48 protein-coding genes, 8 tRNA genes, 3 rRNA genes and 1 pseudogene (1 of these 60 running past the window's edge) are annotated in these 57,671 nt (G+C 52.2%); 45 read left to right on the forward strand and 15 right to left on the reverse strand.

What is annotated here, in order from left to right:
• The 6 genes from WES_RS20735 to WES_RS20710 all read left to right on the forward strand — a co-directional run.
• Nucleotides 1–1,117, forward strand: a 16S ribosomal RNA gene (locus WES_RS20735); the annotation flags it as partial.
• 85 nt (nt 1,118–1,202) lie between these two features.
• Nucleotides 1,203–1,278, forward strand: a tRNA-Glu gene (locus WES_RS20730).
• 191 nt (nt 1,279–1,469) lie between these two features.
• Nucleotides 1,470–4,373 (forward strand): 23S ribosomal RNA (locus WES_RS20725).
• Nucleotides 4,374–4,467: 94 nt separating this feature from the next.
• Nucleotides 4,468–4,583: ribosomal RNA gene (gene rrf, locus WES_RS20720) — 5S ribosomal RNA — on the forward strand.
• Between the two features lie 54 nt (nt 4,584–4,637).
• A tRNA-Asp gene (locus WES_RS20715) sits at nt 4,638–4,714 on the forward strand.
• An 8-nt stretch (nt 4,715–4,722) separates the two neighbouring features.
• Nucleotides 4,723–4,798 (forward strand) — tRNA-Trp (locus tag WES_RS20710).
• 95 nt (nt 4,799–4,893) lie between these two features.
• On the opposite strand, the gene hdfR is transcribed toward WES_RS20710, so the two are convergent.
• Nucleotides 4,894–5,733 (reverse strand): HTH-type transcriptional regulator HdfR, encoded by an 840-nt coding sequence (hdfR, locus tag WES_RS20705; RefSeq protein ID WP_000379262.1) that lies wholly within the window; start codon nt 5,731–5,733, stop codon nt 4,894–4,896.
• Nucleotides 5,734–5,851: 118 nt separating this feature from the next.
• On the opposite strand from hdfR, the gene maoP reads away from it, so the two are divergent.
• On the forward strand, nt 5,852–6,190 hold the full coding sequence (gene maoP / locus WES_RS20700) for a macrodomain Ori organization protein MaoP (protein ID WP_000841001.1): 339 nt from the start codon (nt 5,852–5,854) through the stop codon (nt 6,188–6,190).
• A 23-nt stretch (nt 6,191–6,213) separates the two neighbouring features.
• Here maoP and WES_RS20695 read toward each other — a convergent pair whose 3' ends face one another.
• A complete protein-coding gene (locus WES_RS20695; protein WP_016158848.1) occupies nt 6,214–7,734 on the reverse strand; it encodes a YifB family Mg chelatase-like AAA ATPase in 1,521 nt (506 codons plus the stop codon).
• 350 nt (nt 7,735–8,084) lie between these two features.
• Between WES_RS20695 and ilvL the strand changes: the two genes are divergently transcribed.
• The 7 genes from ilvL (at nt 8,085) to ilvA (ending at nt 14,640) form a co-directional block, all read left to right on the forward strand.
• Nucleotides 8,085–8,183, forward strand: coding sequence for an ilv operon leader peptide (gene ilvL, locus WES_RS0120740; protein WP_024149608.1), 99 nt, complete (start codon nt 8,085–8,087; stop codon nt 8,181–8,183).
• A gap of 86 nt (nt 8,184–8,269) precedes the next feature.
• Nucleotides 8,270–8,320, forward strand: coding sequence for a peptide IlvX (gene ilvX, locus WES_RS23840; protein WP_001387183.1), 51 nt, complete (start codon nt 8,270–8,272; stop codon nt 8,318–8,320).
• A gap of 2 nt (nt 8,321–8,322) precedes the next feature.
• On the forward strand, nt 8,323–9,969 hold the full coding sequence (gene ilvG / locus WES_RS20690; RefSeq protein WP_001012643.1) for an acetolactate synthase 2 catalytic subunit: 1,647 nt from the start codon (nt 8,323–8,325) through the stop codon (nt 9,967–9,969).
• Nucleotides 9,966–10,229: an acetolactate synthase 2 small subunit gene (gene ilvM / locus WES_RS20685; RefSeq protein WP_000983255.1), complete on the forward strand. Its 264-nt coding sequence runs from the start codon at nt 9,966–9,968 to the stop codon at nt 10,227–10,229. Before ilvG ends, ilvM begins: the two co-directional genes overlap by 4 nt.
• 19 nt (nt 10,230–10,248) lie before the next feature.
• On the forward strand, nt 10,249–11,178 hold the full coding sequence (gene ilvE / locus WES_RS20680) for a branched-chain-amino-acid transaminase (protein WP_000208524.1): 930 nt from the start codon (nt 10,249–10,251) through the stop codon (nt 11,176–11,178).
• A 64-nt stretch (nt 11,179–11,242) separates the two neighbouring features.
• Complete coding sequence (ilvD, locus tag WES_RS20675) at nt 11,243–13,093, forward strand: dihydroxy-acid dehydratase (protein WP_001127416.1); 1,851 nt, start codon at nt 11,243–11,245, stop codon at nt 13,091–13,093.
• Between the two features lie 2 nt (nt 13,094–13,095).
• The gene (ilvA, locus tag WES_RS20670; protein ID WP_000785603.1) at nt 13,096–14,640 is read left to right on the forward strand and encodes a threonine ammonia-lyase, biosynthetic; all 1,545 of its coding nucleotides are present in this window, start codon (nt 13,096–13,098) and stop codon (nt 14,638–14,640) included.
• Here the strand turns inward: ilvA and ilvY are convergent.
• Nucleotides 14,637–15,527 carry an HTH-type transcriptional activator IlvY gene (gene ilvY, locus WES_RS20665; protein ID WP_016158849.1) on the reverse strand — a complete coding sequence of 297 codons (891 nt, stop codon included), beginning with the start codon at nt 15,525–15,527 and terminating at the stop codon, nt 14,637–14,639. The genes ilvA and ilvY overlap by 4 nt on opposite strands.
• Nucleotides 15,528–15,678: 151 nt before the next feature.
• On the opposite strand from ilvY, the gene ilvC reads away from it, so the two are divergent.
• A complete protein-coding gene (gene ilvC / locus WES_RS20660; RefSeq protein ID WP_016158850.1) occupies nt 15,679–17,154 on the forward strand; it encodes a ketol-acid reductoisomerase in 1,476 nt (491 codons plus the stop codon).
• A 74-nt stretch (nt 17,155–17,228) separates the two neighbouring features.
• Here ilvC and ppiC read toward each other — a convergent pair whose 3' ends face one another.
• Nucleotides 17,229–17,510, reverse strand: a complete 282-nt coding sequence (ppiC, locus tag WES_RS20655; RefSeq protein WP_001140258.1) for a peptidylprolyl isomerase PpiC — start codon at nt 17,508–17,510, stop codon at nt 17,229–17,231.
• 86 nt (nt 17,511–17,596) lie between these two features.
• Between ppiC and rep the strand changes: the two genes are divergently transcribed.
• Nucleotides 17,597–19,618 (forward strand): DNA helicase Rep, encoded by a 2,022-nt coding sequence (rep, locus tag WES_RS20650; protein WP_016158851.1) that lies wholly within the window; start codon nt 17,597–17,599, stop codon nt 19,616–19,618.
• Between the two features lie 104 nt (nt 19,619–19,722).
• Here rep and gppA read toward each other — a convergent pair whose 3' ends face one another.
• Together gppA and rhlB are read right to left on the reverse strand one after the other, a co-directional pair.
• Nucleotides 19,723–21,207: a guanosine-5'-triphosphate,3'-diphosphate diphosphatase gene (gppA, locus tag WES_RS20645; protein ID WP_016158852.1), complete on the reverse strand. Its 1,485-nt coding sequence runs from the start codon at nt 21,205–21,207 to the stop codon at nt 19,723–19,725.
• Between the two features lie 135 nt (nt 21,208–21,342).
• Entirely contained in the window at nt 21,343–22,608 is a 1,266-nt protein-coding gene (gene rhlB / locus WES_RS20640; RefSeq protein ID WP_000047511.1) for an ATP-dependent RNA helicase RhlB, read from the reverse strand.
• Nucleotides 22,609–22,738: 130 nt separating this feature from the next.
• Here rhlB and trxA point away from each other — a divergent pair, with 130 nt between their 5' ends.
• The 20 genes from trxA to WES_RS20545 all read left to right on the forward strand — a co-directional run bounded on the left by trxA (nt 22,739) and on the right by WES_RS20545 (nt 39,375).
• A complete protein-coding gene (gene trxA / locus WES_RS20635) occupies nt 22,739–23,068 on the forward strand; it encodes a thioredoxin TrxA (protein WP_001280776.1) in 330 nt (109 codons plus the stop codon).
• Between the two features lie 139 nt (nt 23,069–23,207).
• Nucleotides 23,208–23,309 (forward strand): rho operon leader peptide RhoL, encoded by a 102-nt coding sequence (gene rhoL / locus WES_RS0120745; RefSeq protein ID WP_010345119.1) that lies wholly within the window; start codon nt 23,208–23,210, stop codon nt 23,307–23,309.
• 84 nt (nt 23,310–23,393) lie between these two features.
• Complete coding sequence (gene rho / locus WES_RS20630; RefSeq protein ID WP_001054527.1) at nt 23,394–24,653, forward strand: transcription termination factor Rho; 1,260 nt, start codon at nt 23,394–23,396, stop codon at nt 24,651–24,653.
• Between the two features lie 239 nt (nt 24,654–24,892).
• A complete protein-coding gene (gene wecA / locus WES_RS20625; protein ID WP_001050953.1) occupies nt 24,893–25,996 on the forward strand; it encodes a UDP-N-acetylglucosamine--undecaprenyl-phosphate N-acetylglucosaminephosphotransferase in 1,104 nt (367 codons plus the stop codon).
• Nucleotides 25,997–26,007: 11 nt separating this feature from the next.
• Nucleotides 26,008–27,054 carry an ECA polysaccharide chain length modulation protein gene (gene wzzE / locus WES_RS20620; RefSeq protein ID WP_000193459.1) on the forward strand — a complete coding sequence of 349 codons (1,047 nt, stop codon included), beginning with the start codon at nt 26,008–26,010 and terminating at the stop codon, nt 27,052–27,054.
• A gap of 55 nt (nt 27,055–27,109) precedes the next feature.
• Nucleotides 27,110–28,240, forward strand: coding sequence for a non-hydrolyzing UDP-N-acetylglucosamine 2-epimerase (gene wecB / locus WES_RS20615; RefSeq protein ID WP_010349832.1), 1,131 nt, complete (start codon nt 27,110–27,112; stop codon nt 28,238–28,240).
• Nucleotides 28,237–29,499: a UDP-N-acetyl-D-mannosamine dehydrogenase gene (gene wecC, locus WES_RS20610; protein WP_000006633.1), complete on the forward strand. Its 1,263-nt coding sequence runs from the start codon at nt 28,237–28,239 to the stop codon at nt 29,497–29,499. The genes wecB and wecC overlap by 4 nt, the downstream gene beginning before the upstream one ends.
• 34 nt (nt 29,500–29,533) lie before the next feature.
• Nucleotides 29,534–30,208 carry a dTDP-4-amino-4,6-dideoxy-D-galactose acyltransferase gene (gene rffC / locus WES_RS20605; protein WP_001122571.1) on the forward strand — a complete coding sequence of 225 codons (675 nt, stop codon included), beginning with the start codon at nt 29,534–29,536 and terminating at the stop codon, nt 30,206–30,208.
• 4 nt (nt 30,209–30,212) lie between these two features.
• Nucleotides 30,213–31,343 (forward strand): dTDP-4-amino-4,6-dideoxygalactose transaminase, encoded by a 1,131-nt coding sequence (gene rffA / locus WES_RS20600; RefSeq protein WP_000612064.1) that lies wholly within the window; start codon nt 30,213–30,215, stop codon nt 31,341–31,343.
• Between the two features lies 1 nt (nt 31,344).
• A complete protein-coding gene (gene wzxE, locus WES_RS20595) occupies nt 31,345–32,595 on the forward strand; it encodes a lipid III flippase WzxE (protein WP_016158853.1) in 1,251 nt (416 codons plus the stop codon).
• Nucleotides 32,592–33,671, forward strand: a complete 1,080-nt coding sequence (gene rffT / locus WES_RS20590) for a TDP-N-acetylfucosamine:lipid II N-acetylfucosaminyltransferase (protein WP_000217206.1) — start codon at nt 32,592–32,594, stop codon at nt 33,669–33,671. Before wzxE ends, rffT begins: the two co-directional genes overlap by 4 nt.
• Entirely contained in the window at nt 33,668–35,020 is a 1,353-nt protein-coding gene (wzyE, locus tag WES_RS20585) for an ECA oligosaccharide polymerase (RefSeq protein ID WP_016158854.1), read from the forward strand. Before rffT ends, wzyE begins: the two co-directional genes overlap by 4 nt.
• Before the next feature lie 2 nt (nt 35,021–35,022).
• Nucleotides 35,023–35,763, forward strand: coding sequence for a lipopolysaccharide N-acetylmannosaminouronosyltransferase (gene wecG, locus WES_RS20580; protein WP_016158855.1), 741 nt, complete (start codon nt 35,023–35,025; stop codon nt 35,761–35,763).
• Between the two features lie 189 nt (nt 35,764–35,952).
• A complete protein-coding gene (gene thrP / locus WES_RS20575) occupies nt 35,953–37,338 on the forward strand; it encodes a bifunctional threonine/serine APC transporter ThrP (RefSeq protein ID WP_000774732.1) in 1,386 nt (461 codons plus the stop codon).
• 102 nt (nt 37,339–37,440) lie between these two features.
• Nucleotides 37,441–37,517 (forward strand) — tRNA-Arg (locus WES_RS20570).
• A 58-nt stretch (nt 37,518–37,575) separates the two neighbouring features.
• Nucleotides 37,576–37,651 (forward strand) — tRNA-His (locus WES_RS20565).
• Between the two features lie 20 nt (nt 37,652–37,671).
• Nucleotides 37,672–37,758 (forward strand) — tRNA-Leu (locus tag WES_RS20560).
• 28 nt (nt 37,759–37,786) lie between these two features.
• Nucleotides 37,787–37,873: transfer RNA gene (locus WES_RS20555), tRNA-Leu, on the forward strand.
• Between the two features lie 42 nt (nt 37,874–37,915).
• Nucleotides 37,916–37,992, forward strand: a tRNA-Pro gene (locus tag WES_RS20550).
• Between the two features lie 147 nt (nt 37,993–38,139).
• The gene (locus WES_RS20545) at nt 38,140–39,375 is read left to right on the forward strand and encodes an anaerobic sulfatase maturase (protein WP_016158856.1); all 1,236 of its coding nucleotides are present in this window, start codon (nt 38,140–38,142) and stop codon (nt 39,373–39,375) included.
• 114 nt (nt 39,376–39,489) lie between these two features.
• Here the strand turns inward: WES_RS20545 and aslA are convergent, their stop codons facing one another.
• The 5 genes from aslA to hemC form a co-directional block, all read right to left on the reverse strand.
• The gene (gene aslA / locus WES_RS20540) at nt 39,490–41,145 is read right to left on the reverse strand and encodes an arylsulfatase AslA (protein ID WP_016158857.1); all 1,656 of its coding nucleotides are present in this window, start codon (nt 41,143–41,145) and stop codon (nt 39,490–39,492) included.
• Between the two features lie 680 nt (nt 41,146–41,825).
• The gene (gene hemY, locus WES_RS20535; RefSeq protein WP_016158858.1) at nt 41,826–43,022 is read right to left on the reverse strand and encodes a protoheme IX biogenesis protein HemY; all 1,197 of its coding nucleotides are present in this window, start codon (nt 43,020–43,022) and stop codon (nt 41,826–41,828) included.
• Between the two features lie 2 nt (nt 43,023–43,024).
• Nucleotides 43,025–44,200 carry a uroporphyrinogen-III C-methyltransferase gene (gene hemX / locus WES_RS20530; protein ID WP_016158859.1) on the reverse strand — a complete coding sequence of 392 codons (1,176 nt, stop codon included), beginning with the start codon at nt 44,198–44,200 and terminating at the stop codon, nt 43,025–43,027.
• A 21-nt stretch (nt 44,201–44,221) separates the two neighbouring features.
• Nucleotides 44,222–44,962: a uroporphyrinogen-III synthase gene (gene hemD / locus WES_RS20525; protein ID WP_000026038.1), complete on the reverse strand. Its 741-nt coding sequence runs from the start codon at nt 44,960–44,962 to the stop codon at nt 44,222–44,224.
• On the reverse strand, nt 44,959–45,900 hold the full coding sequence (gene hemC, locus WES_RS20520; protein ID WP_032147775.1) for a hydroxymethylbilane synthase: 942 nt from the start codon (nt 45,898–45,900) through the stop codon (nt 44,959–44,961). Before hemC ends, hemD begins: the two co-directional genes overlap by 4 nt.
• Nucleotides 45,901–46,285: 385 nt before the next feature.
• On the opposite strand from hemC, the gene cyaA reads away from it, so the two are divergent.
• On the forward strand, nt 46,286–48,832 hold the full coding sequence (gene cyaA, locus WES_RS20515) for a class I adenylate cyclase (protein ID WP_000281706.1): 2,547 nt from the start codon (nt 46,286–46,288) through the stop codon (nt 48,830–48,832).
• Nucleotides 48,833–48,871: 39 nt separating this feature from the next.
• Here cyaA and cyaY read toward each other — a convergent pair whose 3' ends face one another.
• Both cyaY and WES_RS20505 read right to left on the reverse strand, forming a co-directional pair.
• Nucleotides 48,872–49,192: an iron donor protein CyaY gene (cyaY, locus tag WES_RS20510; RefSeq protein WP_000999936.1), complete on the reverse strand. Its 321-nt coding sequence runs from the start codon at nt 49,190–49,192 to the stop codon at nt 48,872–48,874.
• A gap of 47 nt (nt 49,193–49,239) precedes the next feature.
• Nucleotides 49,240–49,431: pseudogene (locus tag WES_RS20505) on the reverse strand (DKNYY family protein); the annotation flags it as partial.
• 179 nt (nt 49,432–49,610) lie between these two features.
• Here WES_RS20505 and lptM point away from each other — a divergent pair.
• From lptM to uvrD, 6 genes are all read left to right on the forward strand, one after another.
• Nucleotides 49,611–49,814, forward strand: coding sequence for an LPS translocon maturation chaperone LptM (gene lptM, locus WES_RS20500; protein WP_000799886.1), 204 nt, complete (start codon nt 49,611–49,613; stop codon nt 49,812–49,814).
• Between the two features lie 36 nt (nt 49,815–49,850).
• Nucleotides 49,851–50,675 carry a diaminopimelate epimerase gene (gene dapF / locus WES_RS20495; RefSeq protein ID WP_001160645.1) on the forward strand — a complete coding sequence of 275 codons (825 nt, stop codon included), beginning with the start codon at nt 49,851–49,853 and terminating at the stop codon, nt 50,673–50,675.
• Nucleotides 50,672–51,379: a DUF484 domain-containing protein gene (locus WES_RS20490; protein ID WP_016158861.1), complete on the forward strand. Its 708-nt coding sequence runs from the start codon at nt 50,672–50,674 to the stop codon at nt 51,377–51,379. Before dapF ends, WES_RS20490 begins: the two co-directional genes overlap by 4 nt.
• A complete protein-coding gene (xerC, locus tag WES_RS20485; protein ID WP_016158862.1) occupies nt 51,376–52,272 on the forward strand; it encodes a tyrosine recombinase XerC in 897 nt (298 codons plus the stop codon). The genes WES_RS20490 and xerC overlap by 4 nt, the downstream gene beginning before the upstream one ends.
• A complete protein-coding gene (yigB, locus tag WES_RS20480; RefSeq protein ID WP_001213584.1) occupies nt 52,272–52,988 on the forward strand; it encodes a 5-amino-6-(5-phospho-D-ribitylamino)uracil phosphatase YigB in 717 nt (238 codons plus the stop codon). The genes xerC and yigB overlap by 1 nt, the downstream gene beginning before the upstream one ends.
• An 83-nt stretch (nt 52,989–53,071) precedes the next feature.
• The gene (gene uvrD / locus WES_RS20475) at nt 53,072–55,234 is read left to right on the forward strand and encodes a DNA helicase II (RefSeq protein WP_016158863.1); all 2,163 of its coding nucleotides are present in this window, start codon (nt 53,072–53,074) and stop codon (nt 55,232–55,234) included.
• A 135-nt stretch (nt 55,235–55,369) separates the two neighbouring features.
• Here the strand turns inward: uvrD and WES_RS20470 are convergent, their stop codons facing one another.
• Complete coding sequence (locus WES_RS20470; protein ID WP_016158864.1) at nt 55,370–56,134, reverse strand: phosphodiester glycosidase family protein; 765 nt, start codon at nt 56,132–56,134, stop codon at nt 55,370–55,372.
• 161 nt (nt 56,135–56,295) lie between these two features.
• Between WES_RS20470 and ysgD the strand changes: the two genes are divergently transcribed.
• Both ysgD and corA read left to right on the forward strand, forming a co-directional pair.
• A complete protein-coding gene (gene ysgD / locus WES_RS24310) occupies nt 56,296–56,352 on the forward strand; it encodes a YsgD/CorL family protein (RefSeq protein WP_212723238.1) in 57 nt (18 codons plus the stop codon).
• A 151-nt stretch (nt 56,353–56,503) separates the two neighbouring features.
• Nucleotides 56,504–57,454 carry a magnesium/cobalt transporter CorA gene (gene corA, locus WES_RS20465; RefSeq protein WP_000947145.1) on the forward strand — a complete coding sequence of 317 codons (951 nt, stop codon included), beginning with the start codon at nt 56,504–56,506 and terminating at the stop codon, nt 57,452–57,454.
• A 42-nt stretch (nt 57,455–57,496) separates the two neighbouring features.
• Here the strand turns inward: corA and WES_RS20460 are convergent, their stop codons facing one another.
• Nucleotides 57,497–57,671 carry the 3' end of a DUF2628 domain-containing protein gene (locus WES_RS20460; RefSeq protein WP_000033709.1) on the reverse strand. The gene runs 206 nt beyond the window's last position, so the window shows 175 of its 381 coding nt (coding positions 207–381); the start codon falls outside the window, past its right edge; the stop codon is at nt 57,497–57,499.

Genomic DNA, 57,671 nt, shown 5'->3' on the forward strand with positions numbered 1-57,671 from the left:
TTGTAAAGTACTTTCAGCGGGGAGGAAGGGAGTAAAGTTAATACCTTTGCTCATTGACGTTACCCGCAGAAGAAGCACCGGCTAACTCCGTGCCAGCAGCCGCGGTAATACGGAGGGTGCAAGCGTTAATCGGAATTACTGGGCGTAAAGCGCACGCAGGCGGTCTGTTAAGTCAGATGTGAAATCCCCGGGCTCAACCTGGGAACTGCATCTGATACTGGCAGGCTTGAGTCTCGTAGAGGGGGGTAGAATTCCAGGTGTAGCGGTGAAATGCGTAGAGATCTGGAGGAATACCGGTGGCGAAGGCGGCCCCCTGGACGAAGACTGACGCTCAGGTGCGAAAGCGTGGGGAGCAAACAGGATTAGATACCCTGGTAGTCCACGCCGTAAACGATGTCGACTTGGAGGTTGTGCCCTTGAGGCGTGGCTTCCGGAGCTAACGCGTTAAGTCGACCGCCTGGGGAGTACGGCCGCAAGGTTAAAACTCAAATGAATTGACGGGGGCCCGCACAAGCGGTGGAGCATGTGGTTTAATTCGATGCAACGCGAAGAACCTTACCTGGTCTTGACATCCACAGAACTTTCCAGAGATGGATTGGTGCCTTCGGGAACTGTGAGACAGGTGCTGCATGGCTGTCGTCAGCTCGTGTTGTGAAATGTTGGGTTAAGTCCCGCAACGAGCGCAACCCTTATCCTTTGTTGCCAGCGGTCCGGCCGGGAACTCAAAGGAGACTGCCAGTGATAAACTGGAGGAAGGTGGGGATGACGTCAAGTCATCATGGCCCTTACGACCAGGGCTACACACGTGCTACAATGGCGCATACAAAGAGAAGCGACCTCGCGAGAGCAAGCGGACCTCATAAAGTGCGTCGTAGTCCGGATTGGAGTCTGCAACTCGACTCCATGAAGTCGGAATCGCTAGTAATCGTGGATCAGAATGCCACGGTGAATACGTTCCCGGGCCTTGTACACACCGCCCGTCACACCATGGGAGTGGGTTGCAAAAGAAGTAGGTAGCTTAACCTTCGGGAGGGCGCTTACCACTTTGTGATTCATGACTGGGGTGAAGTCGTAACAAGGTAACCGTAGGGGAACCTGCGGTTGGATCACCTCCTTACCTTAAAGAAGCGTTCTTTGAAGTGCTCACACAGATTGTCTGATAGAAAGTAAAAAGCAAGGCGTCTTGCGAAGCAGACTGATACGTCCCCTTCGTCTAGAGGCCCAGGACACCGCCCTTTCACGGCGGTAACAGGGGTTCGAATCCCCTAGGGGACGCCACTTGCTGGTTTGTGAGTGAAAGTCGCCGACCTATGTATCTCAAAACTCACTTACGAGTGATGTTTGAGATATTTGCTCTTTAAAAATCTGGATCAAGCTGAAAATTGAAACACTGAACAACGTAAGTTGTTCGTGAGTCTCTCAAATTTTCGCGACACGATGGTGTTTTACGAAACATCTTCGGGTTGTGAGGTTAAGCGACTAAGCGTACACGGTGGATGCCCTGGCAGTCAGAGGCGATGAAGGACGTGCTAATCTGCGATAAGCGTCGGTAAGGTGATATGAACCGTTATAACCGGCGATTTCCGAATGGGGAAACCCAGTGTGTTTCGACACACTATCATTAACTGAATCCATAGGTTAATGAGGCGAACCGGGGGAACTGAAACATCTAAGTACCCCGAGGAAAAGAAATCAACCGAGATTCCCCCAGTAGCGGCGAGCGAACGGGGAGCAGCCCAGAGCCTGAATCAGTGTGTGTGTTAGTGGAAGCGTCTGGAAAGGCGCGCGATACAGGGTGACAGCCCCGTACACAAAAATGCACATGCTGTGAGCTCGATGAGTAGGGCGGGACACGTGGTATCCTGTCTGAATATGGGGGGACCATCCTCCAAGGCTAAATACTCCTGACTGACCGATAGTGAACCAGTACCGTGAGGGAAAGGCGAAAAGAACCCCGGCGAGGGGAGTGAAAAAGAACCTGAAACCGTGTACGTACAAGCAGTGGGAGCCTCTTTATGGGGTGACTGCGTACCTTTTGTATAATGGGTCAGCGACTTATATTCTGTAGCAAGGTTAACCGAATAGGGGAGCCGAAGGGAAACCGAGTCTTAACTGGGCGTTAAGTTGCAGGGTATAGACCCGAAACCCGGTGATCTAGCCATGGGCAGGTTGAAGGTTGGGTAACACTAACTGGAGGACCGAACCGACTAATGTTGAAAAATTAGCGGATGACTTGTGGCTGGGGGTGAAAGGCCAATCAAACCGGGAGATAGCTGGTTCTCCCCGAAAGCTATTTAGGTAGCGCCTCGTGAATTCATCTCCGGGGGTAGAGCACTGTTTCGGCAAGGGGGTCATCCCGACTTACCAACCCGATGCAAACTGCGAATACCGGAGAATGTTATCACGGGAGACACACGGCGGGTGCTAACGTCCGTCGTGAAGAGGGAAACAACCCAGACCGCCAGCTAAGGTCCCAAAGTCATGGTTAAGTGGGAAACGATGTGGGAAGGCCCAGACAGCCAGGATGTTGGCTTAGAAGCAGCCATCATTTAAAGAAAGCGTAATAGCTCACTGGTCGAGTCGGCCTGCGCGGAAGATGTAACGGGGCTAAACCATGCACCGAAGCTGCGGCAGCGACACTATGTGTTGTTGGGTAGGGGAGCGTTCTGTAAGCCTGTGAAGGTGTGCTGTGAGGTATGCTGGAGGTATCAGAAGTGCGAATGCTGACATAAGTAACGATAAAGCGGGTGAAAAGCCCGCTCGCCGGAAGACCAAGGGTTCCTGTCCAACGTTAATCGGGGCAGGGTGAGTCGACCCCTAAGGCGAGGCCGAAAGGCGTAGTCGATGGGAAACAGGTTAATATTCCTGTACTTGGTGTTACTGCGAAGGGGGGACGGAGAAGGCTATGTTGGCCGGGCGACGGTTGTCCCGGTTTAAGCGTGTAGGCTGGTTTTCCAGGCAAATCCGGAAAATTAAGGCTGAGGCGTGATGACGAGGCACTACGGTGCTGAAGCAACAAATGCCCTGCTTCCAGGAAAAGCCTCTAAGCATCAGGTAACATCAAATCGTACCCCAAACCGACACAGGTGGTCAGGTAGAGAATACCAAGGCGCTTGAGAGAACTCGGGTGAAGGAACTAGGCAAAATGGTGCCGTAACTTCGGGAGAAGGCACGCTGATAGGTAGGTGAAGCGACTTGCTCGTGGAGCTGAAATCAGTCGAAGATACCAGCTGGCTGCAACTGTTTATTAAAAACACAGCACTGTGCAAACACGAAAGTGGACGTATACGGTGTGACGCCTGCCCGGTGCCGGAAGGTTAATTGATGGGGTCAGCCGCAAGGCGAAGCTCTTGATCGAAGCCCCGGTAAACGGCGGCCGTAACTATAACGGTCCTAAGGTAGCGAAATTCCTTGTCGGGTAAGTTCCGACCTGCACGAATGGCGTAATGATGGCCAGGCTGTCTCCACCCGAGACTCAGTGAAATTGAACTCGCTGTGAAGATGCAGTGTACCCGCGGCAAGACGGAAAGACCCCGTGAACCTTTACTATAGCTTGACACTGAACATTGAGCCTTGATGTGTAGGATAGGTGGGAGGCTTTGAAGCGTGGACGCCAGTCTGCGTGGAGCCGACCTTGAAATACCACCCTTTAATGTTTGATGTTCTAACGTGGACCCGTGATCCGGGTTGCGGACAGTGTCTGGTGGGTAGTTTGACTGGGGCGGTCTCCTCCTAAAGAGTAACGGAGGAGCACGAAGGTTGGCTAATCCTGGTCGGACATCAGGAGGTTAGTGCAATGGCATAAGCCAGCTTGACTGCGAGCGTGACGGCGCGAGCAGGTGCGAAAGCAGGTCATAGTGATCCGGTGGTTCTGAATGGAAGGGCCATCGCTCAACGGATAAAAGGTACTCCGGGGATAACAGGCTGATACCGCCCAAGAGTTCATATCGACGGCGGTGTTTGGCACCTCGATGTCGGCTCATCACATCCTGGGGCTGAAGTAGGTCCCAAGGGTATGGCTGTTCGCCATTTAAAGTGGTACGCGAGCTGGGTTTAGAACGTCGTGAGACAGTTCGGTCCCTATCTGCCGTGGGCGCTGGAGAACTGAGGGGGGCTGCTCCTAGTACGAGAGGACCGGAGTGGACGCATCACTGGTGTTCGGGTTGTCATGCCAATGGCACTGCCCGGTAGCTAAATGCGGAAGAGATAAGTGCTGAAAGCATCTAAGCACGAAACTTGCCCCGAGATGAGTTCTCCCTGAGTCCTTGAGTGTCCTGAAGGAACGTTGAAGACGACGACGTTGATAGGCCGGGTGTGTAAGCGCAGCGATGCGTTGAGCTAACCGGTACTAATGAACCGTGAGGCTTAACCTTACAACGCCGAAGGTGTTTTGGCGGATGAGAGAAGATTTTCAGCCTGATACAGATTAAATCAGAACGCAGAAGCGGTCTGATAAAACAGAATTTGCCTGGCGGCCGTAGCGCGGTGGTCCCACCTGACCCCATGCCGAACTCAGAAGTGAAACGCCGTAGCGCCGATGGTAGTGTGGGGTCTCCCCATGCGAGAGTAGGGAACTGCCAGGCATCAAATTAAGCAGTAAGCCGGTCATAAAACCGGTGGTTGTAAAAGAATTCGGTGGAGCGGTAGTTCAGTCGGTTAGAATACCTGCCTGTCACGCAGGGGGTCGCGGGTTCGAGTCCCGTCCGTTCCGCCACCCTAATTAGGGGCGTAGTTCAATTGGTAGAGCACCGGTCTCCAAAACCGGGTGTTGGGAGTTCGAGTCTCTCCGCCCCTGCCAGAAATCATCCTTAGCGAAAGCTAAGGATTTTTTTTGTCTGAAATAACCCTCTCCGAAGTAAATCCTTCCACCGGCATCCTTGCCGGCCATTTTGATTAATACACATCATCCAGTACGTTAATTTTCAATAGATCGCGAATCAACGCATTTTTATCGCTATTTTGCAGCCATATGGCATAGAGCGGTCGTGAAAGAGTTGTGCTGTCGACAACGGTATGCAGTCCGCCTTTCTTACGTGCCCAACTCACCGGTAGCCATGTGCAACCATTAAGCATCGCAATCTGTTGCTGTGCCAGTTCAGCAGAACTGGTTGTTAGCATTGGAACTTCATCAGCACCGATCAAACCAGCCTCATGTTGTTGAAAATCCGGCCCCCATTCCAGACGGAGATAGTTAAGCTCACCTTTTAGCTTAGAAGGGGCACTGGTATAGAGTGCTAAAGTAAAATGCCCCAGTAACTGACTACTAAATTCATCCATTTTGGGCGCTTCAGTAGTAATAAGAAGATCAAGCTGGCGTTCATGCAACTGTTTTACCAGAGACTGCCGTTGGGCAATTCGCGCTTCGAACTGTAAGCCTGTATGGGCATCCTGATTTTGATACAAGCGTCCCAGCCACTGATTAAGCATACATTCCCACAACGAGGCGCTGGCACCGATAGAAAACTCATTATGTCGTGAGGTATGCGCTACCTCCTTACGAGCGGTCTGCCAGGTGCTCATGAGTGTTTCTGCATAAGGCAAAAGCTTTTCACCAGCAGCGGTTAAACGGATATTGTTTCTGTGACGGGTGAAAAGATTCACACCCAGCTGATTTTCCAGTTGTCTGATCCGAAAGCTCACTGCTGACTGGGTCAGATAGAGCGATTCAGCCGCTCGGCCAAAGTGACGCGTTCGGCTAACTTCCAGGAAAGTTTTTAACAATTCCGTATCCACAGTGCTCTCCGCAAAATTATTTGTCGTTATGATTTAAATGTTTTGTTTTACACTCTGTCAAGCGTAACTAATACTCCGCGCCATAACTAGCTCGGTCAAAGAATTAGGAGCGTGCAGGATGGCGGAAAGCTTTACGACGACTAATCGATATTTCGACAATAAACATTATCCACGTGGATTCTCTCGTCATGGTGATTTCACCATCAAAGAGGCACAACTGCTTGAACGTCATGGTTATGCCTTCAATGAGCTGGATCTCGGCAAACGCGAGCCGGTTACCGAGGAAGAGAAACTCTTCGTAGCAGTATGCCGTGGCGAACGTGAGCCAGTGACAGAAGCAGAACGCGTGTGGTCCAAGTATATGACGCGTATCAAGCGTCCAAAACGTTTTCACACTCTTTCCGGCGGTAAACCGCAGGTCGAAGGTGCTGAAGACTACACCGATTCCGACGATTAATAAAAAGGGCGTAATGCCCTTTTTTACGTCAGCAGCTTTTGCAAATGGATGAGCAAACGGTCGATAGCCCGATAACTTACAGCCTCTTGTAAATGCTGACGTGTGATGACGTCAGACTGATCAATATCAGCTATGGTTCTTGATACTTTCAGTAACCGCTGCCAGGCACGAATCGATAACCCCAGATGGATCAGCGTTTCTTCCAGCCACTGTGCGTCCTCGCTCTCAAGTTTGCAAAATTGTCGTATTTCCGGACTATCCAGCCAGGCATTCAGTTTATTCTGCCGCTTAAATTGGCGCTCTCTGGCGGCCATTACGCGTTGTTTAACAGTGGCGCTGCTTTCCCCCTGAATGACCGCTTTGCTCAAAACACCGGGTGGCGGTAGCGGGATCTCCAGTGAGAGGTCAAAGCGGTCAAGAAAGGGACCGGAGAGTCGGTTGAGATAACGCAGCGTTTGTTCCGGCGTGCAGCGGTTATGGTTCCCTTGATAATGTCCTGTTGGGCTGGGATTCATCGCCGCAACAAGCTGGAAACGGGCTGGATAGGTTATTTTTGCTCGCGTGCGTGAAAGATGGATCTGCCCGGATTCAATCGGCTCCCGCAAGGCATCCAGTGTACGCCGTTCAAATTCAGGTAGTTCATCAAGAAAAAGTACGCCGTTATGCGCCAGCGAAATTTCACCAGGCCCGGGAATTGCGCCACCGCCCACCATCGCAGTTAACGACGCACTGTGGTGCGGTGAGCGGAACGGGCGCTGCCGCCATTGTTTTTGCACTGATTCGGCATTTACCAGACTTAATATTGCGGCACTCTCCAGTGCCTCTTCATTGCTTAAATCTGGCAACAGGCCATTAATACGGCTGGCGAGCATCGTTTTGCCTGTTCCCGGCGGTCCAATCAATAAAAGGTTGTGTCCGCCAGCAGCAGTAATTTCCAGTCCTCGCTTTCCTTGCTCCTGACCCACAACATCACTGAGATCATGTTGTAATACACTGGATACGGCATCAGTTGATTTAGGACGTTCGAGAGAATGTTTACCTTCCAGAAACGCACAGACAGTTTGTAGATGATCAGCTATCAGACACCCTTCACCGTTAATTAACCCCACTTCAGCTTCGTTGTCTTTCGCGACGATAATCTTTCTGCCTGACTTAATGGCTTCAGTTGCGCTGGATATTGCGCCGGGAACGCCACGCAGAGCGCCCGTAAGTGCCAGTTCGCCCACTAATTCATATTCATCCAACTGATTCGCTGTAAGCTGTTCAGAGGCCGCCAGCAATGCAATGGCGATAGGTAAATCATATCGCCCTCCTTCTTTCGGTAGATCGGCAGGAGCAAGGTTAATGGTGATTTTTTTCGCCGGATATTCATATCCGCTATTGATAATGGCGCTGCGCACGCGATCGCGGGCTTCTTTTACCGTTGTTTCTGGTAAGCCCACCATCGTTAAGCCTGGTAGACCTTTACTGATATGTACCTCAACAGTGATCGGGGGAGCATTTACTCCCAGAGCGGCACGAGTATGAACAATTGACAGTGACATAAGTCCTCCTTAAGCCACCATTATGAACATAAGAGATCCCTGCTGTAGTCTGCGAAATTGTGTTATTTAGCGGCTGATTCCCGTTTATTTATGCAAAGTAATTTGAGTTGTATTAGTGATGGAATCACTCTCGCAAAAATAAAAAGCACAAAAAATAGTCACTCAAAGAGCGCGAGAATTATACGGAAATTGAATTTTTTTCACTCACAAATATTCATATAAAAAACAATGGTTTTTATAGAAATTATTATGAGAGTCATAAGAATCGGATAAAAAATATCTTGTGCTATTCGCAAAATCTATGGTAACTCTTTAGGCATTCCTTCGAACAAGATGCAAGAAAAGACAAAATGACAGCCCTTCTACAAGTGATTAGCCTGGTCGTGATTAGCGTGGTGGTGATTATTATCCCACCGTGCGGGGCTGCACTTGGACGAGGAAAGGCTTAGAGATCAAGCCTTAACGAACTAAGACCCCCGCACCGAAAGGTCCGGGGGTTTTTTTTGACCTTAAAAACATAATCGAGGAGCAGACAATGAATAACAGCACAAAATTCTGTTTCTCAAGATTCAGGACGGGGAACTAACTATGAATGGCGCACAGTGGGTGGTACATGCTTTGCGGGCACAGGGTGTGAACACCGTTTTCGGTTATCCGGGTGGCGCAATTATGCCTGTTTACGATGCATTGTATGACGGTGGCGTGGAACACTTGCTGTGCCGGCATGAACAGGGCGCGGTAATGGCGGCTATCGGTTATGCCCGTGCTACCGGCAGAACTGGTGTGTGCATCGCCACATCTGGCCCTGGCGCAACCAACCTGATCACCGGTCTGGCAGATGCGCTGTTAGATTCCATCCCTGTCGTTGCGATCACTGGTCAGGTGTCCGCACCGTTCATCGGCACCGACGCATTTCAGGAAGTGGATGTCCTGGGATTGTCGTTAGCCTGTACCAAACACAGCTTCCTGGTACAGTCGCTGGAAGAGTTGCCGCGCATCATGGCCGAAGCGTTTGATGTCGCCAGCTCAGGTCGTCCCGGTCCGGTTCTGGTCGATATCCCTAAAGATATCCAGTTAGCCAGCGGTGATCTGGAACCCTGGTTCACCACCGTTGAAAACGAAGTGACTTTCCCACATGCCGAAGTCGAGCAAGCGCGCCAGATGCTGGCAAAAGCGCAAAAACCGATGCTGTATGTTGGCGGCGGCGTGGGTATGGCGCAGGCGGTTCCTGCTCTGCATGAATTTCTCGCTGCCACAAAAATGCCTGCCACCTGCACGCTGAAAGGGCTGGGCGCAGTCGATGCGGATTATCCGTACTATCTGGGGATGCTGGGGATGCACGGCACCAAAGCGGCGAACTTCGCGGTGCAGGAATGTGACCTGCTGATCGCCGTGGGGGCACGTTTTGATGACCGGGTTACCGGCAAACTTAACACGTTCGCTCCACACGCCAGCGTGATCCATATGGATATCGACCCGGCAGAAATGAACAAGCTGCGTCAGGCGCATGTGGCATTACAAGGCGATTTAAACACACTGTTGCCTGCGTTACAGCAATCGTTAAATATCGATGAATGGCAGCAATACTGCGCACAAATGCGTAGTGAACATGCCTGGCGTTACGATCATCCTGGAGATGCTATCTACGCGCCGTTGTTGTTAAAACAACTGTCGGATCGTAAACCTGCGGATTGCGTTGTGACCACGGATGTGGGGCAGCACCAGATGTGGGCTGCGCAGCACATCGCCCACACTCGCCCGGAAAATTTCATCACTTCAAGCGGTTTAGGCACTATGGGCTTCGGTTTACCGGCGGCGGTTGGCGCACAAGTTGCGCGACCGAACGATACCGTCGTCTGTATCTCCGGTGACGGCTCTTTCATGATGAATGTGCAAGAGCTGGGCACCGTAAAACGCAAGCAGTTACCGTTGAAAATCGTCTTACTCGATAACCAACGGTTAGGGATGGTTCGACAATGGCAGCAACTGTTTTTCCAGGAACGATACAGCGAAACCACCCTTACCGATAACCCCGATTTCCTCATGTTAGCCAGCGCCTTCGGCATCCCTGGCCAACACATCACCCGTAAAGACCAGGTTGAAGCGGCACTCGACACCATGCTGAACAGTGATGGGCCATACCTGCTTCATGTCTCAATCGACGAACTTGAGAACGTCTGGCCGCTGGTGCCGCCCGGCGCCAGTAATTCAGAAATGTTGGAGAAATTATCATGATGCAACATCAGGTCAATGTATCGGCTCGCTTCAATCCGGAAACCTTAGAACGTGTTTTACGCGTGGTGCGTCATCGTGGTTTCCACGTTTGCTCAATGAATATGGCTGCCGCCAGCGATGCACAAAATATAAATATTGAATTGACCGTTGCCAGCCCGCGTTCGGTCGACTTACTGTTTAGTCAGTTAAATAAACTGGTAGACGTCGCACACGTTGCTATCTGCCAGAGCACAACCACATCACAACAAATCCGCGCCTGAGCGCAAAAGGAATATAAAAATGACCACGAAGAAAGCTGATTACATTTGGTTCAATGGGGAGATGGTTCGCTGGGAAGATGCGAAGGTGCATGTGATGTCGCACGCGCTGCACTATGGCACCTCGGTTTTTGAAGGCATCCGTTGCTACGATTCGCATAAGGGACCAGTTGTATTCCGTCATCGTGAGCATATGCAACGTCTGCATGACTCCGCCAAAATTTACCGCTTCCCGGTTTCGCAGAGCATTGATGAGCTGATGGAAGCTTGCCGCGAAGTGATTCGTAAAAACAATCTCACCAGCGCCTATATCCGTCCGCTGATCTTCGTAGGTGATGTTGGCATGGGCGTTAACCCACCAGCAGGATACACCACCGACGTAATTATTGCCGCTTTCCCGTGGGGAGCCTATCTGGGCGCGGAAGCCCTGGAACAGGGGATCGACGCGATGGTTTCTTCCTGGAACCGCGCGGCACCAAACACCATTCCAACCGCTGCGAAAGCGGGGGGTAACTACCTCTCTTCCCTGCTGGTTGGCAGCGAAGCGCGCCGCCACGGTTATCAGGAAGGTATCGCGCTGGATGTGAATGGTTACATCTCTGAAGGCGCAGGCGAAAACCTGTTTGAAGTGAAAGACGGCGTGCTGTTCACCCCGCCGTTCACCTCTTCCGCGCTTCCGGGTATTACCCGTGACGCCATCATCAAACTGGCGAAAGAGCTGGGAATTGAAGTGCGTGAGCAGGTGCTGTCGCGTGAATCACTGTATCTGGCGGATGAAGTGTTTATGTCCGGTACGGCGGCTGAAATCACGCCAGTGCGCAGCGTCGACGGTATTCAGGTGGGTGAAGGCCGTTGTGGCCCGGTCACCAAACGCATCCAGCAAGCCTTCTTCGGCCTCTTCACCGGCGAAACCGAAGATAAATGGGGCTGGTTGGATCAGGTTAATCAATAAATACAAAAAATGGGACGGCACGCACCGTCCCATTTACGAGACAGACACTGGGAGTAAATAAAGTATGCCTAAGTACCGTTCCGCCACCACCACTCATGGTCGTAATATGGCGGGTGCTCGTGCGCTGTGGCGCGCCACCGGAATGACCGACGCCGATTTCGGCAAGCCGATTATCGCTGTTGTGAACTCGTTCACTCAATTTGTACCGGGTCACGTCCATCTGCGCGATCTCGGTAAACTGGTCGCTGAACAAATTGAAGCGGCTGGCGGCGTTGCCAAAGAGTTCAACACCATTGCGGTGGATGATGGGATCGCCATGGGCCACGGGGGGATGCTTTATTCACTGCCATCTCGCGAACTGATCGCTGATTCCGTTGAGTATATGGTCAACGCTCACTGCGCCGATGCCATGGTTTGCATCTCTAACTGCGACAAAATCACCCCAGGGATGCTGATGGCCTCTCTGCGCCTGAATATTCCGGTGATCTTTGTTTCCGGCGGCCCGATGGAGGCCGGGAAAACCAAACTATCCGATCAGTTAATCAAGCTTGATCTGGTTGATGCGATGATCCAGGGGGCAGATCCGAAAGTTTCTGACTCCCAGAGCGATCAGGTTGAACGTTCGGCCTGTCCAACCTGTGGTTCCTGCTCCGGGATGTTCACCGCTAACTCGATGAACTGCCTGACCGAAGCTCTGGGTCTGTCGCAGCCAGGCAACGGCTCGCTACTGGCAACTCACGCGGACCGTAAGCAGCTGTTCCTCAATGCCGGTAAACGCATTGTTGAATTGACCAAACGTTACTACGAGCAAAACGACGAAAGCGCACTGCCGCGTAATATCGCCAGTAAAGCGGCGTTTGAAAACGCCATGACGCTGGATATCGCGATGGGCGGTTCTACCAACACGGTTCTTCACCTGCTGGCGGCGGCACAAGAAGCGGAAATCGACTTCACCATGAGTGATATCGACAAACTTTCGCGTAAAGTCCCGCAGTTGTGCAAAGTTGCGCCGAGCACCCCAAAATACCATATGGAAGATGTTCACCGTGCTGGTGGAGTGATCGGTATTCTCGGCGAACTGGATCGCGCAGGGTTACTGAACCGTGATGTGAAAAACGTGCTCGGCCTGACCTTGTCGCAAACGCTGGAACAATACGATGTCATGCTGACTCAAGATGATGCGGTGAAAAATATGTTCCGCGCTGGCCCGGCGGGAATCCGCACTACACAGGCATTCTCGCAGGATTGCCGTTGGGATTCTCTCGATGACGATCGCGCTAACGGCTGCATCCGCTCGCTGGAGCACGCCTACAGCAAAGACGGCGGCCTGGCGGTGCTTTACGGCAACTTCGCGGAAAACGGCTGCATCGTTAAAACGGCGGGCGTCGATGACAGTATTCTCAAATTCACCGGTCCGGCGAAAGTGTACGAAAGCCAGGACGATGCGGTAGAAGCGATTCTTGGCGGTAAAGTTGTCGCTGGCGATGTGGTTGTTATTCGCTACGAAGGCCCGAAAGGCGGCCCTGGGATGCAGGAAATGCTCTACCCAACCAGCTTCCTGAAATCGATGGGTCTTGGCAAAGCCTGTGCGCTGATCACCGACGGTCGTTTCTCTGGCGGTACGTCTGGCCTTTCCATCGGTCACGTATCACCGGAAGCGGCAAGCGGCGGTAGCATTGGCCTGATTGAAGATGGTGATCTGATCGCCATCGACATTCCGAACCGTGGCATTCAGTTGCAGGTAAGCGATGCCGAACTGGCGGCGCGTCGTGAAGCGCAGGAAGCCCGTGGCGACAAAGCCTGGACGCCGAAAAACCGTGAACGTCAGGTCTCCTTTGCTTTGCGCGCTTACGCCAGCCTGGCGACCAGCGCCGACAAAGGTGCGGTGCGCGATAAATCGAAACTGGGGGGTTAATAATGGCTGACTCGCAACCCCTGTCCGGTGCCCCTGAAGGTGCCGAATATTTAAGAGCGGTGCTACGTGCGCCGGTCTATGAAGCGGCACAGGTCACGCCGCTACAGAAAATGGAAAAACTGTCGTCGCGTCTTGATAACGTGATACTGGTGAAGCGCGAAGACCGCCAGCCAGTGCACAGCTTCAAGCTGCGCGGCGCATACGCCATGATGGCAGGTCTGACGGAAGAACAGAAAGCGCACGGTGTGATCACCGCCTCGGCGGGTAACCATGCGCAAGGTGTCGCGTTTTCCTCCGCTCGGTTAGGTGTGAAGGCGCTGATCGTCATGCCAACTGCTACCGCCGACATCAAAGTCGACGCGGTGCGCGGCTTCGGCGGTGAGGTGCTGCTTCACGGCGCGAACTTTGACGAAGCAAAAGCGAAAGCGATTGAATTGTCTCAGCAGCAGGGCTTCACCTGGGTGCCGCCGTTCGATCATCCGATGGTGATCGCCGGGCAGGGCACACTGGCGCTGGAACTGCTCCAGCAGGACGCCCATCTCGACCGCGTATTTGTGCCGGTTGGTGGCGGTGGCCTGGCGGCAGGCGTAGCGGTACTGATCAAACAACTGATGCCGCAAATCAAAGTTATCGCTGTAGAAGCAGAAGATTCCGCCTGTCTGAAAGCGGCGCTGGATGCCGGTCATCCCGTAGATCTGCCGCGCGTGGGGCTGTTTGCTGAAGGTGTTGCGGTAAAACGCATCGGCGATGAGACTTTCCGCCTGTGTCGGGAGTACCTCGACGACATCATCACTGTCGATAGCGATGCCATCTGCGCAGCGATGAAAGATCTGTTCGAAGATGTGCGCGCAGTGGCGGAACCCTCTGGCGCACTGGCTCTGGCGGGAATGAAAAAATATATCGCCCAGCACAACATTCGTGGTGAACGACTGGCGCATATTCTTTCTGGTGCCAACGTGAACTTCCATGGTCTGCGCTACGTCTCGGAACGTTGCGAACTGGGCGAACAACGTGAAGCGTTGCTGGCGGTGACTATCCCGGAAGAGAAGGGCAGCTTTCTGAAGTTCTGCCAGTTGCTTGGCGGGCGTTCGGTCACCGAGTTCAACTACCGTTTTGCTGATGCGAAAAACGCCTGCATTTTTGTCGGCGTGCGCTTAAGTCGCGGCCTCGAAGAGCGCAAAGAAATTTTGCAGATGCTTAACGACGGCGGCTACAGCGTGGTTGATCTCTCCGACGACGAAATGGCGAAGCTGCATGTGCGCTATATGGTCGGCGGGCGTCCATCGCATCCGTTGCAGGAGCGCCTCTACAGTTTCGAATTCCCGGAATCGCCGGGCGCGCTGCTGCGCTTCCTCAACACGCTGGGTACGCACTGGAACATCTCGCTGTTCCACTATCGCAGCCACGGTACTGACTACGGGCGCGTACTGGCGGCGTTCGAGCTTGGTGACCATGAACCGGATTTCGAAACCCGGCTGAATGAGCTGGGCTACGATTGCCACGACGAAACTAATAACCCGGCGTTCAGGTTCTTTTTGGCGGGTTAATGGTTCGGCAAAATCTTCCAGAACGCTTCAATCAGCGGCTCATGTAGCCGCTTTTTCTGCGCACAAACGCCCAGCTCAAACGGCGTTTTCTCATCACTGCGATCAAGAATCATCACGCGGTTACGTACTGGTTCAGGGCTATTATCCAGCACCACTTCTGGCAGCAGCGCCACGCCACAGCCAAGCGCCACCATTGATACCATCGCTTCATGCCCACCAACCGTGGCGTAAATCACCGGGTTACTGATTTTGTTACGTCGAAACCACAACTCAATGCGGCGGCGTACCGGCCCTTGATCGGCCATGATAAACGGCACCGTTGACCAGTCGGGCTTTTCGACTGATACCTGATTACGCACCGGGCAGGGCAGCGCAGGCGCGATCAGCACCACCGCCAGATTCTCCAGCATCGAAAATGCCACCGCACCTGGCAGAGTCTCTGGCTTACCGGCTATCGCCAGATCCGCTTCTCCGGTAACCACTTTTTCCATTGCATCCGCCGCATCACCGGTAGTGAGTTTAATCTCCACCGACGGGTGTTCCGCGCGGAAGCGATCAAGAATCGGTGGAAGATGACTGTAAGCGGCGGTCACCGAGCAGAAGATATGTAATTCTCCAGAGAGCGACGGCCCTTGCTGGTCGATGGTGTGGCGCAATTGCTGATACTGCAACAGAGTTTGCTGGGCGAAAACGCGCAGCTCTTCGCCCGCTTCCGTCAGCGTTACCGTGCGGTTATCGCGTACAAAAAGCGGTTGGCCGATATCTTCTTCCAGCCGCTGAATCTGTCGTGAGAGCGTGGATGGGCTAACGTGCATCGCCCGTGCGCTACGGCCAAAATGGCGGCTTTCCGCCAGATGCAAAAACATTTTCAGGTCGCGTAAATCCACAGGCTTAACCCTTGGTTATGACGTTGCAGAAATTGCAATGTGACGTTGTGAATATATCAATTTCCGCAATAAATTTCCTGTTGTAATGTGGTGACATTCTCGCTCAACAGCGAACCGAACAATAAGAAGCACAACATCACGAGGAATCACCATGGCTAACTACTTCAATACACTGAATCTGCGCCAGCAGCTGGCACAGTTGGGTAAATGTCGCTTTATGGGGCGCGACGAATTCGCTGACGGCGCGAGCTACCTTCAGGGTAAAAAAGTGGTCATCGTCGGTTGTGGCGCGCAGGGTCTCAACCAGGGTCTGAACATGCGTGATTCTGGTCTGGATATCTCCTATGCCCTGCGAAAAGAAGCGATTGCCGAAAAGCGAGCGTCCTGGCGTAAAGCGACCGAAAACGGTTTTAAAGTAGGCACTTACGAAGAGCTGATCCCGCAGGCGGATCTTGTCGTTAACCTGACGCCAGACAAACAGCACTCCGACGTAGTGCGTTCTGTTCAGCCGCTGATGAAAGATGGCGCGGCGCTGGGTTACTCTCACGGTTTCAATATCGTAGAAGTGGGCGAGCAGATCCGTAAAGACATCACCGTAGTGATGGTTGCGCCGAAATGTCCTGGCACCGAAGTGCGTGAAGAGTACAAACGTGGATTCGGCGTACCGACGCTGATCGCCGTTCACCCGGAAAACGATCCGAAAGGTGAAGGCATGGCGATTGCTAAAGCCTGGGCGGCAGCAACCGGCGGTCATCGTGCCGGCGTTCTGGAATCCTCTTTCGTTGCGGAAGTTAAATCAGACCTGATGGGTGAACAAACTATCCTGTGCGGTATGTTGCAGGCTGGTTCTCTGCTGTGCTTCGACAAGCTGGTAGAAGAAGGCACTGATCCGGCATATGCAGAAAAACTGATTCAGTTCGGTTGGGAAACCATCACCGAAGCCCTGAAACAGGGCGGCATCACCCTGATGATGGACAGGCTCTCTAACCCGGCGAAACTGCGTGCTTATGCGCTGTCAGAACAACTGAAAGAGATCATAGCGCCGCTGTTCCAGAAACATATGGACGACATCATCTCCGGCGAATTCTCCTCCGGCATGATGGCAGACTGGGCCAATGACGATAAGAAACTGCTGACCTGGCGTGAAGAGACCGGCAAAACCGCGTTCGAAACCGCACCGCAGTATGAAGGTAAAATCGGCGAGCAGGAGTACTTCGATAAAGGCGTGCTGATGATCGCGATGGTGAAAGCGGGCGTTGAGCTGGCTTTCGAAACCATGGTTGATTCTGGCATCATCGAAGAGTCGGCTTACTATGAATCACTGCACGAGCTGCCGTTGATTGCCAACACCATCGCCCGTAAGCGACTGTACGAAATGAACGTGGTTATTTCCGATACCGCTGAGTACGGTAACTATCTGTTCTCTTACGCTTGTGTACCGCTGCTGAAACCGTTTATGGCGGAGCTGCAGCCTGGCGATCTGGGTAAAGCTATTCCGGAAGGGGCGGTAGATAACGCGCAACTGCGTGATGTAAATGATGCGATTCGCAGCCATGCGATTGAGCAGGTTGGTAAGAAACTGCGCGGTTATATGACGGATATGAAACGTATTGCTGTTGCGGGTTAAGTGTGCGCTGATGCCCTCTCCCTGTGGGAAAGGGAGAAAACACTCAAGGCCTTCTCCCGGAGAAGGCCTTGCTGTTAGTTACGGTACAGCACCTTAATAATGTGATACCCGAACTGGGTATGCAGCGGGCCAGTCGGCTCCAGCACCGGACAAGAGAAAACCACTTTATCGAACGCCGGAACCATCTGACCCTGGCGGAATTCACCTAAATCACCACCGCGTTTGCCTGACGGGCAAATGGAGTGTTTCTTCGCCAGCTTGCCGAAATCGGCGCCGTTCTTGATCTGCTCCAGAAGTTCCAGAGCCAGTTTCTCTTCTTTTACAAGGATATGCAGTGCTGCTGCTGTTTTTGCCATGATCGTGCCTTGAGTGGTAAGGATGAGGCTGGCTATACTACCACGCTGTTATTTTCCCCTCCCGACTTTCATTGAGCGATTTTTCTATGCGTCTAAACCCCGGCCAACAACAAGCTGTCGAATTCGTTACCGGCCCCTGCCTGGTGCTGGCGGGCGCGGGTTCCGGCAAGACTCGTGTTATCACTAATAAAATCGCCCATCTGATCCGTGGCTGCGGTTATCAGGCGCGACATATCGCGGCGGTGACCTTTACCAATAAGGCGGCGCGCGAGATGAAAGAGCGTGTCGGGCAGACGCTGGGGCGCAAAGAGGCGCGTGGGCTGATGATCTCCACTTTCCACACACTGGGGCTGGATATCATCAAACGCGAGTATGCGGCGTTGGGGATGAAAGCGAACTTTTCGCTGTTTGACGATACCGATCAGCTGGCTTTGCTCAAAGAGCTGACCGAAGGACTGATTGAAGATGACAAAGTTCTGCTGCAACAGCTGATCTCAACCATCTCTAACTGGAAGAACGATCTCAAAACTCCTGCGCAGGCGGCGGCAGAGGCAAAAGGCGAGCGGGATCGCATTTTTGCCCATTGTTATGGGCTGTATGATGCGCACCTGAAAGCGTGCAATGTTCTCGACTTCGACGATCTGATTTTATTGCCGACGTTGCTGCTGCAACGCAATGAGGAAGTACGCGAACGCTGGCAAAACAAGATTCGCTACCTGCTGGTGGATGAGTATCAGGACACCAACACCAGCCAGTATGAACTGGTGAAACTGCTGGTGGGTGGCCGTGCACGCTTTACTGTGGTGGGTGACGATGACCAGTCGATCTACTCCTGGCGCGGTGCCCGTCCGCAAAACCTGGTGCTATTGAGCCAGGATTTCCCAACGTTGAAGGTGATTAAGCTTGAGCAGAATTACCGCTCTTCCGGGCGTATTTTGAAAGCGGCCAACATTCTCATCGCCAATAACCCGCACGTATTTGAAAAGCGTCTGTTCTCCGAACTTGGCTACGGCGCGGAACTAAAAGTTTTAAGCGCGAATAACGAAGAACATGAAGCCGAGCGCGTTACCGGCGAGCTGATTGCGCATCACTTCGTCAACAAAACACAGTACAAAGATTACGCCATTCTCTATCGCGGCAACCATCAGTCGCGGGTGTTTGAAAAATTCCTGATGCAAAACCGCATCCCGTACAAAATATCCGGCGGTACTTCATTCTTCTCCCGCCCTGAAATCAAGGATTTGCTGGCTTATCTGCGTGTACTGACTAATCCGGACGATGATAGTGCGTTCCTGCGTATCGTTAACACGCCGAAGCGAGAGATTGGCCCGGCGACGCTGAAAAAGCTGGGCGAGTGGGCGATGACGCGTAATAAAAGTATGTTTACCGCCAGCTTTGATATGGGGTTGAGTCAGACACTGAGTGGACGTGGTTATGAAGCGTTGACCCGATTTACTCACTGGCTGGCGGAAATCCAGCGACTGGCGGAGTGGGAGCCTATCGCCGCAGTGCGCGATCTGATCCACGGGATGGATTATGAATCCTGGTTATACGAAACGTCACCCAGCCCGAAAGCCGCCGAAATGCGCATGAAGAACGTTAACCAGTTATTTAGCTGGATGACGGAGATGCTGGAAGGTAGCGAACTGGATGAGCCGATGACGCTCACCCAGGTGGTGACGCGCTTTACTCTGCGCGACATGATGGAGCGTGGCGAGAGTGACGAAGAGCTTGATCAGGTGCAACTGATGACTCTGCACGCGTCGAAAGGGCTGGAGTTTCCCTATGTTTACATGGTCGGTATGGAAGAGGGATTTTTGCCGCACCAAAGCAGCATCGACGAGGATAATATCGATGAAGAGCGGCGGCTGGCCTATGTCGGCATCACCCGCGCTCAGAAAGAGTTGACCTTTACGCTGTGTAAAGAGCGTCGTCAGTACGGTGAACTGGTACGTCCGGAACCGAGTCGCTTTCTGCTGGAATTACCGCAGGATGATCTGATTTGGGAACAAGAGCGCAAAGTGGTAAGCGCCGAAGAACGGATGCAGAAAGGGCAAAGCCATCTGGCGAATCTGAAAGCGATGATGGCAGCAAAACGAGGCAAATAGCCATTCGTCTTGCCTGGGGCTGGTTGGATTAGATGATCACGGCACCGGAAAGCGGAATTATTGTCGGATAAGATGCGTCAGCATCGCATCCGGCACATTACACGTTAAAGCACTTCCAGCGGCCAGTGGACATAGCTCTGCCACTCAGTTTCCTGATCGATAATTTCTTTACCCAGCGGGTGCTGAGCCAGCCAACCTTGCGGCAGCGTCAGGGTCAACTGTTCATGGTTGGCTTGTAATGTAATCTCCGGCACTAAATCATCACGGCGACGGCTGGCAAAAATGATTGCCAGGCGCAGTAAACGGCAGAGTTGTTCCGCAACGCGCGGCGGTACGGCATTTTGTTGATGCAACGATGAGAGATCGACAGGATTCGTCTGGTTGAGCAATAGCGTCGCCAGCAGCTTTTTCTGCGCAGGCGTAAAACCGGGAAGATCCAGATTACGCACCAGATAAGCGGCATGTTGCGGCGCTTGTTTGAAATCAACGCTCAGGCCAATTTCATGAAGTTGACAGGCGCTGATTAGCAAATCGCGGCTAATCGCTTCAAGATGCCACTCTTTTTCTACCTGATCAAACAAGTTAGCGGCAACGTTGACCACGCGCTGCGCCTGATCAATATCAATCATAAAGCGGCGCTGAATATTACGCAGTGTACGACTGCGAATATCCTGCTCAACCGCCAGATGCAACATGCCGTAGACCAGGCCTTCACGTAGAGCACCGCCAGCCAGCGTCATACACTGAATATTCAGCTCGGTAAAAATGGCTATCAGGATCGCCAGACCACTCGGGAATACTAATGCGCGCTCCAGCGTTAACCCTTCAATCTCCAGCTCCTCCAGCCGACCGCAATGAATAGCGCGCTGTTTCAGTTGCTGCAACTTCGCAAGGGTAATGCGCTCATCCATTCCCTGCGCCATCATGATTTCCTGTAATGCTTGCACGGTGCCGGAAGCGCCAACGCACACTTTCCAGCCGTGATACCGCAATTCATCGGCAACCGGACGTAACACTTCGCGTGCCGCTTTTTCTGCAGCATCAAAATTTTCCTGCCCCAGATTACGATCGGCAAAATAGCGTTCCAGCCAGGTGACGCAGCCCATCGACAGGCTGAACAACGAGGTGGTTTGTGCACCCGTGCCGGTTACCAGTTCAGTGCTGGCGCCGCCAATATCCACGACCAGGCGCTGATCGGCTCCGCCGGTGGTATGAGCAACACCCTGATAAATCAGGCGAGCTTCTTCTTCACCGCTGATCACCTGTACCGGACAACCGAGGATTTCCTGCGCTTTAGCAATAAAATCACCGGCATTGACGGCAAGTCGTAACGTCGCCGTAGCGACAACGCGAATTTGCGATGGTGGGATATCTTGCAGACGTTCAGCAAACAGGCGCAAACATTGCCAGCCGCGCTCCATTGCTTCATTAGACAGGGCATTTTCGTTGTTCAGGCCAGCAGCCAGACGCACTTTACGTTTAATTCGCGTCAGCGTCTGGATGCTTCCAGCCACCTCGCGCACTACCAGCATATGGAAACTATTTGAACCGAGATCAATAGCTGCATATAGCGACGAGGTGGAACCCATACTCTTCATCCTTCAATCTGTCTCTGCGTTGGCTGCATTCTTTCACCCAAATCACTTACTACAGTAAGCGCATCGGGATTCATTCTCTTGCCATCTTGATACAGTTTGAATGATTTTGAGTATGACATTATTTATTTAACCTGAACGACGACGATTACGTGGAGCGCCAGTACGACGCGGACCATTGCCTGTGCGCGGGCGCGTGAGGCGCAGCGGTTTTGGCAGATCGGTCATCAATGCGTCTGGATTGTATTTGCTTACCGGAATTGAGTGACCAATATAGGTCTCAATAGCAGGCAAATTCAATGCATACTCTTCACACGCCAGGCTGATAGAGTGACCGCTTGCGCCTGCGCGGCCAGTACGACCGATACGGTGAACGTAATCTTCACAGTCATCGGGCAAATCGTAGTTAAAGACGTGCGTCACTGCCGGAATATGCAGACCACGAGCAGCAACGTCGGTAGCAACCAGAATATCCAGATCGCCACGGGTAAATTCATCAAGAATACGCAGGCGTTTTTTTTGCGCCACATCGCCCGTCAACAGACCGACACGATGACCATCTGCCGCCAGGTGACCCCAGATATCTTCACAACGGTGTTTGGTGTTGGCGAAAATAATCGCTCTGTCTGGCCACTCTTCTTCGATCAGCGTTTGCAACAAACGCATCTTTTCTTCGTTAGAAGGGTAGAAAAGCTCTTCTTTAATACGGTGGCCCGTTTTCTGTTCCGGTTCCACTTCGATATATTCGGCGTTATTCATCTGCTCGAACGCCAGTTCACGTACACGGTACGAAAGCGTGGCGGAGAACAGCATGTTGAGGCGCTGGTTCGCTGGCGGCATACGGCGGAACAGCCAGCGGATATCTTTAATAAAGCCCAGATCATACATACGATCGGCTTCATCCAGCACCACCACTTGAATGGCACCGAGGTTAATGTGGTTCTGCTTGGCGTAGTCAATTAAACGACCCGTGGTGCCAATCAGGATGTCAACGCCGCTTTCCAGCACTTTCAGCTGTTTGTCGTAGCCATCGCCACCGTAAGCCAGCCCCAGTTTCAGTCCGGTAGCTTGTGCCAGTGGCTCCGCGTCGGCGTGGATCTGCACGGCAAGTTCACGCGTCGGTGCCATAATTAAGGCACGCGGTTGATTCACCTTGCGATCGGCAATTGCGGGATGAGAGAGAAGGTAATGAAACGAAGACGTAAGAAACGCCATCGTTTTCCCGGTACCAGTTTGCGCCTGCCCGGCTACGTCACGACCTTCCAGCGTTAGCGGAAGAGCCAGTGCCTGAATGGGCGTACAGTTATGAAACCCTTTTTTTTCAAGGGCTTCTACAACTTTCGGATGCAGGGCGAAGTCGGAAAACTTCTGTTCTGTTAAATGTGTTTTGCTCATAGTGTGATAGAATATCAGCTTACTATTGCTTTACGAAAGCGTATCCGGTGAAATAAAGTCAACCTTTAGTTGGTTAATGTTACACCAACAACGAAACCAACACGCCAGGCTTATTCCTGTGGAGTTATATATGAGCGATAAAATTATTCACCTGACTGACGACAGTTTTGACACGGATGTACTCAAAGCGGACGGGGCAATCCTCGTCGATTTCTGGGCAGAGTGGTGCGGTCCGTGCAAAATGATCGCCCCGATTCTGGATGAAATCGCTGACGAATATCAGGGCAAACTGACCGTTGCAAAACTGAACATCGATCAAAACCCTGGCACTGCGCCGAAATATGGCATCCGTGGTATCCCGACTCTGCTGCTGTTCAAGAATGGCGAAGTGGCGGCAACGAAAGTCGGCGCGCTGTCTAAAGGTCAGTTGAAAGAGTTCCTCGACGCCAATCTGGCATAAGGGAACGTCATGTTCGGGTGCCCTGTCGCTAAAAACTGGACGCCCGGCGTGAGCCATGCTAACTTAATGTTGACTTCGTATTAAACTTACCTTATTAAGTTTGAATCTTGTAATATCCAACACTTCCCGTTTTTATCTAATGCGAAGTGAACAGATTTCTGGTTTGTCACTCAATCCGTCTTGTCGTTTCAGTTCTGCGTACTTTCCTGTGACCAGACAGCGAAAAGACATGAGTCGATGACCGTAAACAGGCATGGATGATCCTGCCATACCATTCACAACATTAAGTTCGAGATTTACCCCAAGTTTAAGAACTCACACCACTATGAATCTTACCGAATTAAAGAATACGCCGGTTTCTGAGCTGATCACTCTCGGCGAAAATATGGGGCTGGAAAATCTGGCTCGTATGCGTAAGCAGGACATTATTTTTGCCATCCTGAAGCAGCACGCAAAGAGTGGCGAAGATATCTTTGGTGATGGCGTACTGGAGATATTGCAGGATGGATTTGGTTTCCTCCGTTCCGCAGACAGCTCCTACCTCGCCGGTCCTGATGACATCTACGTTTCTCCCAGCCAAATCCGCCGTTTCAACCTCCGCACTGGTGATACCATCTCTGGTAAGATTCGCCCGCCGAAAGAAGGTGAACGCTATTTTGCGCTGCTGAAAGTTAATGAAGTTAACTTCGATAAACCTGAAAACGCCCGCAATAAAATCCTCTTTGAGAACTTGACCCCGCTGCACGCGAACTCTCGTCTGCGTATGGAACGTGGTAACGGTTCTACTGAAGATTTGACCGCTCGCGTGCTGGATCTGGCTTCGCCAATCGGTCGTGGTCAGCGTGGTCTGATTGTGGCACCGCCGAAAGCGGGTAAAACCATGCTGCTGCAGAATATTGCTCAGAGCATTGCTTACAACCACCCGGATTGTGTGCTGATGGTTCTGCTGATCGACGAACGTCCGGAAGAAGTAACCGAGATGCAGCGTCTGGTTAAAGGTGAAGTTGTCGCTTCTACCTTTGACGAACCGGCATCTCGTCACGTTCAGGTTGCGGAAATGGTGATCGAGAAGGCGAAACGTCTGGTTGAGCACAAGAAAGACGTTATCATTCTGCTTGACTCTATTACTCGTCTGGCACGTGCTTACAACACCGTCGTTCCGGCTTCTGGTAAAGTGTTGACCGGTGGTGTGGACGCTAACGCACTGCATCGTCCGAAACGCTTCTTCGGTGCGGCGCGTAACGTTGAAGAGGGCGGCAGCCTGACCATCATCGCCACGGCGCTCATCGATACGGGTTCAAAAATGGACGAAGTTATCTACGAAGAGTTTAAAGGCACCGGTAACATGGAGCTGCACCTCTCTCGTAAGATCGCTGAAAAACGCGTCTTCCCGGCTATCGACTACAACCGTTCTGGTACGCGTAAAGAAGAACTGCTCACCACTCAGGAAGAGCTGCAGAAAATGTGGATCCTGCGCAAAATCATTCACCCAATGGGCGAAATCGACGCAATGGAATTCCTCATTAACAAGCTCGCGATGACCAAGACGAATGACGATTTCTTTGAGATGATGAAACGCTCATAAATTTGTCTTATGCTAAAAACGCCACGTGTTTACGTGGCGTTTTGCTTTTATATCTGTAATCTTAGCAGCATGCCTGTGATAGTGGGAAAATTCCTGGTTTTTGCGGGTGTTTTATACGATTTTCGTCGCGAGTGGTTGGTTTTTACACAAGTCTGATTGGTTCAGAAAGTAGTTTCCCTTCTGAATAAAGGTCTTCGTGGGTATACTTCTGCTAATAATTTTCTCTGAGAGCATGCATTGTGAATTTACTGACAGTGAGTACTGATCTCATCAGTATTTTTTTATTCACGACACTGTTTCTGTTTTTTGCCCGCAAGGTAGCAAAAAAAGTCGGTTTAGTGGATAAACCTAACTTCCGCAAACGTCACCAGGGATTGATACCGCTCGTTGGGGGTATTTCAGTTTATGCAGGGATTTGCTTTACGTTCGGAATTGTCGATTATTACATTCCGCATGCATCTCTCTACCTGGCTTGCGCTGGCGTCCTGGTGTTCATTGGTGCGCTAGATGACCGTTTTGATATCAGCGTAAAAATCCGAGCCACCATACAGGCCGCTGTTGGCATCATTATGATGGTGTTCGGCAAACTTTATCTCAGTAGCCTTGGCTATATTTTTGGCGACTGGGAGATGGTACTCGGACCGTTTGGGTATTTCCTGACGTTGTTTGCAGTCTGGGCGGCAATTAATGCTTTCAATATGGTTGATGGCATTGACGGTTTGCTGGGCGGCTTATCCTGCGTCTCATTTGCGGCAATTGGCATGATTTTGTGGTTCGACGGGCAAACCAGCCTCGCTATCTGGTGCTTTGCGATGATCGCCGCCATCCTGCCTTACATCATGCTCAACCTCGGTATTCTGGGTCGTCGCTATAAAGTCTTTATGGGCGATGCGGGCAGTACACTGATTGGTTTTACCGTAATCTGGATCCTGCTGGAAACCACCCAGGGCAAAACGCATCCGATTAGCCCGGTGACTGCATTATGGATAATCGCCATTCCGCTAATGGATATGGTAGCAATTATGTATCGTCGTCTGCGTAAAGGCATGAGCCCGTTCTCTCCTGACCGCCAGCACATTCATCATTTAATCATGCGCGCCGGCTTTACTTCTCGTCAGGCATTTGTGCTGATTACCCTTGCTGCTGCACTGCTTGCCTCCATTGGCGTGCTGGCAGAATATTCTCATTTTGTCCCTGAATGGGTCATGCTGGTGCTCTTTTTGCTAGCATTCTTCCTCTATGGCTATTGCATTAAGCGCGCCTGGAAGGTTGCTCGCTTTATTAAGCGTGTGAAACGCCGACTGCGCAGAAACCGTGGTGGCAGCCCCAACTTAACCAAATAAACGAGGATGTAATGACGCAACCAATGCCTGGGAAACCAGCCGAAGACGCTGAAAATGAACTGGATATTCGTGGGTTGTTTCGTACCTTGTGGGCTGGGAAGCTGTGGATTATTGGCATGGGGCTGGCGTTTGCGTTAATTGCGCTGGCATATACATTTTTCGCCCGCCAGGAGTGGAGCGCGACGGCGATTACCGATCGTCCAACGGTGAATATGCTGGGGGGATACTACTCGCAGCAGCAGTTTTTGCGTAACCTGGACGTCCGTTCGAACATGGCTCCAGCCGACCAACCATCGGTCATGGACGAAGCCTATAAAGAATTTGTTATGCAGTTGGCGTCGTGGGACACCCGTCGCGATTTCTGGCTGCAGACGGATTATTACAAACAGCGGATGGTCGGTAACAGTAAAGCTGATGCGGCTCTGCTGGATGAAATGATCAACAACATCCAGTTTATTCCCGGTGATTTCACCCGCGCAATCAATGATAACGTTAAATTGATTGCCGAAACTGCCCCTGATGCCAATAATCTGCTGCGTCAATATGTCGCATTCGCCAGTCAGCGCGCTGCCAGCCATCTGAATGATGAGCTGAAAGGCGCATGGGCAGCACGCACTATCCAAATGAAAGCCCAGGTGAAGCGTCAGGAAGAAGTGGCGAAAGCGATCTACGACCGCCGGGTAAACAGCATTGAGCAGGCGCTCAAAATCGCCGAGCAACATAATATTTCTCGTAGTGCGACAGATGTCCCTGCGGATGAATTGCCTGATTCAGAAATGTTTTTGCTGGGTCGCCCTATGCTGCAGGCGCGATTAGAAAATTTACAGGCCGTCGGTCCGGCCTTTGATCTCGACTATGATCAGAATCGGGCCATGTTAAACACCCTTAATGTAGGTCCAACCCTGGATCCGCGTTTTCAGACCTATCGCTATTTGCGTACGCCGGAAGAACCGGTAAAACGCGATAGCCCACGTCGTGCCTTCCTGATGATTATGTGGGGCATTGTCGGGGGGCTGATCGGGGCTGGTGTCGCATTAACCCGCCGTTGCTCGAAATAGCAACACAGCTGCGGTGAGCGCAAAGGCGCTCGCCGCTTATTCAAAGAGAATCGATGTGAAAGTACTGACTGTATTTGGTACGCGCCCGGAAGCCATCAAGATGGCGCCGCTGGTGCATGCGTTGGCAAAAGATCCTTTTTTTGAGGCTAAAGTTTGCGTCACTGCGCAGCATCGGGAGATGCTCGATCAGGTGCTGAAACTCTTTTCCATTGTACCTGACTACGATCTCAACATAATGCAGCCAGGGCAGGGCCTGACAGAGATAACCTGTCGAATTCTTGAAGGATTAAAACCTATTCTTGCCGAGTTCAAACCAGACGTGGTGCTGGTACACGGCGATACCACCACGACGCTGGCCACCAGTCTGGCGGCGTTTTATCAGCGTATTCCTGTTGGTCACGTAGAGGCTGGACTGCGTACGGGCGATCTCTATTCACCCTGGCCGGAAGAGGCTAACCGCACGCTGACCGGTCATCTGGCGATGTACCATTTCTCCCCTACTGAAACATCGCGGCAAAACCTGCTGCGTGAAAATGTCGCTGATAGCCGAATCTTTATCACCGGCAATACCGTTATCGACGCCTTGCTGTGGGTGCGCGACCAGGTGATGAGCAGCGATACGCTGCGTTCTGAACTGGCGGAAAATTACCCGTTTATCGACCCCAATAAGAAGATGATTCTGGTGACCGGTCACAGACGTGAGAGCTTCGGTCGTGGTTTTGAAGAAATTTGCCACGCACTGGCAGAAATCGCCACCACTCATCAGGACATCCAGATTGTCTATCCGGTACATCTCAACCCGAACGTCAGAGAACCGGTAAACCGCATTCTGGGGCATGTGAAAAATGTCATTCTGATCGATCCCCAGGAGTATTTACCGTTTGTCTGGCTGATGAACCACGCCTGGTTGATTTTGACTGACTCTGGCGGTATTCAGGAAGAAGCGCCTTCACTGGGTAAACCGGTGCTGGTGATGCGCGATACCACTGAACGTCCGGAAGCGGTGACTGCGGGTACGGTGCGTCTGGTCGGCACGGATAAGCAACGAATTGTCGAGGAAGTGACGCGTCTTTTAAAAGACGAAAATGAATATCAAACTATGAGCCGCGCCCATAACCCGTATGGTGATGGTCAGGCATGCTCTCGCATTTTGGAAGCGTTAAAAAATAATCGGATATCACTATGAGTTTTGCGACCATTTCTGTCATTGGACTGGGTTACATTGGGCTGCCGACGGCGGCAGCGTTTGCCTCCCGGCAAAAACAGGTGATTGGTGTCGATATCAACCAACAAGCGGTTGATACCATCAATCGTGGCGAAATCCATATCGTCGAGCCTGATTTGGCGAGTGTGGTAAAAACTGCCGTAGAAGGTGGTTTTTTACGAGCGAGCACAACGCCGGTTGAGGCGGATGCCTGGCTGATTGCTGTACCTACGCCGTTTAAAGGCGATCATGAACCGGATATGACTTACGTCGAATCGGCTGCCCGCTCCATTGCGCCAGTACTGAAAAAAGGCGCGCTGGTGATCCTTGAGTCCACCTCGCCGGTGGGCTCAACTGAGAAGATGGCAGAATGGTTAGCAGAGATGCGTCCAGATCTGACTTTCCCGCAGCAAGTGGGCGAGCAGGCGGACGTGAATATTGCCTACTGCCCGGAACGCGTGTTGCCGGGGCAGGTGATGGTCGAGTTGATTAAAAATGACCGTGTGATTGGCGGTATGACACCGGTTTGTTCTGCGCGCGCCAGCGAACTGTACAAAATTTTCCTCGAAGGTGAGTGTGTCGTCACTAACTCGCGGACGGCAGAAATGTGTAAGCTGACTGAAAACAGCTTCCGCGATGTGAATATTGCTTTTGCTAACGAACTATCGCTGATTTGTGCCGATCAGGGGATTAATGTCTGGGAACTGGTTCGCCTGGCGAATCGCCATCCACGAGTCAATATTCTTCAGCCTGGGCCTGGCGTGGGTGGTCACTGTATTGCAGTTGATCCGTGGTTTATCGTGGCACAGAACCCGCAGCAGGCGCGGCTTATCCGTACCGCGCGCGAAGTGAATGACAACAAACCTTTCTGGGTTATCGATCAGGTCAAAGCGGTGGTAGCTGATTGCCTGGCTGCTACGGATAAACGCGCCAGCGAGCTGAAAATTGCCTGCTTTGGTCTGGCGTTTAAACCGAATATTGATGATCTACGCGAAAGTCCGGCAATGGAAATCGCTGAGCTGATCGCTCAATGGCACAGTGGTGAAACGCTGGTTGTTGAACCGAATATTCACCAGTTGCCGAAAAAACTGACCGGGCTTTGCACTCTGGCGCAGCTTGACGACGCGCTGGCAACGGCAGATGTGCTGGTGATGCTGGTCGATCACAGTCAGTTCAAAGCCATCAGCGGCGAACATGTTAAACAGCAGTATGTCGTGGATACCAAAGGGGTCTGGCGCTGATTACAGTGAATGACTGTTTTGAGGGAGTCACACAATGCCCATTCGCGCCAGAATTGAACCACTAACCTGGGAAAACACCTTCTTTGGTGTCAACAGCGCCATTGTGCGCATTAGTCCTGACGCGCCACTCCTGACGTCAGACGCCTTAGCGCCGTGGTCACGGGTGCAGGCCAAAATTGCTGCATCAAATACCGATGAGCTGGATGCCTTGCAACAACTGGGATTCTTACTGGTTGAAGGTGAAGTTGATTTGGTACTGCCCGTGAACAACGCAAGTGATAGCGACGCAGAAGTGGCACAAGAGACAGATATTCCAGTGCTACGCCAGTTAGCCAGTGAGGCATTTGCGCAAAGCCGTTTTCGTGCGCCGTGGTATGCGCCTGACGCCAGTGGCCGCTTTTATGCGCAGTGGATTGAAAACGCCGTACGCGGCACTTTTGATCATCAATGCCTGATTTTACGCTCAGCGTCTGGTGATATTTGTGGCTATGTTTCTCTACGAGAGTTGAATGCCACTGACGCGCGCATTGGCTTGCTGGCAGGCCGTGGCTCCGGTGCACAGCTGATGCAAGCGGCGCTAAACTGGGCGTATGCTCGCGGTAAAAAAACATTGCGGGTGGCGACCCAGATGGGCAACACCGCCGCGCTTAAACGATACATACAAAGTGGTGCGAATGTAGAAAGCACCGCGTACTGGTTATACAGGTGAGCACATGATTCCATTTAACGCACCGCCGGTGGTAGGAACCGAACTCGACTATATGCAGTCGGCAATGGGTAGCGGCAAACTGTGCGGCGATGGCGGTTTTACCCGTCGCTGCCAGCAGTGGCTGGAGCAACGTTTTGGTAGTGCCAAAGTGCTGCTGACGCCGTCCTGCACCGCTTCGCTGGAGATGGCGGCGTTGCTGCTCGATATCCAGCCGGGCGATGAAGTGATCATGCCGAGCTACACCTTTGTCTCCACCGCCAACGCCTTCGTGTTGCGTGGAGCAAAAATCGTCTTTGTGGATGTCCGCCCGGACACCATGAACATCGACGAAACGCTTATTGAATCGGCGATCACCGACAAAACGCGCGTTATCGTGCCGGTACATTACGCGGGCGTGGCCTGTGAAATGGACACCATTATGGCGCTGGCGAAAAAGCATAACTTGTTTGTGGTGGAAGATGCCGCGCAGGGCGTGATGTCCACTTACAAAGGGCGTGCGCTGGGAACCATTGGTCATATTGGCTGCTTTAGCTTCCATGAAACCAAAAACTACACGGCGGGCGGTGAAGGTGGTGCGACGCTGATTAACGATAAAGCGTTGATTGAACGTGCCGAGATCATCCGTGAAAAAGGCACTAACCGCAGCCAGTTCTTCCGTGGTCAGGTCGATAAATATACCTGGCGTGATATTGGTTCCAGCTATCTGATGTCCGATCTGCAAGCTGCGTACCTGTGGGCGCAACTGGAAGCCGCCGAACGTATCAACCAGCAACGTCTGGCGTTGTGGCAAAACTACTACGATGCGTTAGCACCTCTGGCGAAAGCCGGGCGTATCGAATTGCCGTCGATTCCAGATGGCTGCGTGCAGAACGCGCATATGTTCTACATTAAGCTGCGGGATAATGATGACCGGAGCGCATTGATTAACTTCCTGAAAGAAGCGGAAATTATGGCGGTGTTCCATTATATTCCGCTACACGCAAGCCCTGCGGGTGAACGCTTTGGTGAGTTCCACGGCGAAGATCGCTACACCACCAAAGAGAGCGAGCGCCTGCTGCGCCTTCCTCTGTTCTACAATTTGTCGCCCGTCAATCAACGCACGGTAATTGCGACCTTGTTGAACTACTTCTCCTGATATGTCGCTGGCAAAAGCGTCCTTATGGACGGCGGCCAGTACGCTGGTCAAGATTGGCGCCGGATTACTGGTCGGTAAGTTGCTGGCGGTATCATTTGGTCCGGCTGGGCTGGGACTGGCGGCAAATTTCCGCCAGTTGATTACCGTGCTCGGCGTGCTTGCTGGGGCGGGCATCTTTAACGGCGTAACCAAATACGTTGCCCAGTACCATGATAATCCGCAGCAGTTGCGCCGAGTGGTCGGTACTTCATCCGCGATGGTGCTTGGCTTCTCCACGCTGATGGCGCTGGTTTTTGTGCTGGCAGCTGCGCCAATCAGCCAGGGATTGTTTGGTAATACCGACTATCAGGGGCTGGTGCGTTTAGTGGCGTTGGTGCAAATGGGGATCGCCTGGGGCAACCTGTTGCTGGCGTTGATGAAAGGCTTTCGCGATGCCGCAGGTAATGCGTTATCGCTGATTGTCGGCAGCTTGATTGGCGTTATCGCCTATTACGTCAGTTACCGTTTGGGCGGTTATGAAGGCGCGTTGCTGGGTCTGGCGTTGATTCCTGCGCTGGTGGTGATTCCTGCCGTCATCATGTTAATTAAGCGTGGTGCAATCCCGTTAAGCTATCTGAAACCCTGCTGGGATAATGGTCTGGCTGGGCAGTTGAGTAAGTTCACGCTCATGGCGCTGATTACGTCGGTGACCTTGCCCGTTGCTTACATCATGATGCGTAAACTGCTGGCGGCGCAATACAGCTGGGATGAAGTGGGGATCTGGCAAGGGGTGAGCAGTATTTCCGATGCCTACCTGCAATTTATTACGGCATCGTTCAGCGTATATTTGCTGCCCACGTTGTCGCGGCTAACGGAAAAGCGCGATATCACCCAGGAAGTGGTTAAATCGCTGAAATTCGTCTTACCGGCAGTGGCGGCGGCGAGTTTTACCGTCTGGCTGCTGCGTGATTTTGCTATCTGGCTGTTGTTGTCGAATAAATTTACCGCCATGCGCGATCTCTTTGCCTGGCAGTTGGTAGGCGATGTATTGAAAGTGGGCGCTTATGTCTTTGGTTATCTGGTGATCGCCAAAGCATCGCTGCGGTTTTATATTCTGGCGGAAGTCAGCCAGTTCACTTTGTTGATGGTATTTGCCCACTGGTTGATCCCTGCGCATGGTGCTCTGGGCGCGGCGCAGGCTTATATGGCAACTTATATCGTCTATTTCTCTCTTTGTTGTGGCGTGTTTTTACTCTGGCGTAGGCGGGCATGACTGTACTGATTCACGTACTGGGATCGGATATCCCTCACCATAACCAAACCGTTCTACGGTTTTTCAACGACGCGCTGGCCGCGACGAGCGAGCACGCGCGCGAGTTTATGGTTGCTGGCAAGGACGACGGCTTAAGTGACAGCTGTCCGGCGCTTTCTGTGCAATTTTACCCTGGTAAAAAATCCCTGGCAGAAGCGGTCATCGCAAAGGCGAAAGCTAACCGCCAGCAGCGATTTTTCTTCCACGGTCAGTTCAACACCGCGCTATGGCTGGCGTTGCTGAGTGGTGGTATCAAACCCAGCCAGTTTTACTGGCATATCTGGGGTGCAGATCTCTATGAGGTTTCCAGCGGGCTGAAATTCAAACTTTTCTATCCTGTCCGCCGACTGGCACAAAAGCGAGTTGGCTGCGTATTTGCCACTCGCGGTGATTTGAGCTTTTTTGCTAAAACGCATCCTAAGGTGCGGGGCGAATTGATTTACTTCCCAACCCGAATGGATCCTTCTCTCAATACGATGGCGAACGATCGGCAACGTGAAGGGAAAATGACCATTCTGGTGGGGAACTCCGGCGATCGTAGCAATGAACACATCGCCGCCTTAAATGCTGTTCATCAGCAGTTTGGCGATACGGTAAAAGTGGTGGTGCCGATGGGATATCCGCCCAATAACGATGCGTATATTAACGAAGTTCGTCAGGCAGGACTGAAACTGTTCAGCGAAGAAAATCTGCAAATTCTGAGCGAAAAACTGGATTTTGACGCCTATCTGGCGCTACTTCGCCAGTGCGATCTCGGCTACTTTATTTTTGCCCGCCAGCAGGGCATTGGTACTCTGTGTTTGCTGATTCAGGCAGGCATTCCCTGCGTACTTAACCGAGAAAATCCGTTCTGGCAGGATATGACGGAACAGCATTTACCGGTGCTGTTTACTACCGACGATCTCAACGAGGATATTGTGCGTGAAGCGCAGCGCCAGTTGGCGTCGGTGGATAAAAACACCATTGCCTTCTTTAGCCCGAACTATCTGCAAGGCTGGCAGCGGGCGTTGGCTATTGCCGCCGGGGAGGTTGCATGAGTCTGCTGCAATTCAGTGGCCTGTTTGTTGTCTGGCTGCTCTGCACGCTGTTTATTGCCACGCTGACCTGGTTTGAGTTTCGCCGTGTGCGCTTTAACTTCAATGTCTTCTTCTCATTGCTGTTTTTGCTCACCTTTTTCTTCGGCTTCCCGCTGACCAGCGTGCTGGTATTTCGCTTTGATGTTGGTGTCGCGCCGCCAGAAATCTTGTTGCAGGCGTTGCTTTCTGCGGGCTGTTTCTACGCGGTTTACTATGTCACCTACAAAACCCGCCTACGCAAACGCGTTGCTGTTGTACCGCGCCGTCCGCTGTTTACCATGAACCGCGTGGAGACCAATCTTACGTGGGTGATCCTGATGGGCATCGCGCTGGTAAGCGTCGGCATCTTCTTCATGCACAACGGTTTTTTGCTGTTCCGGCTTAACTCCTACAGCCAGATCTTCTCCAGTGAAGTCTCCGGCGTGGCGCTAAAACGCTTCTTTTACTTTTTCATCCCGGCGATGCTGGTGGTCTACTTTCTGCGCCAGGACAGCAAAGCGTGGCTGTTTTTCCTCGTCAGCACGGTCGCATTTGGCTTGCTGACTTATATGATTGTCGGCGGTACTCGCGCCAATATCATCATCGCATTCGCTATCTTCCTGTTTATTGGCATTATTCGCGGCTGGATTTCGTTGTGGATGCTGGCGGCGGCAGGCGTGCTGGGGATTGTTGGCATGTTCTGGCTGGCGCTTAAACGCTATGGAATGAACGTTAGCGGCGATGAGGCGTTCTATACGTTTCTCTATCTCACCCGCGACACCTTCTCGCCGTGGGAGAATCTGGCGTTGCTGTTGCAGAACTACGACAACATTGACTTCCAGGGGCTGGCGCCGATTGTCCGCGATTTCTATGTCTTTATTCCTTCCTGGTTGTGGCCGGGACGCCCGAGCATGGTGCTGAATTCTGCCAACTATTTCACCTGGGAAGTGCTGAACAATCACTCCGGCCTGGCAATCTCGCCTACGCTTATTGGTTCACTGGTTGTTATGGGCGGCGCGCTGTTTATTCCTCTGGGGGCGATTGTAGTTGGACTGATCATTAAATGGTTCGACTGGCTGTATGAGCTGGGCAACCGCGAAACCAACCGTTATAAGGCCGCGATATTGCACAGTTTCTGCTTCGGGGCGATCTTTAATATGATCGTACTGGCGCGCGAAGGGCTGGATTCGTTTGTCTCACGCGTGGTCTTTTTTATCGTGGTCTTCGGCGCATGTCTGATGATCGCAAAACTGTTGTACTGGCTTTTTGAAAGCGCCGGACTCATTCATAAACGCACAAAATCATCGCTCCGGACGCGGGTTGAAGGATAACAATGAATAACAACACCACGGCACCGACCTATACGCTACGTGGCTTACCGTTGATCGGTTGGCGTGATATGCAGCACGCCCTCGATTATCTGTTCGCTGACGGGCAGCTTAAGCAGGGAACGCTGGTTGCCATTAATGCCGAAAAAATGCTGACCATTGAAGATAACGCCGAGGTCAGGGAGTTAATTAACGCTGCCGAATTTAAATATGCCGATGGTATTAGCGTTGTGCGTTCGGTACGGAAAAAGTACCCACAGGCACAGGTTTCCCGCGTTGCCGGAGCCGATCTCTGGGAAGAGCTGATGGCGCGCGCAGGAAAAGAAGGGACGCCAGTATTTCTTGTTGGCGGTAAACCTGAAGTGCTGGCGCAAACTGAAGCTAAACTGCGCAACCAGTGGAATGTGAATATCGTTGGTAGTCAGGATGGTTATTTTAAACCCGAGCAGCGTCAGGCGCTGTTTGAACGCATTAATGCCAGTGGAGCGCAAATCGTCACCGTTGCGATGGGATCTCCCAAGCAGGAGATCTTCATGCGTGACTGCCGTCTGGTGCATCCAGATGCGCTGTATATGGGCGTTGGCGGGACTTACGATGTCTTTGCTGGTCATGTGAAACGCGCACCGAAAATCTGGCAAAAACTGGGGCTGGAGTGGCTCTATCGCCTGCTTTCGCAGCCAAGCCGCATTAAACGCCAGCTCCGTTTACTGCGCTATTTACGCTGGCACTACACCGGTAACCTCTAATTTTCCTTTCTGTAAAGCGACGGAGTGGTCACTCCGTCGCCTGCCTGCTGTTTTATTACACAAAGCATTCAAATTTTTAATGCTTCATTTGCCATTTCTTCTAAATTACGAAAACATTCGCAACACTCGATGTACCCATAACGATAACCGGTAACACCGGAAAAACATGCAAACACAACACGAGGATTTATGGCAGATAACAAACCAGAGCTACAGCGTGGGCTGGAAGCTCGACATATCGAACTCATCGCCCTGGGGGGCACCATTGGCGTTGGCTTGTTTATGGGGGCTGCCAGTACCCTGAAATGGGCAGGGCCATCCGTATTGTTGGCCTATATCATCGCCGGGCTGTTCGTCTTTTTTATCATGCGTTCAATGGGCGAAATGTTGTTCCTCGAACCGGTTACCGGTTCGTTCGCCGTTTACGCGCATCGTTATATGAGCCCGTTCTTTGGCTATCTTACCGCCTGGTCTTACTGGTTTATGTGGATGGCTGTGGGGATTTCAGAAATTACCGCCATCGGCGTCTACGTCCAGTTCTGGTTCCCGGAGATGGCGCAATGGATACCGGCATTGATCGCGGTGGCGCTGGTGGCGTTGGCGAATCTGGCGGCGGTGCGGTTGTACGGCGAAATCGAGTTCTGGTTCGCGATGATCAAAGTCACCACAATCATCGTGATGATCGTCATTGGCCTGGGCGTGATTTTCTTTGGCTTTGGTAATGGCGGGCAGTCGATTGGTTTTAGCAATCTCACAGAGCATGGCGGTTTCTTTGCGGGTGGCTGGAAAGGGTTCCTGACCGCGCTGTGTATCGTGGTGGCGTCCTACCAGGGCGTGGAGCTGATTGGCATCACCGCCGGTGAAGCGAAGAATCCGCAGGTGACGCTGCGCAGCGCGGTAGGCAAAGTGCTGTGGCGGATCCTGATTTTCTACGTAGGTGCGATTTTCGTTATCGTCACCATCTTCCCGTGGAATGAAATTGGCAGCAACGGTAGTCCGTTCGTACTGACTTTTGCCAAAATCGGTATTACCGCAGCGGCGGGCATTATCAACTTTGTTGTGCTGACGGCTGCGCTCTCTGGCTGTAACAGCGGCATGTACAGTTGCGGACGTATGCTCTACGCACTGGCGAAAAACCGTCAGTTACCGGCGGCGATGGCGAAAGTTTCCCGTCACGGCGTACCAGTTGCGGGTGTGGCAGTATCTATTGCTATTCTGCTAATTGGCTCATGCCTGAACTACATCATTCCCAATCCGCAGCGTGTGTTTGTCTACGTCTACAGTGCCAGCGTGCTTCCGGGGATGGTGCCATGGTTTGTGATATTGATAAGCCAGCTGCGTTTTCGGCGTGCACATAAAGCGGCGATTGCCAGCCATCCGTTCCGCTCAATCCTGTTCCCGTGGGCCAACTACGTAACAATGGCATTCCTGATTTGCGTTTTGATCGGCATGTACTTTAATGAAGATACGCGTATGTCGCTGTTTGTCGGCATCATCTTTATGCTGGCGGTGACGGCGATTTATAAAGTTTTTGGCCTTAATCGCCACGGTAAAGTGCATAAACTGGAGGAATAAGCAGCAAAATGCACAAACCGTAACCAAACGCGCATTTTATTTAAAAAGGGACTAGACAGAGGGGTGGGAAGTCCGTATTATCCACCCCCGCAACGGCGCTAAGCGCCCGTAGCTCAGCTGGATAGAGCGCTGCCCTCCGGAGGCAGAGGTCTCAGGTTCGAATCCTGTCGGGCGCGCCATTTAGTCCCGGCGCTTGAGCTGCGGTGGTAGTAATACCGCGTAACAAGATTTGTAGTGGTGGCTATAGCTCAGTTGGTAGAGCCCTGGATTGTGATTCCAGTTGTCGTGGGTTCGAATCCCATTAGCCACCCCATTATTAGAAGTTGTGACAATGCGAAGGTGGCGGAATTGGTAGACGCGCTAGCTTCAGGTGTTAGTGTCCTTACGGACGTGGGGGTTCAAGTCCCCCCCCTCGCACCAAAAACCACGTTGATATTGCTCGCACTGGGCGAAGGTGGCGGAATTGGTAGACGCGCTAGCTTCAGGTGTTAGTGTCCTTACGGACGTGGGGGTTCAAGTCCCCCCCCTCGCACCACGACTTTAAAGAATTGAACTAAAAATTCAAAAAGCAGTATTTCGGCGAGTAGCGCAGCTTGGTAGCGCAACTGGTTTGGGACCAGTGGGTCGGAGGTTCGAATCCTCTCTCGCCGACCAATTTTGAACCCCGCTTCGGCGGGGTTTTTTGTTTTCTGTGCATTCCATCACTCACCCTTCGCAATAAACGCCCGTAGTTAATCATTGCCAAACGGTATTATTTCGCCCTTAACTTCATCGAAGGACGACTTCAGGCAAGGAGCAACCATGCTGCAACAGGTTCCAACGCGTGCTTTTCACGTAATGGCGAAACCGAGCGGTTCCGATTGTAATCTGAACTGTGACTACTGTTTTTATCTCGAAAAACAATCCCTTTACCGCGAACAACCTGTCACGCATATGGACGATGACACGCTTGAAGCGTATGTCCTTCACTATATCGCTGCCAGCGAACCCCAAAACGAAGTGGCTTTTACCTGGCAGGGCGGCGAACCAACGTTACTCGGGCTGGATTTTTACCGCCGTGCAGTGGCGCTACAGGCGAAATATGGTGCTGGCAGGAAGGTAAGTAACAGCTTCCAGACTAACGGCGTGCTGCTCGATGATGAATGGTGTGCATTTCTGGCAGAAAATCATTTCCTGGTCGGTTTATCGCTGGATGGTCCGGCTGAGATCCATAATCAATATCGCGTGACCAAAGGCGGCAGACCAACGCATAAGCTGGTGATGCGCGCACTTAAACTACTGCAAAAATATCACGTTGATTATAACGTTCTGGCCTGCGTCAACCGCACCAGCGCGCAGCAACCGTTACAGGTTTATGATTTTTTGTGCGATGCGGGAGTCGAATTCATCCAGTTTATTCCGGTGGTCGAGCGCCTGGCTGATGAAACAGCTGCCCGCGATGGACTGAAACTACATGCGCCTGGTGATATTCAGGGGGAACTGACGGAATGGTCGGTGCGCCCCGATGAATTTGGTGAATTTCTGGTGGCGATTTTCGACCACTGGATCAAACGCGACGTCGGCAAGATTTTCGTGATGAATATCGAATGGGCGTTTGCCAATTTTGTCGGTGCGCCGGGCGCAGTTTGCCATCATCAGCCGACCTGTGGGCGCTCGGTGATTATTGAGCACAACGGCGATGTTTACGCCTGCGATCACTATGTTTATCCACAATATCGACTGGGGAATATGCTTCAGCAGACAGTTGCAGAAATGATCGATTCCCCGCAACAGCAGGCGTTCGGTGAAGATAAATTTAAGCAGTTGCCGGCGCAGTGTCGAAGTTGCAACGTGTTAAAAGCGTGCTGGGGAGGTTGCCCGAAACACCGCTTTATGCTCGATACCAGCGGCAAACCGGGGCTGAATTATTTATGTACCGGGTATCAGCGTTATTTCCGCCATCTACCGCCATATCTTAAAGCAATGGCTGATTTGCTGGCGCACGGCCGCCCGGCCAGCGACATTATGCAGGCACATTTGATGGTGGTGAGTAAGTAAAAAGCGGCCATTTGGAGGCCGCTGCGGCCTACATGATCGTGCAGATTCAATAAATTGCAGCGTTCTGTAGGCTGGATAAGCTGCATCAGCATCGCATCCGGCAAAGGTAGCGGCTTAGTCAGATTTAATCTGCGCACGTGGCGGATATTTTTTCAGGATCTCCATATACGCATGCATTTCGGTCTGTAGCGGTACTCCCATCGGAATATGTCGCACGCCGATGGAGTCGCTTTCCTGCGGATCGGTATAGAGATTAAACACCGCAGAGCCCGCCGTTTGCATTACCGTACCGGTGAATCCTCCCTGATATCCACTCTGGGTATAGGCATATGGCTGCTGAATGAGAACATGATATTTGAACTCATCCATACGCACGGCAGCAAGTTGACCATTCAGGAAATAGTGCTCGGCTTTACGATTGGACTGACCGTTTGTTCCGAGGAAGAAAGAAGTCTGATCCACGCCATCGATAAAGGTGGTTTTCGGCACTAAATTTGCCACTTTCGCCCCAGGATGACCCGCCAGATCCAGCGCGGTTGGGAAAATATCCGCCAGATCGACAATACCGTCAGATTTACGCGGCTGGATCATGCCTTTCCAGTACACGAAAGTCGGTACGCGGACGCCGCCTTCCCAGGTCGAACCTTTAGAGCCACGGAACGGTGTGCGACCGTGTGGCGGCACTTCGGCTTCCGGGCCATTATCGGAGGTAAAGATAATCAGCGTGTTATCGAGCTGACCGTTTTTCTCCAGTGCTTTATACAGGTTGGCGAACACATCGTTCATCTCAACCATACAGTCGCCGTAAGAGGTGCGCGCCGGAGAGCTTCCCGCATATTTTGCGTTCGGGTAGTTATCAAAGTGACAGCCGCGAGTGCCGTAATAGAGGAAAAAAGGTTTGTCGCTTTTTGCCATTTTATCGAGGAAATTAACGCCATATTTCATCCAGCGTTGATCCAGATCTTCCATATATTTCGGCGTAATGTCGGCAATGGCTTTTTGCTCACCGCCGCGCACGGCATGAACGTCATCTTTGCTGAACGGTAATTGTTTGATGTATTCAGAACGATCCGGGCTCAGGGCGACTTCCGGATTTACGTGAACATCGCGCCATTCGGTATACATATCGGACACTGAGTTGAAGCCACGGAAATCATCGAAGCCGACGTTCTGCGGCTGCGACTCTTTGTTTTCCCCCATGTGCCATTTCCCGATGGCTTGGGTGACATAGCCTTGATCATGCAGCAGTTGCGGTAGTGTCGTTAACCCTTGCAGACCGCCAGGTTGTCCGTACATCGGCGGCATCAAAATGCCGTGGTGGATGGAATACTGTCCAGTGAGAATCGTTGCGCGGGTTGGTGAAGAACTGGGTTGTGAATAAGCAGACGTTAAAATCAGCCCCTGGCTGGCAACGGCGTCAATGTCTGGCGTTGGATTACCCACCGCCACGCCGCCGCCGTTAAAGCCAACGTCCATCCAGCCCACATCGTCCAGCAAGAAAACAACCACGTTCGGTTTCTTGCTGGTTTTTTTCTCAAGTTCTGCCAGTTTCTGCTGGGTTTCTTTATCCTGCGCCGGGTGCTGCATTACTGGCATCATATTATCGGCAATTTGGGTTGCCGGTTTAACCAGATATTGATTTGGGTGATCGTATCCGGCAAAGCCTTTGCGTGCGGTGGCAGTTGACGGGGTATCTGCTGCACTGGCCATAAGGGGAATAGCAGTGGCAACAGCAATAACAAGAAGTTTGGGTGAAAAAGAAATTTCCATGCGAAATGCTCCGGTTTCCTGTCATCAAAACGACGACGTAATTAAGCATTGATAATTGAGATCCCTCTCCCTGATAAAATAATTATATAAATAATTTATGGAAATATATTATTTATATACCGTGGAAATAAATATGAATATCAGGAGAGCATTTTAAATCCTACCTCCAGCGTGGCGGATATGTAAGGCTGGTTTATTATATAATATTGATTATTGATGCTGTTTTGATTTTGAATTCAATTAATATTTATATTGCCTATTTAACGACTTTAATTATTCATGAAATATATGGGCAAAGGCTGCCAGATTTGAGATAACATTCACCAATGTAATTATTGCAAGTGAATGAAAACAGGGTGCAGAATTATCTCATAACAAGTATTAAAGGATGTTATTTCCTTGTCCTGTATGGCATAATGGTTGAGTAGATGCTCATTCCATTTCTTATGTTCGCCTTAGTGCCTCATAAACTCCGGAATGACGCAGAGCCGTTTACGGTGCTTATCGTCCACTGACAGATGTCGCTTTTGCCTCATCAGACACCATGGACACAACGTTGAGTGAAGCACCCACTTGTTGTCATACAGACCTGTTTTAACGCCTGCTCCGTAATAAGAGCAGGCGTTTTTTTATCCCTTCAGGAAAGGACCGGAGGCTCTGTGCCTCCAGGTGAGAAAGGATTACTGCGGCGGGTTATTCTGTAACGTTAGCATTAAACCGTCTCGGCGCATCGCGGCGGCTTCTTCCGGTTTGTGCAGTCTGTCCAGCACGTCGGCAAGCCATGCATAATCATAAGCGTCCGGGCGTTGTTTCAGCGCCGCGCGGAAGGCGAGGGATGCTTCCTGCCATTCGCCATGCTTCATCAGCGACTGACCCAATGTGCTCCATAACAGCGGGCGATCGCCCACGTTTTTGATCTGTTGGCGCAGCACTTTTTCCAGTTGTTCTGGATTGTTGGTTTTCAGGCGTGGGATCGGCAGTAGCAAACGATCGTCATACTGGTGTTTCAGGCCGTCGATGATAATTTGCTGGGCGGTGTCATGGTCATCACATTCAATAAGGTGTTCCGCCATTGCCACCTGCAACGCCACCTGATGACGCGTTTTCCGGCTTTGATTTTTCCACCAGTTACGCAAGCCTTCACTACCGTCATCAGCCCGCGCCTGATCCATCAGGCCAATCCATGCCTGTTGTTCCAGTGCTGTGCGGTGTTCTTCATCGCTAACGTGAGCTTTCGCCATTGATGGGATGATGTCCAGTAGCGAACTCCATGCGCCCGTGCGGATATAAGCCTGTTCAGCCAGACGTAATACTTCTGGATGGCGTGGCGTTACTTCCAACAACTTATCCACGCCGTGGCGTGCCGCATGGTTTTCATTACGCGCCAGTTGCAGGCGAACGCGGGCGATTTCTACCGGAATAGTATCATTGCCCGCCAGTTCTGCCGCGCGTTCCAGATGCTGATTGGCGCGCGATTCATCACCACGCTGTTGCGCGGCTTCGGCAGCCAGCAAATAGTTCACTACGGGTTGCTCAGCATGATCGGCATTTTTCGCCATCAGCTTTTCGACTTGCTGATAATCGCCTTCCGCCAGTTTCAGCAGCGCCTGCTCGGTCTGTTTACGCGCGCGGCGACGCTTACGGCCGACAAACCAACCGCGAGTGTGTGCGCCTGTGCGGAAAATCCGTCGCAGTAACCATTCGATAGCAAACAGCACCACCATCGCCAGAATCAAAATGATTGCCAGTCCCGTGACGCTGGTTTCGATATTGTAGTTATCCGTTTGGATCAGCACGTAACCCTGGTGTCCGGCAATCATTGGGCCGACGACGATGCCTGCAATCAGCAACACAAAGAGCAATAACACTTTTAGCATGGTTATTCTCCTTGCGGCGCGGCTGCCGGTGTATCAGCTTGCGGTGCAGGTGCAGCCTCCGCGACTGGTGTTACTGGTTGCGCCAGCAGATTGCGCACGCGAGTCTGCATCAGTTTTTCCAGCATTGCCTGGCTTTGCAGGGTTTCCGGGAGATCCATCGAGATATTTTGCTGACTTAACTGATCCACCTCGTCGAGGAACGCTTTGGTGGTGGCATCGTCAGTATCGTAGTAAGCACGTACCCAGGTGGAGACGTTCTCCAGCGCCTGGCGGTAAGTCTCTTGCTGATGACGTGGCACAGCTTGTGCAGCGACCAGCAGGCGAGAGCGAATATTTTCGCGCAGATAGATATCCTGATTCGGCGCTAACAGCGGTACGGCGGTGTCATCACGACGGCGAATCGTAATGAAGTTGTCCATAAAGTTCTGCCAGCTTTTTTGCAGATTGATGCGCCATTCGCTGATGGAGCTGGAAAGCTCTTCACCATCGGAATCCATCGGCGAACCGTCGCTATCATTATCGGCCAGACGCAGGTTATCAACCTGATTAGAAAGCTGATTCAGCTTGAGGATGATGCCGTCATAATCTACCTGTGAGACCGCAGAAAGGCTGGCGATATCATCGGTAATTGCCCGGCGAACGGTAATCAGACTCGGGTCATTCATATCCGCCAGACTGGCGTCTGCGCTTTTCAGCAATGCCGCAGCGGTAGTGACGTCCTGATCGCTCCACAATTTACGTCCGGCGAGCTTCACCAAGAAATCAGCCTGCGCCAGCAGCCAGGTTTTGGCGTCACTACCTGAAATAGTGGCGACCTTTTGTTGAACTTCATCCAGCTTTTTGGCCAGCGTTTCCTGCTGACGATTTGCTTGCTCTAACTGCGTAGCCTGTTGTTTTATGATGCTTTCCAGCTCGGTTTTTTGGCTCTCTTGGGCTTTTTGCAGAGCCGCGAGTTGGTTAGCCAGAACATCGCTGGTGGCCGTCTGACTGACGGCCTGTTGTTTACCCCAGCCATACAAACCGACACCTGCAGCCAGAGCAATAGCGATAGCCACCGCACTTAAAATTAGAGCAGTACTGTTATTACTCTTTTTTTCTACTGTGACAGATTGTGGCGTGGTGTCCACGACCTCCCTGGTCTCTTCAACCACGGCGGAGGTTTTTTCTTGTTCCGTCATTATGGCTTCCTGTTATGAGAGTTATTGTAATGCCCGTAAAAGCGCATCGTTGTCTGCGTTATCGGCGACCTTAATATCTTGCCAGCCCAGTTCCCGGGCGAGTTTCGCCAGACGCTCGCTGACGACCAGTAGTCGACAGCGTAGTAACCAGTGCTCACGATACCATCGTGGAATCAGCGACCAGAGCTGTTGCAGCATTTCACCGCTGGTAACAACGACAGTTGTCACTTCGCGAGACTGCCAGCGCATCGCTTCTTCTGCACCATCGTAATGAATGGCGCATCGTTGATAACATTCGCAAAAAATGACTTCAGCACCGCGTGCCGTCAGGGTATCCCCGATCAGCTCACGACCGCCGTTGCCACGTAAAATTAGCGCACGTTTGCCTGCAATATTTTGTAATTCAGGTAATTGTAGCAAGACTTCGCTGATTTCCCGATCCTGCGGATAACGAACTTCGTGTCCGCTCACGGTATGCAGCGCCAGTGCGGTAGTGCGACCAATGGCGAAATAATCGGGTAGGGCGGGCCACTTGAGACCTTGCTGATGCAGCTGTGACTGTGCAAAAGCAACGGCATGTTGCGAAAGGGCAAATACCAGATCGCCTTCGCTCAGTGCCGCCAACTGGTCGGCAAGTTGTGGCAGTTGCCGACCCGGAGAAAACTCAATCAGCGGAAAATGCCAGGCCACCTGTCCCAGTGCGCGCAGACGGCTCACTAACTCTTCTCCTGCGGGAGATGGGCGGGTGACCAGGATACTCATGCTGGCGCATCTCCGCTGTAGACTTCGGCGAGGATCTCGCGCGCGCCGTTATTCAGTAGCTCTTCCGCCAGCGAAATGCCCATTTGCTCGGCATCCTGCGGCGAACCACGGCGCTCACCGCGAATAATCTGCGAACCGTCCGGTGCGCCAACCAGCGCACGCAGCCAGATTTCGCCATTGATAAGTTCGGCATAGCTACCAATCGGCACCTGACAACCGCCTTCGAGGCGGGTATTCATGGCGCGTTCGGCGGTGACGCGTAGCGCAGTTTCGTGGTGATTCAGCGCGGCGAGTACCTCGCGGGTGCGCGAATCATCAAGGCGGCATTCAATGCCTACAGCACCTTGTCCTACTGCTGGAAGAGAAATTTCAGGCGGCAGCGCAGCACGAATGCGAGACTCCAGTCCTAAACGTTTTAAGCCAGCTACGGCAAGAATAATGGCATCGTATTCGCCATTATCCAGTTTACTCAGACGAGTACCGACATTGCCGCGCAGAGAACGGATAATGAGATCCGGACGGCGTTCAGCCAGTTGGCACTGGCGGCGTAAGCTGGAAGTTCCGACGATGCTGCCTGCGGGTAACGCATCCAGACTGTCATAGTTATTGGAAACAAAGGCATCGCGAGGATCTTCGCGCTCGCAAATGGTGACCAGCCCCAGTCCTTGCGGAAATTCAACCGGCACATCTTTCATTGAATGCACGGCGATATCGGCACGGTTTTCCAGGAGCGCGACCTCCAGCTCTTTCACAAATAAGCCTTTTCCGCCAACCTTCGCCAGCGGCGTATCAAGAATCACATCGCCGCGCGTTACCATCGGCACCAGTTCAACCACCAGCCCTGGATGGCTCGCCATCAATTTGTCTTTGACATAATGTGCCTGCCAGAGTGCAAGTGGGCTTTGGCGTGTGGCAATTCTTAAAACATTGTCTAACATGCTTGTTACCGTCATTATCATCCATGGTCCATCCTAACATCCTTGCCGGAGCGATGTCAGTGTTGTGGTGAAACGTCGATGCCTGTGCAAAACGTAAAATGTAGCCAGGCGCTGGTTCCTGACAGGCGCTTCAAGCTGTCGTAATACGGAATTTACAGAGAATAAACGGTGCTACACTTGTATGTAGCGCATCTTTCTTTACGGTCAACCGGCAAGGTGTTAAATTGATCACGTTTTAGACCATTTTTTCGTCGTGAAACTAAAAAAACCAGGCGCGGAAAGTGGTACGGTTACCTTTGACATACGAAATATCCCGAATGCCGCGTGTTTCCGTTGATGTTGGCGGAATCACAGATATGACGGGTAGCAAATCAGGCGATACGTCTTGTACCTCTATATTGAGACTCTGAAACAGAGACTGGATGCCATAAATCAATTGCGCGTGGATCGCGCGCTTGCTGCTATGGGGCCTGCATTCCAACAGGTCTACAGTCTGCTGCCGACATTGTTGCACTATCACCATCCGCTAATGCCGGGTTACCTTGATGGTAATGTTCCCAGAGGCATTTGCCTTTACACGCCTGATGAAACCCAACGCCACTACCTAAACGAACTGGAACTGTATCGTGGAATGTCAGTACAGGATCCGCCAAAAGGCGAGCTTCCGATTACTGGCGTATACACCATGGGCAGCACCTCGTCTATAGGGCAAAGCTGTTCCTCCGACCTGGATATCTGGGTCTGCCATCAATCCTGGCTCGATAGCGAAGAGCGCCAGTTACTACAACGTAAATGCAGCCTGTTGGAAAGTTGGGCCGCCTCGCTGGGCGTGGAAGTCAGCTTCTTCCTGATTGATGAAAACCGTTTCCGCCATAATGAAAGTGGTAGTCTGGGGGGCGAAGATTGTGGCTCTACCCAGCATATACTGCTGCTTGACGAATTTTATCGTACCGCCGTGCGTCTCGCTGGTAAGCGTATTCTGTGGAATATGGTGCCGTGCGACGAAGAGGAGCATTACGATGACTACGTAATGACGCTCTACGCGCAGGGCGTGCTCACGCCTAATGAATGGCTGGATCTCGGTGGCTTAAGCTCGCTTTCCGCTGAAGAGTACTTTGGCGCCAGCCTTTGGCAACTCTACAAAAGCATCGATTCTCCGTACAAAGCGGTGCTGAAAACACTGCTGCTGGAAGCTTATTCTTGGGAATATCCAGACCCACGCCTGCTGGCGAAAGATATCAAACAGCGTTTGCACGATGGCGAGATAGTGTCATTTGGTCTCGATCCTTACTGCATGATGCTGGAGCGCGTTACTGAATATCTGACGGCAATTGAAGATTTCACCCGTCTGGATTTAGTGCGTCGCTGCTTCTATTTAAAAGTGTGCGAAAAACTCAGCCGCGAACGCGCTTGCGTAGGCTGGCGTCGTGAAGTATTAAGCCAACTGGTCAAAGAGTGGGGATGGGACGAAGCCCGTCTGGCGATGCTCGATAATCGCGCCAACTGGAAGATTGATCAGGTGCGTGAAGCGCACAACGAGTTGCTTGATGCGATGATGCAGAGCTACCGTAATCTGATCCGCTTTGCCCGTCGCAATAACCTTAGCGTTTCCGCCAGCCCGCAGGATATCGGCGTGCTGACGCGTAAACTGTACGCTGCGTTTGAAGCATTACCGGGGAAAGTGACGCTGGTAAACCCGCAGATTTCACCGGATCTGTCCGAGCCAAACCTGACCTTTATTTATGTGCCGCCGGGTCGTGCCAACCGTTCAGGTTGGTATCTGTATAACCGTGCGCCGACAATCGAGTCGATCATCAGTCATCAGCCGCTGGAATATAACCGCTATCTGAATAAGCTGGTGGCCTGGGCGTGGTTTAATGGCTTGCTGACATCACGGACGCATCTGTTTATTAAAGGCAACGGCATTGTCGATCTGCCTAAGTTGCAGGAGATGGTGGCTGATGTGTCGCACCATTTCCCGTTGCGTTTACCTGCGCCGACGCCGAAGGCGCTCTACAGCCCCTGTGAGATCCGCCATCTGGCGATTATCGTCAACCTGGAATATGACCCGACGACAGCGTTTCGTAATCAGGTAGTACATTTCGATTTCCGTAAGCTGGATGTCTTCAGCTTTGGCGAAGAGCAAAAATGCCTAGTGGGTAGTGTTGACCTGTTGTATCGCAATTCATGGAACGAAGTGCGCACGCTACATTTCAACGGCGAGCAGTCGATGATTGAAGCCCTGAAAACCATCCTCGGCAAAATGCATCAGGATGCCGCGCCGCCTGATAGCGTAGAAGTCTTCTGTTATAGCCAGCATCTGCGCGGATTAATCCGTACTCGCGTGCAACAACTGGTTTCTGAGTGTATCGAACTGCGTCTTTCCAGCACTCGCCAGGAAACCGGGCGCTTCAAGGCGCTGCGTGTTTCTGGTCAAACCTGGGGCTTGTTCTTCGAACGCCTGAATGTGTCTGTGCAGAAACTGGAAAATGCTATCGAGTTTTATGGCGCTATTTCGCATAACAAACTGCATGGTTTGTCAGTGCAGGTTGAGACCAATCACGTCAAATTACCAGCAGTAGTGGATGGCTTTGCCAGCGAAGGGATCATTCAGTTCTTCTTCGAAGAAACGCACGATGAGAACGGCTTTAATATCTACATTCTCGATGAAAGCAATCGGGTTGAGGTGTATCACCACTGCGAAGGTAGCAAAGAGGAGCTGGTGCGTGACGTCAGCCGCTTCTACTCGTCATCGCACGACCGTTTCACTTACGGCTCCAGTTTCATCAACTTCAACCTGCCGCAGTTCTATCAGATTGTGAAGGTCGATGGTCGCGAACAGGTCATTCCGTTCCGTACCAAATCTATCGGCAACATGCCGCCAGCCAATCAGGATAATGACACGCCGCTGTTACAGCAGTATTTTTCGTGATGAGTATGCCGGAAAGCGAGGCTTATCCGGCATGAAATCTTAACGGAAGCTCACCGTCTCTCCCGCCTGCTGCGTCGCCGCCTGTTCCAGCAAATCCCAGAAGGTTTCGCCGCTGCGATCGCAAATCCACTCGTCGCCTTTCAGATCAAAGTGGTAGCCGCCCTGTTTAGTCGCCAGCCACACCTGATGCAGTGGTTCCTGGCGGTTGATAATGATTTTGCTGCCATTTTCAAAGGTAATGGTCAGTACGCCGCCGTTGATTTCGCAGTCGATATCGCTGTCGCCATCCCAGTCGTCCAGGTGTTCTTCAATGGTTAGCCACAGTTGGTCAGCCAGGCGATGAAATTCACTGTCGTTCATTGTTGTATCCTGTTTTTAGGTGATGGCGGCAGTATAGCGGCATGGGGTCAGGGCTTCAAAGTTTGCCCGTCTGCTGCATTCCGGCATGATTCCTCCGTCACCGGAATAATAATGTCTCTGTTTTGAATCTCACGCACATCTTCCTCTCTGAAGCGTGTTTTCGCCGGGCAGGGGAATGGCGTAACCCTTACCTCTGTATCGATCCAGGTATAAACATTGCGATAGTACATAAAGCCATCCTGGCGCGAGGTGTCGATCACGAAACTACCAGCAAAACATAAATCCTCTCTTGTAAGCGTTATACTCGCAGCAATTCCTCACTTTTCAGACTTCATAAAGAGTCGCTAAACGCTTGCTTTTACGTCTTCTCCTGCGATGATAGAAAGCAGAAAGCGATGAACTTTACAGGCAATCCATAATGAAAAACGTGTTTAAAGCACTCACTGTATTACTTACTCTTTTCAGCCTGACGGGCTGCGGTTTGAAAGGTCCGCTCTATTTCCCGCCCGCAGATAAAAACGCGCCACCGCCGACTAAACCGGTAGATACGCAAACACAATCCACGTTGCCGGATAAAAACGACCGCGCCACTGGCGATGGCCCATCTCAGGTGAATTACTAAAAGTCAGTTTCTGTACCCGCGTGAATGGAGTAGATAATGCAGTTCTCGAAAATGCATGGCCTTGGCAACGATTTTATGGTCGTCGACGCGGTAACGCAGAATGTCTTTTTTTCACCGGATCTGATTCGTCGCCTGGCGGATCGGCACCTGGGTGTGGGTTTTGACCAGCTACTGGTGGTTGAGCCGCCGTACGATCCAGAACTGGATTTCCACTATCGCATTTTCAATGCTGACGGTAGTGAAGTGGCGCAGTGCGGCAACGGCGCACGCTGCTTTGCCCGCTTTGTACGCCTGAAAGGGCTGACCAATAAGCGCGATATTCGCGTCAGCACTGCCAATGGTCGGATGGTACTGACCGTCACCGATGACGATCTGGTACGGGTAAATATGGGCGAACCAAATTTCGAACCTTCCGCCGTGCCGTTTCGCGCCAACAAAGCGGAAAAGACCTATATCATGCGCGCCGCCGAGCAGACAATCTTATGCGGCGTAGTGTCGATGGGAAATCCGCACTGCGTGATTCAGGTCGATGATGTCGATACTGCGGCGGTAGAAACACTGGGGCCAGTTCTGGAAAGCCACGAACGTTTCCCGGAGCGCGCCAACATCGGTTTCATGCAAGTGGTTAAGCGCGAGCATATTCGTTTACGCGTTTATGAGCGTGGGGCAGGTGAAACCCAGGCCTGCGGCAGCGGCGCGTGTGCGGCGGTAGCGGTAGGGATTCAGCAAGGTTTGCTGGCCGAAGAAGTTCGTGTGGAACTCCCTGGCGGTCGCCTTGATATTGCCTGGAAAGGTCCGGGTCATCCGTTATATATGACGGGTCCGGCAGTACATGTTTACGACGGATTTATTCATCTATGAAGCAACCAGGGGAAGAACTACAGGAAACACTCACGGAGCTTGATGACCGGGCGGTTGTCGATTACCTGATTAAAAATCCTGAGTTTTTTATCCGCAATGCGCACGCAGTAGAGGCAATTCGAGTGCCGCATCCGGTACGTGGCACCGTTTCGCTCGTCGAATGGCATATGGCTCGCGCGCGTAACCATATTCATGTTCTGGAAGAGAACATGGCGATGTTGATGGAACAGGCTATCGCCAACGAAGGCCTGTTTTATCGCTTACTCTATTTGCAGCGCACTCTTACTGCCGCCAGCAGTCTCGACGACATGCTAATGCGCTTTCATCGGTGGGCACGCGATCTTGGCCTGGCGGGTGCGAGTCTGCGCCTGTTCCCGGATCGTTGGCGTTTAGGCGCGCCGTCGAACCATACCCATCTGGCATTAAGCCGTCAGGCTTTCGAACCTCTGCGTATTCAGCGTCTGGGGCAGGAACCGCATTATCTGGGGCCGCTTAACGGGCCTGAATTGCTGGTGGTGCTGCCGGAAGCGAAAGCGGTGGGATCGGTGGCGATGTCGATGCTGGGAAGTGATGCTGATCTTGGTGTGGTGCTGTTCACCAGCCGTGATGCCAGTCACTATCAACAAGGGCAGGGAACGCAGTTACTCCATGAAATTGCGCTGATGATGCCGGAGCTTCTGGAGCGTTGGATTGAACGCGTATGACCGATTTACATACCGATGTGGAACGCTACCTACGTTATTTGAGCGTGGAGCGTCAACTTAGCCCGATTACCCTGGTTAACTACCAGCGGCAGCTTGAGGCGATCATCAATTTTGCCAGCGAAAACGGCCTGCAAAGCTGGCAACAATGTGATGTGACGATGGTGCGTAATTTTGCTGTACGCAGTCGCCGTAAAGGGCTGGGAGCGGCAAGCCTCGCGTTACGGCTTTCTGCGCTACGTAGCTTTTTTGACTGGCTGGTTAGCCAGAACGAACTCAAAGCTAACCCGGCAAAAGGTGTTTCGGCACCGAAAGCGCCGCGTCATCTGCCGAAAAATATCGACGTCGATGATATGAATCGGCTGCTGGATATCGATATCAACGATCCCCTCGCTGTACGTGACCGGGCAATGCTGGAAGTGATGTACGGCGCGGGGCTGCGTCTTTCCGAACTGGTGGGGCTGGATATCAAACATCTCGACCTGGAGTCCGGCGAAGTGTGGGTGATGGGAAAAGGCAGCAAAGAGCGCCGCCTGCCGATTGGTCGTAACGCCGTGGCGTGGATTGAGCACTGGCTTGATTTACGCGACCTGTTTGGCAGCGAAGACGACGCACTTTTCCTGTCGAAACTGGGTAAACGCATCTCTGCGCGTAACGTACAAAAACGCTTTGCCGAATGGGGCATCAAACAGGGGCTGAATAATCACGTTCACCCGCATAAATTACGTCACTCATTCGCCACGCATATGCTGGAGTCGAGCGGCGATCTGCGTGGTGTGCAAGAGCTGTTGGGTCATGCCAATCTCTCTACCACGCAAATCTATACTCATCTTGATTTTCAACACCTTGCCTCGGTGTATGATGCGGCGCATCCACGCGCCAAACGGGGGAAATAATGCGTTTTTACCGGCCTTTGGGGCGCATCTCGGCGCTCACCTTTGACCTGGATGATACCCTTTACGACAACCGTCCGGTGATTTTGCGCACCGAGCGGGAGGCGCTGACTTTTGTGCAAAATTATCACCCGGCGCTGCGCAGCTTCCAGAATGAAGATCTGCAACGCCTGCGTCAGGCGGTACGGGAAGCGGAACCCGAGATTTATCACGACGTGACGCGCTGGCGTTTTCGCTCGATTGAACAAGCTATGCTCGATGCCGGGCTGAGTGCCGAAGAGGCCAGTGCAGGCGCACATGCTGCGATGATCAACTTTGCCAAATGGCGCAGTCGGATCGATGTTCCGCAGCAAACGCACGACACCTTAAAACAGCTGGCGAAGAAATGGCCGCTGGTGGCGATCACCAACGGTAACGCACAGCCGGAACTGTTTGGTTTGGGCGACTACTTTGAGTTTGTGCTGCGCGCTGGCCCGCACGGGCGCTCGAAGCCGTTCAGCGATATGTACTTTCTGGCGGCAGAAAAACTCAATGTGCCGATCGGCGAGATCTTACATGTAGGTGACGATCTTACCACCGACGTGGGTGGGGCGATCCGCAGCGGAATGCAGGCCTGTTGGATCAGACCGGAAAATGGCGATCTGATGCAAACCTGGGACAGCCGTTTACTGCCGCATCTGGAAATTTCCCGGTTGGCATCTCTGACCTCGCTGATATAATCAGCAAATCTGTATATATACCCAGCTTTTTGGCGGAGGGCGTTGCGCTTCTCCGCCCAACCTATTTTTACGCGGCGGTGCCAATGGACGTTTCTTACCTGCTCGACAGCCTTAATGACAAACAGCGCGAAGCGGTGGCCGCGCCACGCAGCAACCTTCTGGTGCTGGCGGGCGCGGGCAGTGGTAAGACGCGCGTACTGGTGCATCGTATCGCCTGGCTGATGAGCGTGGAAAACTGCTCGCCGTACTCGATTATGGCGGTGACGTTTACCAATAAAGCGGCGGCGGAAATGCGTCATCGTATCGGGCAACTGATGGGCACCAGCCAGGGCGGCATGTGGGTCGGCACCTTCCACGGACTGGCGCACCGTTTGCTGCGTGCGCACCATATGGACGCCAATCTGCCGCAGGATTTCCAGATCCTCGACAGTGAAGACCAGCTACGCTTGCTTAAGCGTCTGATCAAGGCGATGAACCTCGACGAGAAGCAGTGGCCGCCGCGCCAGGCAATGTGGTACATCAACAGCCAGAAAGATGAAGGCCTGCGTCCGCATCATATTCAAAGCTACGGTAACCCGGTGGAGCAGACCTGGCAGAAGGTGTATCAGGCGTATCAGGAAGCGTGCGATCGTGCGGGCCTGGTGGACTTTGCCGAGCTGCTGCTGCGCGCCCACGAACTGTGGCTTAACAAGCCGCATATTCTGCAACACTACCGCGAACGTTTTACCAACATCCTGGTGGACGAATTCCAGGATACCAACAACATTCAGTACGCGTGGATCCGCCTGCTGGCGGGCGATACCGGCAAAGTAATGATTGTTGGCGATGACGACCAGTCAATCTACGGCTGGCGCGGGGCGCAGGTCGAGAATATTCAGCGTTTCCTCAATGATTTCCCCGGTGCCGAAACTATTCGTCTGGAGCAAAACTACCGCTCTACCAGTAATATTCTGAGCGCCGCCAACGCCCTGATTGAAAACAACAACGGGCGTCTGGGTAAAAAACTGTGGACCGATGGTGCGGACGGTGAGCCGATTTCCCTCTATTGCGCCTTTAACGAACTCGACGAAGCGCGTTTTGTGGTTAACCGCATCAAAACCTGGCAGGACAACGGCGGGGCGCTCGCTGAGTGCACTATCCTCTACCGTAGCAACGCCCAGTCGCGTGTACTGGAAGAAGCCTTATTGCAGGCCAGTATGCCGTACCGTATTTACGGCGGGATGCGCTTCTTCGAACGTCAGGAAATCAAAGATGCGCTCTCGTATCTACGCCTGATTGCCAACCGCAACGATGATGCGGCATTTGAGCGCGTGGTCAATACGCCAACGCGGGGTATTGGTGACCGGACGCTGGACGTCGTGCGTCAGACATCGCGCGATCGCCAGTTAACTCTCTGGCAGGCGTGTCGTGAACTGTTGCAGGAAAAAGCTCTCGCTGGTCGTGCTGCCAGCGCCTTGCAGCGGTTTATGGAACTGATCGACGCCTTAGCGCAAGAAACTGCCGATATGCCGCTGCATGTACAGACTGACCGGGTAATTAAAGACTCCGGCCTGCGCACCATGTACGAGCAGGAGAAAGGCGAAAAAGGCCAGACGCGTATCGAAAACTTAGAGGAACTGGTGACGGCAACGCGCCAGTTCAGCTACAACGAAGAAGACGAAGATTTAATGCCGCTGCAGGCATTCCTCTCCCATGCGGCGCTGGAAGCGGGCGAAGGGCAGGCGGATACCTGGCAGGATGCGGTGCAGTTGATGACGCTACACTCGGCGAAAGGTCTGGAGTTTCCGCAGGTGTTTATCGTTGGTATGGAAGAGGGCATGTTCCCAAGCCAGATGTCGCTGGATGAAGGCGGGCGTCTGGAAGAAGAACGCCGTCTGGCCTACGTTGGCGTAACCCGCGCGATGCAGAAACTGACGCTGACCTACGCGGAAACCCGCCGCCTGTACGGCAAAGAAGTTTACCATCGCCCATCGCGCTTTATCGGTGAGCTGCCGGAAGAGTGTGTGGAAGAGGTGCGCTTGCGCGCCACGGTAAGTCGTCCGGTCAGCCATCAGCGTATGGGTACGCCGATGGTCGAGAACGACAGCGGTTACAAGCTCGGCCAGCGCGTGCGCCACGCCAAATTTGGTGAAGGCACTATCGTCAATATGGAAGGCAGCGGCGAACATAGCCGTTTGCAGGTGGCGTTCCAGGGCCAGGGAATCAAATGGCTGGTGGCGGCTTACGCCCGGCTGGAGACGGTATAACGTTGCCGGATGCGGTGCTGTGCACCTTATACGGCCTACAAAATCATGCAGATTCAATAAATTGTGGCCGGATAAGGCGTTTACGCCGCATCCGGCATCAGCACCATATTCAGTATCTGACACAAAACGATCATTCTAACTTTTCTGCTCGACGGAAATCATGGTAACAAAAGGATAGCGTTGCCACGGGATTGCTCCGCCTTTCATATACATATGCGAGATCGTGCCATCAAGATAAAGCAGCTGCTCGACGTCCAGTTTTGCTTTGGCATAGCAGGCAAAATCATAAAAATTTGTCGCCTGCTGGTTCAACAAAAACACAGCGTTCCCTTGTTTATTTATCCCTACACCGTTACGAATTTTACGCGAGGCAACATTCGGGTGAATGCGCGGATTAATTACGCCGTTTTCTAATAACATTGGCCCTGACTGCACCGCGAACTGAATCTCTTTACTGGCTTTAAATGTTTGCAGCGGAACGATAGCGGCTTTATCTCCCGCGACATAAAACACGCCGCCAGGACGGATAAAGAAGTTCCCTTCCCCTGAGGCGAGATTTAGCGCCACCTTCTGCTGACCGTTTTCGATGTACAAACCGAGCGGCGCATAGCTTTCATCATAGATGCCGCCGTTCATCACCATCTGAACTTGCCCCTGGCTATTAATATCCGCCAGCAGCGCATGTAACGTTCCCCACGCTTCGCCATTGGCTTTTTGCCAGTACATTTTCACCCGCTCTGTCTGAGGGTTAACGGTATACGCCTGCACTGTCAGCGACGGATCTGAGAGCGTGCAGTCATCAGCAGCAACAGCAAACAAGGGGAGTAAGACGAGGGCGAGAAAAATCCGTTTGAGATTCAAGGTGATCATTCCTTTACCAATGAGTAGCCGATGCGCCATTATAGGTTCTGGCTGTGTGATTTTTTTATCCTGTTAACGACCTTGACGAGTACCAAAAAGCGCGAAGTTCAACTATTGTTCTGTGGTGTTCCGTTGCGTGTTGACGGCAAAATTTTGCTGGCGTAACATGCGCGCACGATCACTCTAAGAGGACATTCGCCTTGGACACACCCAGTAGATACTGGCTCATTATCCTGTCATCCAGGATCAACTCCTAAGGCTATCCCCTTTTGCTGATAGCCTTAGCGGTTGTCAGCGACCTCAATTTTTCCCGTCGCGCTGAGTCAGGCTGTTTAATGGTCTGAAACCCAATTTGTTTCTGTGTGCCCACCGAACTGTCCGATATTTTAAGCATTGGGAGTCCCGGTCATGCTGAGCGCATTTCAACTGGAAAATAACCGACTGACCCGGCTGGAAGTCGAAGAGTCACAACCCCTTGTAGATGCAGTATGGATTGATCTTGTCGAACCGGATGACGACGAGCGACTGCGCGTACAATCTGAACTTGGCCAGAGCCTGGCAACCCGCCCGGAACTGGAAGACATCGAAGCATCGGCGCGTTTCTTTGAAGACGATGACGGCCTGCATATTCACTCCTTCTTCTTCTTTGAAGATGCGGAAGATCACGCCGGTAACTCCACTGTGGCATTTACTATCCGCGATGGTCGCCTGTTTACCCTGCGTGAGCGCGAGCTGCCTGCATTCCGTCTGTATCGTATGCGCGCCCGTAGCCAGTCAATGGTTGACGGTAACGCCTACGAGCTGCTGCTGGATCTGTTCGAAACCAAAATCGAACAGCTGGCGGATGAAATTGAAAACATCTACAGCGATCTGGAGCAGTTGAGCCGGGTAATTATGGAGGGGCATCAGGGCGATGAGTACGACGAGGCGCTCTCCACACTGGCGGAACTGGAAGATATCGGCTGGAAAGTTCGTCTGTGTCTGATGGATACCCAGCGCGCGCTCAACTTCCTGGTACGCAAGGCGCGTTTACCTGGCGGGCAACTGGAGCAGGCGCGTGAAATCCTGCGAGATATCGAATCCCTGCTGCCGCATAACGAATCCCTGTTCCAGAAGGTAAACTTCCTGATGCAGGCGGCGATGGGCTTTATCAACATCGAGCAGAACCGCATCATCAAAATCTTCTCGGTGGTATCCGTGGTGTTCCTGCCGCCAACACTGGTCGCTTCCAGCTACGGGATGAACTTTGAGTTTATGCCAGAACTGAAGTGGAGTTTCGGCTACCCAGGCGCGATTATCTTTATGATTCTCGCGGGTCTGGCACCGTATCTGTACTTTAAGCGGAAGAACTGGTTGTAAAAAACGAGAGCGGTGGCTTAGCCTGGCTAAGCCACCTGTTATTCAGAGGCTCCAGGTATCAATACCCTTTACTTCTTTTTCATAGAACCATTTATTCGTGCTAACAGCAACATAGCCTGCTACAGCGAATCCCAGTACATTAACGCCAATTAGTGCACCAACCAATAGTGAGAGAATGCCAAGTAATAGAACTATAATTGCTTTTTTCCATAATCCC

Source organism: Escherichia sp. KTE31 (genome assembly GCF_000407925.1).
In the GTDB taxonomy this organism is placed as follows: Bacteria; Pseudomonadota; Gammaproteobacteria; order Enterobacterales; family Enterobacteriaceae; genus Escherichia; species Escherichia ruysiae.

Bases quoted from the DNA above. Each gene is read 5' to 3' on its own strand.
- yigB (WP_001213584.1), top strand. From the start codon at position 52,272: ATGCGTTTTTACCGGCCTTTGGGGCGCATCTCGGCGCTCACCTTTGAC.
- hemD (WP_000026038.1), bottom strand. From the start codon at position 44,962: ATGAGTATCCTGGTCACCCGCCCATCTCCCGCAGGAGAAGAGTTAGTG.
- ilvC (WP_016158850.1), top strand. From the start codon at position 15,679: ATGGCTAACTACTTCAATACACTGAATCTGCGCCAGCAGCTGGCACAG.
- gppA (WP_016158852.1), bottom strand. From the start codon at position 21,207: ATGGGTTCCACCTCGTCGCTATATGCAGCTATTGATCTCGGTTCAAAT.
- trxA (WP_001280776.1), top strand. From the start codon at position 22,739: ATGAGCGATAAAATTATTCACCTGACTGACGACAGTTTTGACACGGAT.
- rffC (WP_001122571.1), top strand. From the start codon at position 29,534: ATGCCCATTCGCGCCAGAATTGAACCACTAACCTGGGAAAACACCTTC.
- ilvM (WP_000983255.1), top strand. From the start codon at position 9,966: ATGATGCAACATCAGGTCAATGTATCGGCTCGCTTCAATCCGGAAACC.
- corA (WP_000947145.1), top strand. From the start codon at position 56,504: ATGCTGAGCGCATTTCAACTGGAAAATAACCGACTGACCCGGCTGGAA.
- ppiC (WP_001140258.1), bottom strand. From the start codon at position 17,510: ATGGCAAAAACAGCAGCAGCACTGCATATCCTTGTAAAAGAAGAGAAA.
- ilvE (WP_000208524.1), top strand. From the start codon at position 10,249: ATGACCACGAAGAAAGCTGATTACATTTGGTTCAATGGGGAGATGGTT.
- wecG (WP_016158855.1), top strand. From the start codon at position 35,023: ATGAATAACAACACCACGGCACCGACCTATACGCTACGTGGCTTACCG.
- WES_RS20695 (WP_016158848.1), bottom strand. From the start codon at position 7,734: ATGTCACTGTCAATTGTTCATACTCGTGCCGCTCTGGGAGTAAATGCT.
- hemC (WP_032147775.1), bottom strand. From the start codon at position 45,900: ATGTTAGACAATGTTTTAAGAATTGCCACACGCCAAAGCCCACTTGCA.
- dapF (WP_001160645.1), top strand. From the start codon at position 49,851: ATGCAGTTCTCGAAAATGCATGGCCTTGGCAACGATTTTATGGTCGTC.
- thrP (WP_000774732.1), top strand. From the start codon at position 35,953: ATGGCAGATAACAAACCAGAGCTACAGCGTGGGCTGGAAGCTCGACAT.
- ilvG (WP_001012643.1), top strand. From the start codon at position 8,323: ATGAATGGCGCACAGTGGGTGGTACATGCTTTGCGGGCACAGGGTGTG.
- cyaY (WP_000999936.1), bottom strand. From the start codon at position 49,192: ATGAACGACAGTGAATTTCATCGCCTGGCTGACCAACTGTGGCTAACC.
- aslA (WP_016158857.1), bottom strand. From the start codon at position 41,145: ATGGAAATTTCTTTTTCACCCAAACTTCTTGTTATTGCTGTTGCCACT.
- hemY (WP_016158858.1), bottom strand. From the start codon at position 43,022: ATGCTAAAAGTGTTATTGCTCTTTGTGTTGCTGATTGCAGGCATCGTC.
- ilvL (WP_024149608.1), top strand. From the start codon at position 8,085: ATGACAGCCCTTCTACAAGTGATTAGCCTGGTCGTGATTAGCGTGGTG.
- ilvA (WP_000785603.1), top strand. From the start codon at position 13,096: ATGGCTGACTCGCAACCCCTGTCCGGTGCCCCTGAAGGTGCCGAATAT.
- uvrD (WP_016158863.1), top strand. From the start codon at position 53,072: ATGGACGTTTCTTACCTGCTCGACAGCCTTAATGACAAACAGCGCGAA.
- wzyE (WP_016158854.1), top strand. From the start codon at position 33,668: ATGAGTCTGCTGCAATTCAGTGGCCTGTTTGTTGTCTGGCTGCTCTGC.
- lptM (WP_000799886.1), top strand. From the start codon at position 49,611: ATGAAAAACGTGTTTAAAGCACTCACTGTATTACTTACTCTTTTCAGC.
- rho (WP_001054527.1), top strand. From the start codon at position 23,394: ATGAATCTTACCGAATTAAAGAATACGCCGGTTTCTGAGCTGATCACT.
- rffT (WP_000217206.1), top strand. From the start codon at position 32,592: ATGACTGTACTGATTCACGTACTGGGATCGGATATCCCTCACCATAAC.
- rep (WP_016158851.1), top strand. From the start codon at position 17,597: ATGCGTCTAAACCCCGGCCAACAACAAGCTGTCGAATTCGTTACCGGC.
- ilvD (WP_001127416.1), top strand. From the start codon at position 11,243: ATGCCTAAGTACCGTTCCGCCACCACCACTCATGGTCGTAATATGGCG.
- rffA (WP_000612064.1), top strand. From the start codon at position 30,213: ATGATTCCATTTAACGCACCGCCGGTGGTAGGAACCGAACTCGACTAT.
- rhoL (WP_010345119.1), top strand. From the start codon at position 23,208: ATGCGAAGTGAACAGATTTCTGGTTTGTCACTCAATCCGTCTTGTCGT.
- xerC (WP_016158862.1), top strand. From the start codon at position 51,376: ATGACCGATTTACATACCGATGTGGAACGCTACCTACGTTATTTGAGC.
- WES_RS20470 (WP_016158864.1), bottom strand. From the start codon at position 56,134: ATGGCGCATCGGCTACTCATTGGTAAAGGAATGATCACCTTGAATCTC.
- rhlB (WP_000047511.1), bottom strand. From the start codon at position 22,608: ATGAGCAAAACACATTTAACAGAACAGAAGTTTTCCGACTTCGCCCTG.
- WES_RS20490 (WP_016158861.1), top strand. From the start codon at position 50,672: ATGAAGCAACCAGGGGAAGAACTACAGGAAACACTCACGGAGCTTGAT.
- wecC (WP_000006633.1), top strand. From the start codon at position 28,237: ATGAGTTTTGCGACCATTTCTGTCATTGGACTGGGTTACATTGGGCTG.
- hemX (WP_016158859.1), bottom strand. From the start codon at position 44,200: ATGACGGAACAAGAAAAAACCTCCGCCGTGGTTGAAGAGACCAGGGAG.
- wzzE (WP_000193459.1), top strand. From the start codon at position 26,008: ATGACGCAACCAATGCCTGGGAAACCAGCCGAAGACGCTGAAAATGAA.
- WES_RS20545 (WP_016158856.1), top strand. From the start codon at position 38,140: ATGCTGCAACAGGTTCCAACGCGTGCTTTTCACGTAATGGCGAAACCG.
- wzxE (WP_016158853.1), top strand. From the start codon at position 31,345: ATGTCGCTGGCAAAAGCGTCCTTATGGACGGCGGCCAGTACGCTGGTC.
- maoP (WP_000841001.1), top strand. From the start codon at position 5,852: ATGGCGGAAAGCTTTACGACGACTAATCGATATTTCGACAATAAACAT.